The organism is Corallococcus silvisoli, from assembly GCF_009909145.1.
Lineage (GTDB): Bacteria > Myxococcota > Myxococcia > Myxococcales > Myxococcaceae > Corallococcus > Corallococcus silvisoli.
This window is the reverse complement of record NZ_JAAAPJ010000029.1, coordinates 56529-105077: the sequence shown is the minus strand read 5'-3', so window position 1 is coordinate 105077 and position 48549 is coordinate 56529. Positions and strand designations below refer to the sequence as shown.

Below are 48549 nucleotides of genomic sequence, written 5' to 3'. Positions count from 1 at the left end.
ACTCGCGGTCGTCCAAAACCTCGAGGTCGCCGCGCGCTATCAGCGCGCGGCGTGACCTAACCTGTTCGGCGCTCTAGACGGGCCGCGTGCCGTGACTCAACGCTCGCCGACGTGGGCAGGAGAGGAATGGATATACTGCGATGGCATGGGTGCGCCCTGTTGGGTTTGAGTCTCCTCGCGAGCAGTGCGGCGCCTGGCAATGAAACTCCTGCGCCCGTGGGTTCGACCCTTCGCGACGGCACGGCGCGGGCTTGCCCGGCAGGGACAGCCTCCCTCGTGCGAATCGTTACACCGCCTGGGTCCGGTCCCGGAATCATCCGCGGCCGACTCTACGGAGGGGGCAAGGCCTTGAACACGACCCTGCCCAATCCCTACGAAGGCGAGCCGTATACAAATCCATTCATCCAGCGGAAGACCACGTCCCCGGGTAAGCTCTTCTTCACGGTGGGGGTCTTCAGCGGCGGCCTTGCGCTCCGGGATGTGACCCTGTGGGTGTCGGATGGCACGGCCGCCGGGACGAGCCAGCTCCGCCGCCCGCTCAGCCTGGATCGCGATCCAGCCTCTCCCGTGTTCGCCACCGGCGAAGGTCCGGTCCCCTTCAGCTCGTCCGTGGATCACCTGTCCAGCGAACCTTGGTTCACCTTGGGCTCCGTGGCGACGACCGGGCAAGTCGGGGACCCTCGTCCGGGCAGCTTGGGCTCCTCGCCGGATGGGTTTGCCCGTCTCGGCAATCGCGTCTACTTCTTCGCCCAGGATGCCACGAATGATTACCAACCCTGGTCCGTGCCCGCGAGCTTCACCTGCCCCCCCTGGACTGACCGACTCCGAATAGCAGCACCACGGGGAGTTCGCCGTCCCAGAAGCAACGACTCGTGGGACGGCGAACCGCGCGCTGTGCGGAGCGCTTCGCGCTCACACCCCTGCGGCGCGATGCCGCATCCGCGCTGATGGCTCAGCTCTCGGCGGTTGCGCTCCGCGCTGTGTCCGGGTGCTCCTCACTGCAGACCGGGGCGGAGTCCTCGGCTCGCTGGGCTTCCTGCTCCGTGACAGACGCGGAAGAGACGGACTCAGGAGTCGGGTCAAAACAGTAGCCCGCGCCCCGGCAAGTGGTGGGAACGATGCCGTCGCTGCAGCGCTGATCGCAATTTGCCCCGTCGCAGATGTAGCTACATTGAACGGCCGCGAAGCTCGTGACGGGAGCCATCGAGAGGAGGGCGGCAGCGGTGAGGAGGGAACGGATGCGCATGGGGGACTCCTGGGGGAGAAGGTGCACGTGGATGATCGCTGGCGGACGATCGCCAGAAAATCGTGGCTAACCGCTACGTGCCGATGTCGCGGTGCGTGCGGCCAGGGTCTGCTGTTCCTCTCCAGGGCTGTGCATGTGTCGCTGCCGCCACGCGTGGGAGTACCTCGGAGCCGTATCCGCCCCGGCGTGCTCAGCGCACCGTGTCGTCCACGAAATGCAGTGGGATGCCAGGCTCGGCGGCCTCTCCGGTGTCATCCTGGAGGTCCAGGGGGCCCGTGGAAACGACCCAGACATCCAGCGTCTCATCGTCGTCTGTATTTCCCGCGCATACCAAGACGATGTCGCAGTCGGGGCACCTGCCCGAGACACCAATCCGGGACTTCACGTGCGCAGGAAGCGACTCGAAGTCGACCGCGCGCGATTCCGTGAACCGGAAAGTGTCCACGCCGATGGACACCGCCTCGTCACGAGCCCCGCTGCGTGCTTCATCGCGGACCTCCATCGGCCCCTGTCCCGCGAAGTACGCGTAGCGGTTGCTCCGCTCGGGCGCGAAGCCCACCTTCGCGAACACAGGCTCGTAGGTCCGCGTGTCTCGGTAGTGGTCCCGCTGCGCCCGGTACCAGGCCTTCAGGTTCGCCTTGCACTCCGCCGCGCGGGTGCGCTGACCGAATCGACTGAACTCACGAATCGTATTGGCGGTCACCACCCCCAGAAACAGGCACGTCAACAGGCCGAGCACGAAGAAGATCCGCTTCCGGAGGGGGCTCCGCGGGGCGTGTGACTCATACCCGCAGGGGCAGGTGACTCCAGCGCCTGGCTCGAGCCCCGTGCGGTCGAGCGGCGAGCCGCAATCCGGACACCTCATCTTCGCCATCGTCGGTGCTCCCCTGCCATCTCGGTGACGCGAGCTCGTCCCACGCCGGCGGGGGACAGTTGATCTTCCCTCGCCGTGCAAAGCAAAGGACTTGCCTCCTCTCACCGCGTGATTCCGGATGCACCCCACGGGCAACCCGCGTGCCGGTATGCTTCGGCCGTGATGTCCCAACGCACACGAACGAGCCCCGCCGCTGGCGACCTTGCTGAATCCGCGCTGGAGGCAGAGCGGGTCCTGGAGGGACGTGCGGAGATCATCTCCGGGGCGCTGCGCCCCCACGCGGAGCTGGAAGTCGTGCTGTCGGCCCGTGGCTGGAAACGCCGGTTCCTGAAGCAGGCGGAGCAGGTGTCCGCGCTCGTGGCTGGGGCCGGGAGGGTGCGGGAGGCGCTGGAGCGTGTGCGCCACCGCGCGGGGGTGGAGGCGTGGGCGGAGGACCTGCCGGTGCTGCGACAGGCACGGGCGCTCTCGGCGCAACGCGAGCGGCTCACCCGGCTCGCGCGGCAACGGCTGGACACCTTGACGGTGGCGCCCGCGGACGTGACCCTCGAGGACGCATTGACGCGGCTGGATGCATTGCTTCGGCAGCCTGTCCGCAAGGCGCTGGCACCAGGCGAAGTGGTCGTCTTCGAGCCGGTCTCCAGCCGTGAGCGTTCAATGCAGCCAGGCCCGGGCCTGGCCGGCTCGAACGTGCCCACGCACTTCGCCCTGCTGGTTCCTCTGGGCGCCTTGCTGTCCATCCTGCTCATGTTCGTGGGGCCTCCCGAGTACCGACAACTGGGAGCGCTGTTCATGGTGCTCACCATGGGATGCGCCGCGCTATGGCCCTTGCTGCGCTCCGGAAGGTTGCGGATCACCAGCGAGCGGCTCCTCTGGACACCGCTCATCGGCGAGGCGCAAGCGGTGCGTCTGGACACCATCGCGAATGACGGCATCCGACTGGACCGCGGCAAGTTCGACTTGGAGGTGAAGGGCGACCGTCGGCTGCTCGCGCGCAGCGTGACGGATGTCACGGGGTTGCTGCTGATGCTGGAGCTGCATCGCCAAGCGCCCCTCCTTGGCGCGGCGCGCTCCGGCGTGCAGTTGGAGGACGTGGCCCTCTTCCCCGCGAAGCTGGGGGAGGCGGAGGGGTTCTGCGTGCTGCGTCCCCAGTCGCTGGCGTTCATCCTCGACCGGCGTGGCCCCCAGGCGTTGCAGGCCGTGACTGGAAAGCCCGCGTCGCTGAAGGGGTTCGAAGCGGACCGGGTGGTGGAGGCGTTGCGCTGGCTGCCCGCGGCCGAGTTCGACGCTTGCGTGGCACGTGTCGCGGAAGCCACGGGAGGAGTGACCTGGGCGGTCGGCGACGCGCATTTCGTTCCGGGGCCGCCGATATGGCTGGCGATCCGGATCAAACGCGGGGAGCAGGTGCTGCTGGGCCGGGCGGAGTTGGGCTATCTCGGTGCCGCCAAGAGGATTCTGGAGGGCTGGACCCGGCCCCCCGAGGTTCCGCCTCTGGATTGACCCTCAGCTCCTCATCGAGGTCTGCCTCAAGGCAGAAGCGTCGTCGTCGTGGAACGGCGCCTGACGGGTTGCCAGCGCCCGACGCAGCACCATCTCCGTCCATTCGAGTTCTTCTCGGGACAGTCCCTCGCCGAGCCACACGAAGCCTTTCCTGTGCTCGATGACGACGCCCAGGTTCTGGAAGAACTTCTCATCCGCCTTGCGCAGATCGACGTCCTCGATCTGCGACGCTGGGATTCGAGTGATCTCTTGCGAGCGCTTGCTCCCGGTGCGCGAGTACTCAATGCCTCGCGAAGAGGCGGTGAGAGACCAGCCAAGGGTGACTTCCTGAATGACGGTCCACAGCAGGAGGCCTCCCATCGAGAGGAGGGCGAAGAGGATGAGCAGCGGCTGCAGGGAGGCGAGCTGCCGGAATCCTAACGTGCGCGCCCAGAGCAGCGCGAAGACGGTGGAGCAGCCCAAGCTGATGACAAGCGCGATGCCGGCCTTCACCACGAATCGAGGTCTCCAGCCACAGCCAGGCAACCGCAACTCCAATCCCTGCGCCCCGTGTCGGACCCGGATCCGGCTGCCGAGGGGGAGCGAAGGCAGCGCCCGCTCGTCATCAAGCGGTGCTGCTTCGAGACGCGCGGCCGCTGGGCGCGCGTGCCCTCCCTCCACGGTCAAGTCGACGCCCAGGAAACGTGAGAGGGCCTGGGCCAGCTCAAGCGCCTCCTCCCGGTCGTCGCTGCCAGAGACCGGTACCGTTCGTGTCGGGGACTTCAGGTCCACTGAATAGAGTCCCCAGAACCTGGAGCCGTTGCCGGACCCCTTGCCGGGAGAAGAGAGCGCCACGGAGGTGAAGGACTCGAGTGGATGCGTGTTCGATGAGAAGAACACGCTGACACCGGAGTACAGCTTCAAGATGCCTGTTTCCTTGTTGAGCAGCGCCTTCCAGTTGGACATCAGTTGGTAGGCGGCCCCCGTGCCGATGAGCGTCGCCAGGGACCAAGCCTCCCTTGAGTTCCACAGGAAGGTCGAGAAGTAAGCAACGGCGGGGAAGGCGAGCGCCGCTACCAGCGCGACCCTGTACCCCCATCGCTGGATGGGAAGCACCTCGTGCTCAATGGTCAGGTGGGGGCCGAGGGCACTCCACCGATGGGGTCCGCATCGCATCTGGACGAGGTTAGGCGATACCTCCTCTTCGAGAGAAGCGCCGCGCGCCTGCCCTGAACAGGAGCTGCTCCAGTGCGCCAGCAGGCGGGTGAGGTGGTCGTTGCTCGCGAGTGAGAACGCCTGAAACTGATGAGACCTCCGCTCGTCAGCGGAGGTCTCGTCACGCCCGCGGTTCAGGGGCGAGCAACCGAGCGGCGGCGTCGTGCAGCGGCCCTGACGGGACCGCTGCCATCACCTGCTGGGCGAGCTTCGTCCCCGCCTCGTGCTCTCCCTGCAACACCAGGGCTCGCGCCAGATTGAGGGCCGGCTCCACCCGGCCGCCGCTGCGCTCCAGGGCGAGCTCCAGGAGACGCCGCGCCTCCTCCAGGGCGGCGGTCTCCACGCCGGGCTCGCGCAGCAGCAGCAGCCCGGCCGCATTCGCCGCGAGCCAGTCGGCCGGGTCCGCCTCCAGCACCCGGCGGTAGAGGGCCAGCGCCTTCTGGGGCTGGGAGGACTCCAGCGACTCCGCCCACGCGAGTCGAGTGGGAGTGGAGCCCCGGCCCGCCCCTTCCAATGCGCCGCAGAAGGCAGCCAGCTCATCGACTCGGCCGAGGCTCAGCAGGACACGCGCCTTGTCCGCGTTGAACCCCGCATGATCTGGATGTGCCGCGAGCGCCCGGTCCAGCAACCGCAAACCCTCTTCGAGCGCGCCTCCGCCCGCCAGCACGGAGCCCTGCAGTCCCTCCACCAGGGCAGGGTCGTCCACGGCTGGCAACGCGGCGTCCAGGAGTTGTCGCGCCTCTTCTCGCCGCCCCTGAAACAGGAGGACACGGGCCAGCGTCGTATAGCTGGCCGTGTGTCTGGGGTTGAGCCGCAAGGCTTGCTCAAGGGCATCAATGGCCCCCTGCGTCTCTCCCACCTCCAGCCTCGCCGTGGCGAGAGTGAATGCGCACAGCCAGTGGGACGGTGCGAGCGCCAGGGCTCGCTCCAACAGGGGTAGGGCTTCCTTGGGGCGGCCCGCGGCGGCCAGGAAGTCTCCAAAGGCAAAGGCGACCTCCGCGCGCTCGGGCTGGTCCGCCCAGCACTGGCGCAGCAAGGCCTCGGAGGAGGGCGCCCCCGTGGCGACGTCCAGCAGGGTGCTCACCCAACGCAGCCCCCACTGCGCGCGCTCCTCGGGGGCCGCGCGCGCGAGCGTGCCCCGCGCGGCGGCGAAGTCGCCTCGCTCCAACTGAAGGCTGGCCAGGGCGGCGAGGGCTTCCGCGTCGTGGGGCGCACGCGCGAGTTGCTTCAATGCCTGTTCCTCGGCCTCCACCCGCCGACCCGTGGCGAGCAGCTCCTGCAGGGGCATGGTCATTGCGCGGAGAGCGGCTGCCTCGTATTGCGCAAGAGCTCTTGTGCCGTGGTGATCTGCCGCCCGGCCCAGTTCGTCGCGGTCCGGGCCGCGCTCCCGGCCAGCTCGGCGGCCCCCTGCGCCACGCGAACCGCGGACTGGAGGTTGACGTCCACCGAGACGCCGGCCCGCACGCCCAGGCCCAGGGCCGCGCCAAACTCAAGGCGTCCCCGCAGCCGGTTGTTCTGGAGTCCCGCCTCCATGCGCGCCGTCAGACCGACGCCCGCCTGGACCGCGAGGCGCCCCGTGACCGAGGCATCCTCGGTGCCGAAGCGGGCCTGCCCCTCGGCGCGAACGCCCGCGAAGTTGTCCACCGTCACGCCCGCGCGGTAGTCGCCCGTCGAGGGGTTGATGTTCAGGGTGCCGGCCATCGACGCGCTCGCCCCCACCGTGACCGACCCGACTTCGCGCCCCTCCGCGGTGCGAACCCGGCCTTCCGCCAGCATCGCCGACGCGCGCACCTCGCCCGAGGCCTGGACGCCCTGGCCGCCCACCGTGGCCGTGCCATGCGCGCCGCCCTCGGCGACCAGCGCGCGGCCCTCCAGCCGGCGCGCCACCGAACCATCGTCATTGCGGAGCACGCCCTCCGCCGACAGCGCCGCGACGGAGCCGCCCACCTGCTGCCGACCGGTCGTCAGGGTCGGAATGGCCGCCGCGGCCGCCCGGCCCTGACCGGGCAATCGGGCGTTGGTGCCCGGGTCGAAGCGGTCGACCCCCATCCGCTCCTGGGCGTACGTCCGCTCGGCTCGAGCCGACCCCGTCACCCCGGCCTGCACGTGGCCCTGGGGCGTGACAGCGGGGGCGGTCCGCTCCGTTGAGCGCGTGACCGTGAGCGGGGGACGGGAACCGCCAGAGACAGGAGTCGTCATGTGCCCATTATCGTCTGAAAGCAGAAATAGTTGTGCTGCCCGGAATGACCTTTATTTCCGAGTCTTGAATTCTGAGAAGAAGAGCCCCCGGGCCGCCGATACGGCGCGCGAGGAGGGGCGTTCCAGGGGGCACCTCGCCTCATCCCACCTGGAGTCTGGAACATGAACCCCAAGACGGCGTCACCCCGTGCGGTCTCCCTGCTGGTCCTCTCCGCCTGGATGCTCACCTGCGCCGGCTGCGCGGCCCAGCGCCAGCAGGTCGCCGTGGAGGACGCGGTCCGCGAGCACGTGTACCCGCTGCCTCTGCACGAGGTGTGGCCCCAGGCCCTCGCCTTGCTCAAGGACAAGGGGTTCACCGTCAAGGCGGACGCGACGCGCTACGAAGCGCGCACCGACTGGGAGCAGATCACCCCTCCGTCCTCGCTGGGCACGGGCTACGCGAACTACTTCGTGGTCGGAACCGAGCGCGGCCCCGGGCAATGCACCGTCCGCTACTTCCGGAACGAGCGGTCGACGGCGACTCCGCCCAGTCAGCCCGGCCGCGTGGACCCCCATCCGGAGTACCAGCGCGACGGCATCCAGGGCTCGGGCCTCGTCCCCATGGACCGGGACCGGCAGCTCGAATGGCAGTTGCTCCAGCGCGTGGAGCCCGAGGTCGCCCGGAACCTCCAAGCGAATCGGTGACGCGCTCCCGGCTCAGACGCCCGTCACCCGGCGGATGAACGCGAGCATCCGGGCGCACGTCGTGTCCAGGTTCATCCGCTCCTCGGCCATGCGGCGGGACTCGCGGCCCATGGTGGCCAGCGTCTCCGGGCTCGCCACCAGCGCGTCCAGCGCGTTCGCCAGCGCCGCGTAGTCACCCACCGGCACGATGCGCCCATCCATGCCGTCGCGCACCAGCTCCCCCACGCCGCCCGCGGGCGTCGCCACCACCGCGAGACCCGCGGCCTTCGCCTCCGCGATGGCCCAGGACGACATGTCCGCCATCGTCGGCAGCACGAAGAGGTCCGCCGCCTGCGCCAGGCCGATGAGCTCCGGCGAGTTCGGCTGTACGCCCACGTGCACGCGCACGCCGGGCGGCGCTTCGAAGCGCGTCGACGTCACCAGGTCCAACCGCCAGTTCCGCTGTCGGGTCTCCCGCGCCCAGCGCAGGAGCAGCTTGCCTCCCTTGCGCCCCAGGTCCCCACCCACGAAGAGCAGCCGCACCACGCCGTCGCGCGCCTTCCGCTCCGGCGCGGGCCGCCACAGCGTGGTGTCCACGCTGGGCCACACGACGTGGACGCTCGCGGCCGGTACGCCGTACTCCTCCACCAGCGAGCGCTTGGTGAACTCCGAGAAGGACAACATCCCCTTCGCGATGGCGTACGTGCGGCGGTGCAGCGCGTTCTTCGCGCGGCCCACCCAGCCCGCGTGCTGCGTGCGCAGGCCGTAGTAGCGCAGGTAGTCCTCCAGCCCGCTCGGCGTGGCGTCCGTGGAGATGACGCTCGGCACCCGGCGCATGAAGTCGTGCGCCAGGTGCGCCAGCCGCTGCGTGTGCACCACCGCGGCCCGTACCGGCTCCTGCGCGGAGGCCTGCCTCAGCGCGGTGCGGGCCCGGAGCCCACCCCTCACCGACAGCCGAGAGCGCACCAGCGGAAGCTGCTCCCAGACGTCGTCCGCGTGCTCGTCGATGGGCAGCCACACCGGCGTGATGTCGTCGCGCCGCGCCATCGCCCGCTGAAGGTTCTGAAGGAACACCGCGTTGCCGAGAGTCGTCTCGATGGCGAATGCGATCCGGGGTGCCGACGGCGACATCAGCTTCGCGCTCCTCATCCCTCCAGGGCGCTACACCAAGGGGCGCTTCTCGCGGACATCCGCGCGCCTGGAATCCCTCGCTGTCGTTATATCGGCCCACCGCGTCACAATGAACAGGGAGTTTGCGGTGGCTTCCGGATTCCCGTGGACGCGGAGCGCGGCCGTGCGCTCACGCCTCCGACTGCACGGGTTCTTCCGGCAGGTGGACGCGCACCTCGCGCACCCGGCGCGGCGAGGCCTCCACCACCTCCAGCACCGTGCCATCCGGCAGCGACAGCTTCGCGCCGGCCTCGGGGATCGCTCCTCCCGCCAGCGCGATGCACAGGCCCGCGACGGTGGAGTAGTCCTCGCTCTCCTCCAACTGCAGGCCCAACGCGCGGTTCACCTCGCGCAGGCTCGCCTCGCCCTGCACCACCGCGATCGTGGGGCCCTCGCGCCGCACCCGCTCCTCGGGCGTCTCCGACTCACTGAGGATCTCCCCCACGAGCTCCTCCACCAGGTCCTCCACCGTCACCAGCCCCACCACGCCGCCGTGTTCGTCCACCACCACGGCCAGCTGCATCCTCCGGCGCTGCATCTCCTTCATCGCCGCGATGGCCCGCATGGACTCCACCAGGAACAGCGGCGGACGCAGCACGTCCTCCAGCACGATGAGGTTGCCCTCCCAGGCCACGCCCAGCAGGTCCTTGGCCACGATGTAGCCCACCACGTTGTCCAACGTGGTCTCGTACACCGGCATCCGCGAATGCCCGTGCTCCAGCAGCACCTGGCGGATCTCCTCCGTGCCCGCGTGCCGGCGCAGCGCGACGATGTGCTCGCGCGTCACCATCACCTCGCCGAGCGTCAGGTCTCCCAGCTCGAAGGCCCGCGAGGCGATCTCCCCCGCGCGGGGATCCAACGTGCCCTGCTTCGACGCCTCCTCCACCAGCTGCTGCAATTCGTCCGGAGACAGCCGCGACTCGGAGAAGTTGGTCCGGTCCCCGAAGAGCTTCAGCACCAGGTTGGAGCTGGCGGTGAGGAACCACACCAGCGGGCGCATCAGCCACGCGAGCGCCTTGAGCGGCCGCCCCAACGTCAGCGCGTACTGTTCGGAGTAGCGGAGCGCCAGCGACTTGGGGACCAGCTCCCCCAGCACCAGCGACAGGTACGACACCAGCGCGACCACCAGCGCGAACGACACCTGGCTCGCCGTCGCCTCCGGCACGCCCATCCGGGCCAGCACCCCGGACAGCCGCAGCGCGATGCTCGCGCCGCCGAAGGCCGCCGCCGTGGAGCCAATCACCGTGATGCCAATCTGCACCGTGGCGAGCAGCCGCTCGGGATCATCCCGCAGCGCCGACACCGCCTTCGCGGACTTGCTGCCCTGTTCCAGCAGCTCCTTCAGGCGCGTCTTGCGCACCGACAGCAGGCCCAGCTCGGCGCCCGCGAAGACGCCGTTGGCCAGCACCAGCAACAGGATGATGATGAGCTCCGTGACGATGGCGGACCTCCTGGCTGGACCCGCGTGGACACGGGGCGGCGGGTGACGCCTCCTGTCCTACACCCCCAGCGATTGCAGGAGGAGCGACAATTGGTCGCGGCTCGCACCCTTGGGCAGGTAGTAGTGGGGACCGGACATGAGCGCGCTGCCCACATCCTGGGCCGCCGCGGAGGTGAGGAAGACGATGCGCGGAATCACCGACGCGCGCGGCAGCCGCTCCACCACCTCCAGGCCGCTCATTCCCGGCATGTTCAGGTCGAGCAGCATCACCCCGAAGCGCTCCCCCCGCTGGAGCGAGTCCAGCGCCTCCTGGCCGTCCGCCGCCTCGGTCGCCTCATAGCCGAGGTCCTCCAGGCTCACCCGAAGGAACTCCCGCCAGTCCGCGTCGTCGTCCACGACCAGGACCTTCCGAGTACCGTCATCCACCGCGAGTCTCCCCAAGCATCCTCCTGACCTGGGGAGAACCTTCCGGGGGCCCACTGGCATTCGCGGCACTTCGGCCCGGTTTCGGCATCCAGCAGACAGCCAGGCAGGCCCTAGAACAGCGCCATGCCCAACTGGCCCACCAGGTACTCCAGGGCGGGGCGGACGTTGTGGACCGCCGTGCGCGGCTTCGCGGGCGCCGACGCCTGGCACCACGCCGGCTCACTCACGAGCCGGCCGGCCAGATGGCTGAAGACGCGGAAGCGGCCCAGGTCCGTGCTGCTGCCCGAGTTGAACACCCGCAGCGCGCGCTCACCCGGGCGGCCCAGGTCCGACTCGTTCGGGATGTGCCGGTGTCCGTGCAGCACCAGGTCACAGCGTCCCCCCACGCGCTCCAGCAGCCGGCTTCCCAGCGGCAGCTCCGAGGCGTGCGGCAGGCCCAGCTTCGTCGCGATCCACTCCGGGAAGCTCTCCAGCGGCAGCGGCGTCACGTGGTGGTGCAGGAGCACCGCGACCAGGGCGTCTCGCGGCGCGGCGTCCAGCGCGCGGTCCACCTGCTCCACGACGCCGTCCGTCAGCTCCCCATGGCTGGAGAAATAGTTCCGGTTGTGTTCACCGGTGGAGTCCACGCAGACCAGGAAGAGGCCCGCCTTCTCCACGGTGTGGACCTTGCGCCCGTCCATGAACCCGCTGCCCACGTCCTCGCCGGGGCGGTCGTGGTTGCCCGGGATGAAGGTGAGGCGCCCGGTGTCCATCCACGGGGCGAAGTGTTCACGGAAGCGCTGGAACTCGGCGTGGGAGCCGCGGTGCGTGAGGTCTCCCGTCACGACCACGTGATCCACGTCTTGCGCCACCAGGGCCTTCACCAGTGAGGACGCGGCGGCGTCGCTCTCGCGGCTCATGTCCAGATGGAGGTCCGAAAGATGGGCCAGCTTCAGGAAGGGCATGCTCAAGGAAATAGGCATCGCGGGAGGGCTCGGCGAGGGTCGCTGTTCGAAGGTCCACCGAAAGTTGGGCCCAAGGCGTTCACCCCACCCCGTTGCTGGGGATCCACGCGTCGGCCGCGTCGGTCCGCGCCCGCATCGGCACCAGGCGCGTGCCCGCCACCACGCGCAGCCGCGTGCCGCGCCAGTCCACCGTGCGCCTGAACGCACCGTGCCACCATGCGGCGAAGAGCAGCGCGTCCTTCACCAGCACCGCGGGCGCCGCCCGCAGGCCCACCGGCTGCGGGCGGAGCGCGCGGAACACCGCCACGTCCACCCACACCTTGCCCAGGGCCACCGCCAGCGCCGCCAGCCCGGTGAGGGCGGTGGGGTGGAAGAGGGCGCCCAGCAGCGCGAGGGGCACCGGGTTGAGCAGCGCCTGCGCCACGTACGTCCCGGGCGATACCGCTGTGCGGTGGATGACGCTCCAGCGCAGGTAGCGCTGGAAGAAGGCGTCCACGCTCTTGCGCAGGGACACGTTGAAGACGGGGGCGTGCGCCAGCACCACGCGCTTGCCCAGCTTGCGCGTCACCCACTGGCCGATGACGTAGTCCTCCGCCAGCACGTCCTTCACGGAGAAGAAGCCGCCCAGCGCCTCCACGTCCTCGCGCCGCAGCGCCATGGACTTGCCCACCACGATGTCGCGGTCCGCCGCGTGCTTCGCGGCGATCATCCCCGCCGCCGCGCTGGAGGACAGGTACAGGTTGTCCAGGAGCGAACCGAACGTCCGCTCTCCCACCCCCGCCACCGGGTGCGTCACGCAGCCCACCGTGCGGTCCTCGAAGGCGGCGGCGATCTCCTCCAGATAGCCCGGGCCCACCCGGGTGTTGCTGTCGCTCACCACCCACAGGTCGTGCCGGGCCTCCGCCGACAGCGTCACCAGCTGGTTCACCTTCGGGTTGAGGCCGGGCTCGCCCACCTGGAGCACCACGCGCATCACCTGGGGCCACTTCGCTTCCGCCGCCTTCGCCACCGCGAAGGCAGGGTCGCGCGGGTCCTTCACGCCCAGGAGGACTTCGTAGTGGGGGTAGGGCAGCTGGGCGAACTGCGCCAGGTTCGCCTCCAGGTCGTCATCCACGCCGCACAGCGGCTTGAGGATGGACAGGCCGGGGTACCGGGTGGGGGCGGGAGGCGCCCCGCGGCGGTGGCGGCGCACGAACAGCGCCTGGAGGAGGAGGGCCAGGAGGCCCACTGCGGACGCGGCCAGGAGGAGGCTGGATGCGATGAGCATGTCGCCACCCTAGGGAACCCACAAGGCGGGACCGGGGCGGCGGGGCGGCGGGACGGCCAACTCGCCGTGACACCCCAGTGAAGTCGCGGCACTACTCCAGGTCGCGGCTCCGCGGGTGGCGCACGTCCTTGCCGCGCACCATGTAGATGACCATCTCCGCCACGTTGAGCGCGTGGTCGCCAATGCGCTCCAGGTGCTTCGCGATGAACATCAACGCCGTGGCCCGGCGGATGTTGCGCGAGTCCTCCATCATGTACGCCAGCAGCTCGTTGAAGATCTTCAGGAAGAGGGCATCCAGCAGGTCGTCCCCCTTGAGCACGTCCTCCGCCTTGGTCGCGTCCCCGGACACGAACGCGTCCAGCGCCTTCTTCACCTGCTGCTGCGCCAGCTCCGCCAGCTTCGGCGTGTCGACGTAGGGCGCCAGCGGAGGCACCTGGTTCAGGTCCATGGCGCGCTCGGCGATGTTCACCGCCAGGTCCCCAATGCGCTCCAGGTCGGTGACGATCTTGAGGGCCGTGGTGATGAGGCGCAGGTCGCTGGCGGCCGGCTGGCGCAGGGCGAGGATGCGGCGGCACAGGTCGTCGATGTCGACCTCCAGCCGGTTCACCTCGCGGTCCGCGCCCACCACCTGCTCCGCCAGGGCCGAGTCTCGGTCGGTGAGGGCGCGGGTGCTCTGCGAGATGAGGGCCTCCACCTTGGCCCCCATGGCGAGCAGCTTCTCGCGCAGGTTGCGCAGGTCCTGCTCGAATGCCTTGTCGGTGTGCATGGCCGCCATGTCGGTGCCTTCCGTCGCGCCTTTCAGCCGAACTTCCCGGTGACGTAGTCCTCGGTGCGCTTCTCGTGGGGGTTGGTGAAGATCTGCTCCGTGGCGCCGCACTCCACCAGCTCGCCCATGTAGAAGAAAGCCGTCCGGTCACTCACCCGCGCGGCCTGCTGCATGTTGTGGGTCACGATGGCGATGGTGTACGTGGCCTTGAGCTCGTGGATGAGCTCTTCGATCTTCGCGGTGGCGATGGGGTCCAACGCGGACGCGGGCTCGTCCATCAGCAGCACCTCCGGCTCCACCGCGAGCGCCCGCGCGATGCACAGCCGCTGCTGCTGGCCGCCGGACAGGCCCAGCGCGCTCTCCTCCAGCCGGTCCTTCACCTCGTCCCAGAGCGCCGCGCCCCGCAGGGACTTCTCCACCCGGGCCGCGAGCTTCGCCTTGTCCTTGAGCCCGCCCACGCGCAGCCCGTAGGCGACGTTCTCGAAGATGGACTTGGGGAAGGGGTTGGACTTCTGGAACACCATGCCCACGCGCCGGCGCAGGTCCACCACGTCCAGGGCCCGGTCATGGATGCTGCGGCCGTCCAGGAACACGCTGCCGTCGTGGTTGGTGCCCGGGATGAGGTCGTTCATCCGGTTGAGCGAGCGCAGGAAGGTGGACTTGCCGCAGCCGGACGGGCCGATGAGCGCCGTCACCTTGTTCTCGGGGATGGCCAGGCTCACCTGCTTGATGGCCACCTTGCGGCCGTAGCGCAGGGTGAGCTCGCGGGCTTCCATCTTGTTGCGCGGCGTGGCGGAGGAGAGGGGCATGGGCGAGGAGGACGTCAGTGGCCGGCCGCGGCCTTGCGGCGCGTGCGCGTGCGGATGAGGACCGCGACGAGGTTCAGGGCGAAGGTGAGCAAGAGCAGCACCAGCACCGTCGCGTACAGCAGCGGGCGGGTGGCCTCCACGTCCGGCGACTGCGTGGCCAGCACGTACGTGTGGTAGCCCAGGTGCATGAACTGCGAGTTCAGGCTCGTGGGGAGGTCCGGCAGGAAGTAGGCCGCGCCGGTGAAGAGGATGGGCGCCACCTCGCCCGCGCCACGGGAGATGGCCAGCACCGCGCCCGTGAGGATGCCCGGCAGCGCGCCCGGCAGCACCACCCGCGCCAGCGTCTGCGACTGGGTGGCGCCCAGCGCGAGGCTCGCGGTGCGGTGGTCCAGGGGCACGGCGCGCAGGGCCTCCTCCGTGGACACGATGACGACGGGCAGGGTGAGCACCGCCAGCGTCAGCGACGCCCAGAGGATGCCCGGCTGGGCCCAGTGCAGCTGTTCGTACCCCAGCGCGCGGTCCAGCCCCTTGCCCACGAAGAGGATGAAGAAGCCCAGGCCGAAGAGGCCGAACACGATGGAGGGCACGCCCGCCAGGTTCGCCACCGCCACGCGCACCGCGCGGGCCAGCAGGCTGTGGGGCGCCGCGTATTCATGCAGGTACACCGCCGTCAGCACGCCCACCGGCATCACCGCCAGCGTCATCAGCAGCGTGAGCGCCGCGGTGCCGAAGAGGGCGGGGAAGATGCCGCCGCCCATCATCCCGTCCGAGGGCGGCTGGGTGAGGAACGTCCAGGACAGGTGGCTCCAGCCGCCCTGGACGACGTCCAGGAGGATGAGGGCCAGCATGGCCACGATGACGAAGGCGGCCAGCCCCGTGAGCGACACCAGCGACAGTCCCACCACCCTGCGTGTGGCGTGCTTCACCCCGCACCTCCCTTGAGCCGCTGGATGACCTTCTTCGTCCACACGCCCGCGAGCATGTTGAGCACGAAGGTGAACAGGAACAGCTCCACGCCAATGAAGAAGAGCAGCGCGTAATGCGGGCTGCCCACCACCACCTCGCCCATCTCCGCGGCGATGGTGGCCGACAGCGAGCGCACGGAGTCGCCCAGGCGGGGCGACACGATGGCCGCGTTGCCGGAGGCCATCAGGACGATCATCGTCTCACCGATGGCGCGCCCGAAGCCCAGCACGCACGCGGCGAGGATGCCGGGGGCCGCCGCCGGCAGCACCACCTTCCAGGCCGTCTCCCAGGGCGTGGCGCCCAGCGCCAGGGACGCCTCGCGGTAGCTGCGCGGCACGGCGGTGAGCGCGTCCTCCGTCACCGTGAAGATGACCGGCACGATGGCCAGCGCCAGCCCCAGGCCCGCCACCACCGCGTTGAGCCGGGAGGTGAAGCCGAAGACCTCCTGGAGGAAGCTGGCCATCACCATCAGCGCGAAGAAGCCCAGCACCACGGACGGGATGCCGGCCAGCAGTTCAATGATGGGCTTGAGCACTTCGCGAAGGCGGCGCGGGGCGAACTCCGCGGCGAACAGCGCCGCGAAGATGCCCAGCGGCACCGCCACCAGCATGGACACCGCCGTCGTCTTCAACGTGCCGACGAAGAGCGGAATCATGCTGACCTTGGGCACGCCGGACACCGGCTGCCACACGTAGGCCAGGGGCTTTCCCTTCCGCACCAGCTGCGGCAGGAACATCTTGGAGAAGCTCGCCTCCTCGCGCGCCGTCGCGTCGGTGACGAGCGTCAGCGCCTCCTTCGCCACGAAGACGAGGATGAGCACCAGCGCGGCGATGCCCGTGAAGGCCACCGCCGTGATGAGCGCGGCGATGGCCTTCTCCTTCAGCTGCCGCCGCCGGGCCTCGGGCGACAGCGTGGGCTGCGCCACCGGGGGCGCGAGGTCCTGCTCCTGCATCACGGCCTGTCTATCCAACATGGAGCCCTCGCGCCGGGTGACAATCGTGTGACGGCCACTACTTCACGGGGAAGTAGCCCACCTGGGTGACGATGGCCTGGCCCTCGGCGGACAGCGCGAAGTCGATGAACGCCTTCACGTCCCCGGCGGGCTTGTTGCGCAGGTAGAAGAACAGGTCGCGCGACAGCGGGTACTTGCCGCTCTTCACGTTCTCCGCCGAGGGCGCGAAGGCCTCGGCGCCCTTCTTCACCTTCAGCTCCTTGATGCCCTTGGCGTACGCGGCGCCGCCGTAGCCGATGCCGTTCTTCTCCTTGGCCACCGCGTTGACGACCGCGGCGGTGCCGGGGAGCGTCTGCGCGGCGGAGGCGAAGTCGTCCCCGCCCAGCACGGTGTCCTTCACGAACACGTAGGTGCCAGAGGAGTTCTCGCGCGAGTACAGGACGATGGGGGCATCCGCGCCGCCCACGGCCTTCCACGACGCGGTGTCGCCCAGGTAGATCTCCTTGAGCTGCTCCACCGTGAGCGCGTCCACCTTGTTGGACTCGTTGACGTAGAAGGTGACGCCGTCCTTCGCCACGGCCACGCCGGTGGGCGGGGTGTTGTAGCGGGCGCGGAGCTTCTCCTCCTCCGCCTCCTTGATTTCACGGCTGGACATCGCGATGTCGGTGGTGCCGTTCTGCAGGGCCGCCAGGCCCGTGCCGGAGCCGCCGCCCGTCACTTGAATCTTCATGGACGGGTTCTTCTTCATGAACGCCTCCGCCCAGCGCTGGGCGAGGATGACCATGGTGTCCGAACCCTTCACCGTCACCGTGCCTGCCTGGGCGGAGAGCGGGAGGACGGCGAGGCCGAAGGCGACGAAGCTGGAAAGCAGTGTCTTCTTCATGAGGTGACTCCTCTAGAAACGGGCCTGCATCTGCAGGGTGAACAGGTTGTCGTGGGGGTCCAATGCCTGGGCCACCACGTGCGTCGTCGGGATTTCGTAGGTGGCGGACATCTTCAGGTTCTCCCCGAAGTGGTGCTGCACGACGACGCCCACGGTGTTGATGGTGTTGTCGGCGCCGGGGGCCTCGCCCGCCGCCAGGTCCCGCTGTCCGTTGTGCGGGTCGAAGCTGTCGTAGCGCACGCCCACCGCGTCGTTGAGGCCGATGTTCTGCACCAGCAGCAGGTACCAGCCGTGCGCGGGCACATCCAGGTGGGTGGCGTTGTTGGCGGCCCCGTAGGTGCGGCCCGCGATGAACTCGCCCTTGAGGGACGTGCCGCCCAGGGGCACCACGTCGAAGTAGGCCTGGAGGTCCGCGCCCACGCGGCTGCGCTGGTAGGCGTGGCGGAAGGTGTCCGTGGGCAGCCGGCCCAGCGTGTGGCCGTACCAGCCGGAGATGCCTCCGGCGATCCACTTCAGGTCGAAGCCCAGGTGGCCAACGACGTCCTTCTCCTTGTCGTTGTCCTGGGTGGTGCCGCTGTCCGTGCCGTTGCCGTCGAAGAGGCCCACCGCGAGCCGCAGGAACTTGTAGCGGCCGTTCACCTTCGCGCCGCGGTCGCGCTCGCTGGGGAGCAGGTTGCGCACCACGCGGCTGCGCTCGGGGAACTCGCGGTCGCTGGAGGACTGGGGGCCCTCGTAGCCGAAGGGCCACTTCATCTGGCCCATGGTCAGCGACAGCTGCTGCCGCGTGCCCGGCACGAACAGGGTGGCCTCCGCGTCCTTCAGCGTCACGCCGGCGGGCACCGCGTCAATCTGGAGCATGAACTGCGCCACGTCCGTGGTGTAGGTGGCCTTCAAGCGGCCCCGGCGGACGCCGAAGCGGCTGAAGCCCCCCGCGCCGGTGTCATCCAGCGGCTCCTGGTACTGGTAGCGGGCCTGGATGTAGCCGGAGAAGCGCAGCTTCTTGAGGGCGGACAGGTCGTTCTTCGTCTCCGTGTTCTGCTCCTCCAGGGCCTCCACCCGGTGCTCGTCGGCCGTCAGCCGCTCGTCGATGGAGGGGGACGCCTCCGGCACCGTGGGGGCGTTGGCCCGCGGCGGGAGGGGGGCGGAGGGCTGCGCCACGTCCGTGGTGGAAGGCTCCACGGCCTCGCCCGGCGCGGCGGCCCGCGGCGAGGGGAGGGCTTCCTGGGGCGTGGCGGCCTGGGCCATGGCGGCGCTGGAGCTCAACAGGGAGAGAGCAACAAGGAGAGTGCGCATAGAAGGTCCGCGGGAATCCCGGCGTCGAGAACGCGTGACGATCTATGGGTCGGATATGGCTGTTTGACGGCCCTTTCGTGACAAATGGGTAACGGAAGGAGACTGGGGTACTACCCGGCCGCGGGGTCCACGATGCGGTAGCCCACGCCGCGCACCGTCTCCAGGAGGGCGCGCGCGGGGCCTAGCTTGTCGCGCAGGCGCATCACGTGCGTGTCGATGGTGCGCGTCTCCAGCGCGCTGGACAGGCCCCAGACCTGCTCCAGGAGCTGCTCGCGCGTCTGCACCCGGCCCAGCCGCGCCATCAGGTACTCCAGCAGGCGGAACTCCAGCGCGGTGAGGGGGGTCTCCTTCTCCTCCACGAAGAAGCGGTGCTGGGTGACGTCCAGGCGCAGCGGGCCCAGCGCCAGGGCCGGGGTGCCTTCCTGGGGCGAGGTGCTGCGCCGGAGGATGGCCTTGAGCCGGAGCACCAGCTCGCGCACGGAGAAGGGCTTGACGACGTAGTCATCCGCGCCGACCTCGAAGCCGCGGATGCGATCCGCTTCCTCGCTCTTGGCGGTGAGCATGACGATGAGCACGTCGCGCAGCCGGGGGTTGGCGCGCAGGTGGCGGCAGACCTCGATGCCGGACAGGTCCGGCAGCATCAGGTCCAACAGCACCACGTCCGGGGATTGCTCGCGCGCGGCCGTGATGGCCGCCTCCCCGGTGAAGGCGAGGCGCGTGGTGAAGCCCGCGCCTCGCAGGTTGAAGTCGATGAGTTCCGCTAGGTCGCGCTCGTCGTCGACGATGAGAACATGGGACATGACGGGCACGTACTCTGCGCGCCTCTGTTCGCGGCCACGTGACGCACCGGCAACAAGTGCGTCACGTCCGTCACGCACGCGCGTCAGGCGTCTGACGCACGGGTCGCGTCAGCGCGGAACGCCTGCCATCCCGCACGGAAACGACGGGCGCGGACGGACCCGGGGAGAAGGGGGCCGGGCCGTCCGCGCCCTCTGTCCTCGCCTCCGCCGCGCGAGGCCACCTTCGGCGTGCGCTCCAGCACCTCCGCGCCGTGCGCTTCGCCATGCTGCGCGCCGGGCACCCCCAGCATCGCCGCGTCCACGCTGCGCAGCTCGCCTTCCGCGAAGCCCGTGAAGGCGATGGTGCGGTGCGGGCGGATGAGCGACGGCCCGTACAGCTCCTGGTTGGCGCGCAGCACCTCCGGGGCCCCGCTGAGCGCGTGCAGCGCCTTGCCCACGGCGGCGGGGGACTGGCCCTTCGCCTCCGCGACCATGGCCGCGATGCGCGCGTCCGTCTCCGCCTCCAGCAGCGCCACGCGCTGGCGGCCCTCTTCCTCGATGTCCGCCCTGGCGCGCTCGAGCCGGGCGCAGAGGGTCTCCAGCACCTGGCTGCCCACCTCCGACAGCAGGCTCACGCTGCGGATGAGCGCCGCGTCCACCTGGAGTCCCCAGCGCGCGGTCTCCTGCGCCACGTCGCGCTGGAGCAGCTCGCCCAGCTCCGTGCGGTCGCAGGGGATCTGCTGGAAGTCCCGGTTGCCCAGGATGGAGATGGCCGAGTGGGTGCCGAGGTTGTTGAGCGAGCGGTCCCAGTCCGCCGCGTCGAACAGGGCCTTGGCGGGGTCCGCGATGCGGAACTCCAGCCACAGGTCCACGATGACGGTGGTGCCGCGCGCGTCCATGAAACACATGGGAGGGGGGAACGAGGGCCTCGTCCACTCGCCCGCACTCCCACGCCCGCGAGGGTGAGTCAGGGGCGACGAAGGGCGCGCCCGGGCGCCAACATCCATTCCAGGGTGAAGCCGTGCCCTTCAGGCCGCAGGGCCACCGCGCAGCCTTTGCGGAGCTTGTCGGGCAACGCATGGCCCAGCGCGAGCGCGGCGGCGCGCTCCAGAGAGGGATTGTGTCCCACCAGCGCCCAACCCGGACCCACATCGCGCGCCAGCTTCAACACATTGCGAGCCGCGCCCTTCATGGGGACGAGCCCGGGGTGGACCTCCACGTGGGACAGGCCGAGCGCGTCCGCGAGCAGCTCCGCGGTCTGCACCGCGCGCACCAGGGGGCTGGTGATGATGCCCATGAGCGGGGTGAGGCGCGCCAGCTTGCGCGCGTGCTGACGGAAGGCGGCGCGGCCCTGCGGGGTGAGGGCGCGGGCTTCGTCTCCCAGGGCGTGGGAGTCCTCGGCCACGGCGTGGCGCACGAGCAGGAGGGGCAGGTCGCGGTCGGCCATGGACGCGCCTTGTAATGGGTTTCGGGCCCGCGTGGATGTGACGAACGGGTGGACTCCCCCGTTGACTACTCCACGCCGCCCAGGAGGAACGCGAGCAGCAGCAGGGCGAGCACGCTGGTGGTGATGGCGGCGAAGGTGCGGTCCTTCTGCGCGCGGAAGATGCCCAGCGACAGGGCCACGCGCAGCACGGGCACGGTGATCATCACCAAGAGCCCCGCCATCACGAAGGACTGCCCGCGCACCGCCATCACGCCCTCGAAGACATCCGGCAGCCGGTGGGGCGCGGAGTCCGGCGAGGTGAGGCGTTGGAGCGCGTCCGGGGAGGAGAAGTAGTCCGGGTGGCGAAAGAACGTCATCACCATGCCGCAGGTGACGAGCGACAGGCTGAGGAGCACGCCGCCGCGCAAGAGCTGGCTGATGAGCAGCTCCGGCGTGAGGGGCACCCCCTCCGGGACGACGGCGGTGGTCTCCTGCTGGGCGCGGGGCTCGTTGGGTTCGGGACTCATCCGCGGATCCCCTTGGACAGCATCTCGTAGGACACCCACAGCAGGACGGCGACGAAGAGCATGCGCAGGGAGCCGCTCTTGAGCTTCGTCAGGTAGCGCGAGCCGGCGAACGCGCCCAGCGTGACGCCCACGCAGACGGGGCCCGCGATGAAGGGATCGATGTCCCCGCGCGCGAAGTAGATGCCCGCGCTGGCCGCCGCCGTCACGCCAATCATGAAGTTGCTGGTGGCGGTGGACACCTTGATGGGCAGCCCCATCGCCAGGTCCATGGCCGGCACCTTCAGCGCCCCCGAGCCGATGCCGAGCAGGCCGCTCACCGTTCCCGCGATGTACATCAGCCCCAGGCCCGTGAGCGGGCGGTGCACGCGGTAGGACACCTCGCGGTCGGTGGACGCGTCGTAGTAGCTGCCGTGCAGGGCCAGCCGGTCCGCGAGCGCGTTCGGGGGCGGCTCCTCCCGGGGACCGCCGTCCTCGCGCAGCTTGCGCAGCATCGCGAGCGCCGAGTACGCCATCACCGCGCCAAAGAGGAAGTACAGCGCGCGTCCGCCCACCACGCCCGCGAGCATCGCGCCCGTGACGGCGCCGGCCACGGTGGCCAGCTCCAGGAACATGGCCACGCGCATGTTGGCCAGTCCGTCGCGCACGTACGCGGCCGCCGCGCCGCTGGAGGTGGCGATGACGGACACGATGGAGGCCCCCACCGCGTAGCGGATGTCCACCTTGAGCACGAGCGTCAGGACGGGGATGAGGATGAGGCCCCCGCCCAGGCCCAGCAGCGAGCCCAGCAGGCCCGCCCCAATGGAGACGCACAGCACGATGGCGACGAAGTTGAACGGAGTGGCGTCCAAGGCGGCGGCATCTTCCTCCCGCGCCCCCCGCATGCAAGCGGTTCGCTCGGAGCCCGCCTGGTCGCCTGCTTGGGCTCGGCCCCGGGGGAGGGAAGAAGGCGGTGCGTCAACGCTCCGGGTGCTGTTGGGGAGGGGGCTTGCCGCCCGGCGCGGGCTTCGTGTCCGGGGGTTGGGGGATGGGCCAGCCCTGGAACAGCGGCCAGCCCCGGTAGGGGTTGCCCCGGGTGGACTCGTCCGTGTCCTCCGCGGCCTCGCGCTCGCGCTGGCCCGGGCGCGGCGGGGAGCGCAGCAGGACCCACGTCAACACGAGGCACAGCAGGCTCATCACCACGATGCTCCACGCGCGGGCCCGGGGCTCCATCTCCATCTAGAAGCGCCCCCGCTTGAGCAGGTCGCCCTTGGACAGTGAGCCCAGCAGGTGCCGCCGCCCGTCCACCACGGGCAGCCGCTCCAGCTCCGTGTGGCCGAACCGGGCGGCCACCTCCGCCAGGGACAGGTCCGGCGTGATGGGCTGCACGCCGGTGTCCATCACGTCCGCGGCCACGGTGGCCTGGAGCAGCGAGTGGTCCGGCAGGTGGCCCTTGAGCGCCTCCAGGGTGATGACGCCCAGCAGGCGTCCCTCCGCGTCGGTGACGTACAGGTCCGCGCCCGCGGGCTGCTCCAGCAGCAGCACCACCACCTCGTCGAAGGTCGCGGACGGGGGCACGCGCTGCGTCGCCGGCGACAGGAGCGAGCGCACCCCCTCTTCGCGCAGCCAGTGCGGCACGGAGTCCGGCACGCGCACGTCGCGCCTGGCGAGCACGGACGTGTAGAGCGACTCCGGCTCCAGGCGCCGGCTGACCACGGCGGCCACCACGGCGGCCAGCATCAGCGGGAGGATGAAGTCGTAGTCGCCGGTCATCTCGAAGATCATCAGCACCGCGGACACGGAGGCGTGCGTGGTGCCCGCCAGCACCGCGCCCATGCCGAGCAGCGCGTAGGCCCCGCTGGGGGCCGCGCCGCCGGGGAGCGCCTGCTCCACCAGCATCCCGAACGCGCCTCCCAGGAGCGCGCCGAAGAAGAGGGAGGGGGTGAAGAGCCCGCCCGGCACCCCCGCGCCCGCGCACAGCGACGTCACCGCCAGCTTCGCCACGGGCAGCAGGAGCAGGAGCGCGAGGGGCATCGTCCCGTGCAGGGCCATGTTCACGGAGTCGTAGCCGTTGCCCATCAGGTACGGCCCGGCGATCGCGGTGGCGCCCACCACGGTCATCGCCACCAGGGGCATGAAGGGCCGGAGCCACGACGGCAGCCGGTCCAGCAGGTCCGACGCCACGTTGATGCCGCGCACGTAGAGGGCGGAGGCCCCGCCGACGAGCACGCCCAGGAGGATGGCCAGCACCAGCTCGCGCGGATGGGTGAGCGCGTAGTGCGGCATCACGTAGCTGGGGTGATCCGCGATGAGCGTGCGCGACACGAGCGTCGCCACCACGCACGACACGACGATGGGGCCGAAGAGCTCCAGCGCGAAGCTGCCCAGCAGCACCTCCAGGCCGAAGAGCGCGGCGCCAATGGGGACGTTGTACGCGGACGCGATCCCCGCCGAAGCGCCGCAGGCCACCAGCACGCGCGCCTGCCCCGGCCCCAGCCGCAGCCACCCGGACAGCGCGGAGCCACTGGCGGCGCCCGTCTGGAGGAGCGCGCCTTCGCGGCCCAGCGGCGCCCCCAGCGCCACCGCGATGATGGACACGAAGCCGCGCAGGAGCGCGCGGGGGAAGGGGAGCCGGCCGGACTTCACCCAGATGGATTCGATGATGCCCGCGGTGCCGTGGCCGCGCAGGGGTTGGCCCACCAGCAGGGACACCAGCGTCACCAGCGCGCCGCCCAGCACGGGCACGAGGAACCGGCGCCAGCCCGGGGACGCGAGCGCGCCCTCGAGGAAGTGCTCGGTGTTGCTCTGCCAGAACAGGTGCTGCGTGAAGCGCAGCACGGCGAGGAGCGCCACCGCGCCCAGGCCGGAGATGAGCCCCACGCCCACCACCAGCACCCAGAACCGGCGCTCCTGCCCCAGCAGGCCCCGGAGGATCCGCCGCAGCCAGGGCGAGGGCGCTCCCGTCCTCAGGTCGGGATGGACAGCACCAGAGGTGGGTTCGGGCATGGCCTCCACACCTGTCCAATGTAGGAAGGCGCGCGGGGCCTTCCCGGGAGCGTGCGCTGTTCGTGAGGCGTCCCCTGCTCGGCTGGCAGGCCTGCGGGCGGACTACTTGCCGGATGGACCCTTGCCTGCCTTGCCCCCGGCGGTGCGCGCGGGCCGGCGTGCTCCGGAGTCCCCGTCCGCCGCAGCCCCCCCGCCTTCGGGCTCGCCCGAGAGTCCCAGGTGGATGCCAGGCGGTGGCGGGTTCTTCAGGACGGACTCGGTACGGGTCGCGGGCTCGGTGAGGTCCGGCGCGAAGCGGTCCGCCAGCTCCGCGGCGCTGTCGCTCAGGTCGCGGTGCGCGACGATGGTGCGCTCCAGCGTCTTGGCCAGGCGGGCCGACGTGTCGAAGGTCTGCCGCGACTCGTCGGAGGAGGGCAGGGAGTCCTGGTAGGAGAACGCGAGCGTCGCGTCCCGGCGCAGCGCGTCCAGCAACCGGGCCAGCTGCTGTTGCAGCTCCGCGTCCTGTTCACCGCGCGGGCGCTCCAGGAGGCCGCGCTCGCCCCCGAACCAGACCCGGCCCACGCGCCCGAAGCCCTCGTCCGCCGAGGCCATGGGCAGGTCCTCCATCACGATGAGCGGGTGCACCCGTCGCGGGAAGTCCTGGCCGTACAGCGCGAAGAGCAGCGTGCCATCCGCGCGAGGGAACACCGCGGCGGTGCGCGAGCCGAAGGGGAAGAAGGGCGTGGCGGACACCTCCGCGCGCTTCGCCATGCGCGCGCGGGCCAGCGCGTCCAAGGGCGTCGTGCCCTCCTGGACGCGCTTCGGTGTGCGGCGCAGGTTGTTCATCAGGTCGCGCGCCTGGTCGATGCCCACCACCACGTTGAGCGCGCTGCCTCGCGAGTAGCCCGCGTGGAAGACGCCCACCAGCTCGAACTCCCCCGTCTTGCAGGAGATGGCCAGCACCGGCGACCCCGAGTTGCCCTGCGACAGGAGCGCGTCGATGACGAAGTCGTCGTGGTACCAGTCCTTGTACTCGTCGTGGTCATAGGCGGAGATGACCTTGCCCATGTTGGTGGCGTTGAAGACCCCTAGCGGAAAGCCGCGCACGTCCACCACGTCGCGCTCGCGCACGGCGGCGCTCCGGCCCACCTTCCAGGGCATCACCGTGAGCGGCGCGCGGGACTTGACCACGGCCAGGTCCAGCTGCGGATCCACCACCGCCTTGGACAGCGGGATGTCGTCGCGGTCGTACGCGTCCGCCTCGTTCTCCACGATGCTGAGGCCGTCCTTCACGCGCTTGCAGCCGGACGCCACGCCGTCCACCGGGTGCGCGTCGCTGGTGACGTCGGGCCACTCCACGACGTGCTCGTTGGTGAGCAGCAGCGTCTCCCCGGCCTGTTGCCGGTAGGCGAACGCGGTGCCGTGCGAGGACACCGCCGTGCGCGTGCGGCGCACGTTGCCCTCCGCGCCGTAGGACAGGCACTCGTACACGGCGGTGCTGCGCACGCAGTACGTGTACTTCTTCTGCTCCGCCTGCTCGAAGGCGCGGGCCCGGGGGGACAGCGCGCTGTAGCTGTCGGCGTACTCGCCCTCGCAGTAGGGCGCGGCGGCGGGCGGCGCGCTCACCCCGGGCGCTCGCGCCGGCGCCGGCGCGGCGGGGGGCGCCGCTGCTCCGGAGGCGGCCAGGGACAGCGCCACCACCGACAGTCCGACCGTCCACCCGACCATGGCCCCTCCCGCGTGTTGTCGTCGCCTGAGGTCTTGCTAAGGCCCGCGCGGCCCGCGTGCACCTGTGCGGATGGGAGGCCAGGCGGAATTCGCGCGCGAAAAAGCCCGCTGTCCGTCAGAAGGGGCGGCACGCCTGTCCATTCCCGGACGGGCCGGCCCCACGCGCGCGCACCCGGTGGGCGTTCGCCTCACCCGTCCAGGTCGTTGAGCGCGTCGAGCGGCAGCGGAGCGGCGCCCGTCACCGTGCCGTCCATGTCCGTGGGCAGCGTGGACGGATCGACCTCCGGGGGAGGCCCATTCTCGAACGGCGCGGCGAGCGTGGGCCGCGAGCCCGCGGCCCCGGGCGGAGGACGCAGCACGGGCCCCGGCGGTGGCAGCCCCGAGTGCCGCCGGGCGGCCTCCATCAACGCGTTGTGGTGCCGGTAGCGCGCCTCCACGAGCTTGTGGATGAGCAGCGGCCCTCCAGGCACGCGGCGCGCTGTGAGGGCCTGCGTGGCCTTGCGCACCGGGTAGCGCACGCGGCGGATCTGCACGCGCCAGCCCTTGGGGGTGAAGGTGAAGACGCCGTAGGCGGGGCGCAGGTCCCCGTCGCGCGGGATGCCGGCGCTGGCCACGTCCGCGATGAGCATCCGGCCCACGCGCCGCCGGTAGGGGAAGTGCAGGTGCCCGAAGGCGCACGCCGCCGCGTCCAGGTGCGTGAAGAAGCGGCGCACCGCGTGGTCGTCCAGCGTGGGGTCCAGGGACTCTTCCAGGTTGCGCGGGTTCGCGTGGCAGATGAACAGGTCCTGCCCCTTGCGCGGCGTGTAGCGCAGCGAGAAGGGCATCTGTCCCAGCTGCTGCAACAGCGCGTCACCCAGCTGGTCGCGCGTCCAGCGCAAGAGCTCCGTCTTCCAGTGGTCCCGCTCGCGGTACGCGCCGCCCAGGTAGTTGCCGGCCAGGTACGCGTCCGTGTTGCCCATGATGAGCGCGTGGCAGCGGCTGAAGAGCAGCTCCACCGTCTCGCGCGGGTGCGCGCCGCGCAGCGCCAGGTCTCCGGCCGCGACGATGTAATCCGGCGCCACCGACTTGGTGATGTCGTCCAGCACGGCCTCGCAGGCCGGAAGGTTCCCGTGAATGTCCGCGAGGATGGCGACCCGCATGGCCGCCCCCATCCTAGCCCGTCGCCGCCGTCGAGCCAGCCGCCGAGGGTAGAAAAATGACGAAGGTACTGCCCGCGTTCGGCTGGCTCTCCACCTTCACCTCGCCGTCCATCGCGCCCATCAGATGCTTCACGATGGAAAGGCCCAGTCCCGTCCCCCCCATGTCCCGGCTGCGACCCTTGTCCACCCGGTAGAATCGCTCGAAAATCCGGGAAAGATGTTTGGACTCGATTCCCACGCCTGTGTCGCGCACGCGCACGACGCAGCGGCCTCCCTCATACGCTCCGTCCACGTCCACCCGGCCGCCCGCGGGCGTGTACTTCACCGCGTTGTCGAGCAGGTTGAGGAGCACCTGCTCGATGGCCCGCCCATCCCCCATCGCCACCAGCTCCGGCGGCACGTGGAGGCCCAGCTGCTGGTTCTTGCCCTCGGCCTTGGGGCGCACCCCTTCGGCGGCGCGGGAGACGGCCAGGGCCAGGGGGACCTCCGTGCGCTGGAAGATCATCTCGCGCGCCTCCAGGCGCGAGAGCTCCAGCAGGTCCTCCACCAGCTCGGAGAGGCGCTCGGACTGGCGGTGGATGATCTCCACCATCTTCGGGGCCACCTGGGTGTCCTGGAGCGCGCCACCCTGGAGCGTCTCCGCGTAGCCGCGGATGGCGGTGATGGGCGTGCGCAGCTCGTGCGACACGTTGGCCACGAAGTCCTTGCGCACCTTCTCCAGCCTGCGCAGCTCGGTGACGTCATGGAAGACGGCGGCGCTGCCGGGCAGGTCGCGGCCCACGGGCGTCACGCGTACAGCCAGCGTGCGGGAGTACAGGCCCTCGAGCGTCAGCTCCAGCCGCGTGGACGTGCCCTCCTGGCACGCGCGGGCCACCGCGTCGTTGAGGGCTTCGTTGCGGATGAGCGCGAGCGGCCGCTGCCCCACGATGGCTTCGTGCGCGGGCAGCAGCATCTCCGCGAGCGCGTCGTTGTGGCGCACCACGGTGCCCTCCGCGTCCGTCACCCAGAGGCCCTCCGCCATGCCGTCCAGCACGGCGGTGAGGATGCGGGCCTCCTGGTTGAGCGCCGCGGCGCGCGTGGACAGCCGGTCGTCCAGCGTGTCGATGGCGTCTTCCAACTGGGCCAGGTCGTCGGTGCGCTCCAGGCTCGCGGGGGGCGTCACCTGCACGCCCTCCGCCAGCGACTGCGTCTTCTGGGTCAGCGCGCGAAGCTGGCGTTCCATCGCCACGCGGCTGGTGCCCAGCGCCAGCGCGGAGCCCGCGAGCGTGACGAGCCCCGCCGCGAGCGCGCCCGCCGGGTGCCCGAAGAGCACGAGCAGCGTCGCGACCAGGAGAGGCGGAACCAACAGGGAGAGGAGCGTGAAGCGCAGGGGCATGGCGTGGGGCTCACGGAGGGCTGAGCTTGTAGCCCACGCCGCGCACGGTCTCGATGATGTCGCCCGCGGGGCCCAGCTTCTCGCGCAGGCGCTTGATGTGCGTGTCCACGGTGCGGGTGTGGATCTCCGCCTGGATGCCCCAGACGTCGGACAGGAGCACCTCGCGCGTCTGCACGCGGTCGCTGCGCTCCAGCAGCGTGCGCAGCAGGCGGAACTCCAGCGCGGTGAGCACCACCTCCTCGCCCTTCACGCGCACCTGGTGGCGGGACGTGTCCAGGCTGATCTCCCCCGCGACCAGCAGCGCGGCGGGGCCTTCCTCCGCGTCCGCGCGGCGCAGCACGGCCTTCACGCGCAGCAGCAGCTCGCGCACGGAGAAGGGCTTCACCACGTAGTCGTCCGCGCCCAGCTCCAGGCCCTGGATGCGGTCGGCCTCCTGGCCCTTGGCGCTGACGATGACGACCGCGGCCTTCTTCATCTCCGGGTCGCTCTTGAGCATGCGGAGGACCTCCCCGCCCGCCACGTCCGGCAGCATCAGGTCCAGCAGCACCAGGTCCGGAGGGTGGGCCCGGGCCCGGGCGAGTCCCCCCGCGCCGGTGTTCGCGGTGTCGGTTTCAAAGCCCGCCGCGCGGAGGTTGTAGTCGACGAGTCCGGCCAGGTCCTGCTCGTCCTCGATGATGAGGATGCGCGCCATGAAGGGTGCTCCCGCGAAGGGGATGGAGTGCGTGGCGTCCCGTAACAGATTCGTTCCGCCTCGCTCGGGACAACCATGTGACATCCGCGCGCCATGCCCGCTCGCCTCCCCAGCCTGCGACGGGCGGGCGGCCCCGCCCTCAGCGGGGGAACACCGGGTTGCAGTCCTGGGGGTTCAGCTCGATGGGGGCCGCCACCAGGGTCGCGTTCTGTCCCACGTTCACCACGCGCAGGTAGTTGCACGAGCTGCCCAGGAAGCGCGTCGGGGTGTCGGCCGTCAGGGCCTCGATGACGACCGCGTAGTCGCGGCCCACCGGCACGTCCACCGCCAGCCCCATGTCCGCGCCGCCGGCGGCGGACGGAAAGCGCAGCGTGCGCCCCGACTTCCCGTTCCCATCCTTCAGCTCCAGCAGTGCGTCCGGCTCCACCTGGGTGGAGAGGCAGGTGCGCTGCAGCTCCGCGCAGTTGCGCTTCGTGCCGTCCTTCAGCACGGACACCTGGTAGGCGCCCACCTGGCTGGCCACGGCGCGGCTCAGGGTGACCTCCAGTCCCACCGGCAGCGTGTCCGAACCGGTGTCCGGCCCACAGCCGATGACCAGCGCGACAAGGCCCATGCCCAGGCTTCCAGGTCGTCTCATGGCGCGGCGCCCTCCACGCGGATGGTGATGGGCACCCGGCCGCGCTCCTCCGACGACGACAGGGCCACCACCCCGGCGGTGCCGCCCACGGCCACCGCGCCCACGGCCACCCAGAGCCAGGGGCTCTTGTACCAGGGGCGGCTTGGCCCTTCCGTCAGCGCGGCGGTCGCCGGCGCGGTCCGGGACGCCACCTGGAAGAGCAGGGGATGGAATGGGTCGCCGCGTCCCGCGAGCCGCCGCTGGGCCGCGTCCACGACCTCGAAGTAGTACTCCACCTCGTAGGAGGTGCTCTCCACGGGCAGCTCGTAGGCGGGCAGCACGGCGCTGTAGTGCTCGGCCTGGGCGCGGTCGCGCACGAAGTCCACCGAGGAGAAGCCCTGGGCTCCCGCGCGCCGGTAGAACAGCCGCGCTCGCGCGCCCAGCGCCATGTCGCGGAGGGTGGCGTCCACCTGGACGCGTTCGCCGGGCGCCGGGTCCGGGATGGGATCCACCTCCAGCGTGACGGGATGGACGCGGCGGTGGCGGAGGTCCTCCTTCAGCTTCGCGAAGACGGCGCGGACCTTCGGAGGCGCGGAGCGGGGCAGCTCGAAGTCCGGCCGGGCCTGGAGCAGCTTCTCGTACGCCCCGCGCGCCAGGGCCTCGTCGCCCAGGTAGAGGGCGGTGAGCCCCTGCAGGCGGTAGAGTTCCACCAGCTCGTCGTCCGTGACGTCGGGCGCATCCAGGCCGCGCTGGACCGCGGCCAGGGCTTCCTGGAAGCGGCCTGTCTCCAACAGGTCCTTCGCCTCGCCGATGGCGGGACTCGCCGGGCCAAGCTGGAAGAGCAGGGGTGGAGGGGGAAGGGGCGCACGGGCCTGCGCTGGCAGGGCGAGCATCAGCCCGAGCCCCCAGACGCAGAGTGCGCCCCGCCAACCTTGGGCGGGGGCGCGCATCGGTTGGAAAGCTACCAGAAGCGCTGTTGAAGGGATCCACGCACCGGGGGCTCCGGCCGTGAAGGAGTGGAGGCCGGGCCTGGGGCGGGGTTGTCGAACGCGGCGTGTTGACTGACGGGGGGACTCCCTCTATGTTGCGCGCCCTTTTGCCGGGAAGCCTTGTAGATGGTCGTAAAGATTGAACAAATCAAAGAAGCGGGGCTGAAGCTCGACGAGCCCATCGCTCTCGGACTCCTCAAGGAGGCCCTGGAAGGCTCGGCGTCCGGCGAGGGCACTGGCTTCCAGCCCACCCAGCCGTCGACGCTGCACGCCACCCTGCGCAAGCTCAGCGGCGGCGTGCTGCTGGAGGGTCGTTTCACGGCCCACGTGGCGGCGCCGTGCAAGCGCTGCCTCGCCGACGTGACGCTGGACCTCCCGGTGTCCTTCATCATCAACCTGGTGCCGGAGTCCCTGGCCCGGGGCGACGACTTCAAGGACGACGACGAGAAGTCCATGGAGAAGAAGGAGCGCACCCAGGGTGAATCCGGGGGCACCTTCGAAATGGACGACGCGGACGAGCAGGTTTTCGATGGGAAGACGATCGATCTGGATCCGATCGTCCGGGAACAGGTATTGCTCGCGCTCCCGATGAGCGCGGTCTGTCGGGAAGACTGCCAGGGGCTCTGCTCGCAGTGCGGCCAGAACCTCAACGACAAGAAGTGCGGTTGCGAGCCGAAGGTCGTGGACCCTCGACTGTCGCCGCTGAAGAACATCAAGCTGAACTGACGGTCCCTATGCCCCTCGCAAGGCGCGAGGGGGGACGGGTCCGATGCCGAGGTGAGCCGTGGGAGTTCCCAAGAAGCGGACGTCGAAGATGCGCCGGGACCGTCGTCGGGCCGGCAACAACAACCTGCGGACCCCCGTCCAGGTCATCAAGTGCTCCAAGTGCAAGGAGCCCGTGATGCCGCACCGCGCCTGCGCGGCCTGTGGCAACTACGGGGGCCGTGAGGTCATCGCGACCGCCGCGGAGTAGTTGAAAGCGGAGGCTGCCGGTGCGGCTCGTCCTCGACGCGATGGGTGGCGACCACGCCCCTGACGCGGTCGTGGAAGGGGGCGTGCTGTTCGCGCGAGCGTATCCCGGGCACGAACTCGTGCTGGTCGGGGACGCCACGCGTGTACGCCCCGTGCTGGAGCGCGCCGGTGCACCCGACAACGTCCAGCTCCACCACGCGTCCGAAGTGGTGGAGATGGACGACCCCGCGACCGCCGCGTTCCGGCGCAAGCGGGACTCCTCGCTCCGGGTGGGCTTCGCGCTCGTCCGGCAAGGGGAGGCGTCCGCCCTGGTCTCGGCGGGCAACTCTGGCGCGGTGATGGCCGGTGGCATGTTGACGCTCGGCCGGATCCCCGGCGTGGAGCGCCCGGCCATCGCGGCCCTGTTCCCGGCGCTGAAGGGCGGAGGCCGCTGCCTGCTGCTGGATGCGGGCGCCAACGTGGACTGCCGCGCCTCGCACCTGGCCCAGTTCGCCGTCCTGGGAGAGGCGTACCTGCGCACGCGCCTGGGCGTGAAGCGCCCCCGGGTGGCGGTGCTCTCCAACGGCGAGGAGGAGTCCAAGGGCACGCAGCTCACCCGGGACGCCAGCGCGCTCTTGCGCCGCTCGGACCTGGACTTCGTGGGCTACGTGGAGGGCAAGGACCTGTTCTCCGGAGACGTGGAGGTCGTCGTCACCGACGGCTTCACCGGCAACATCGTCCTCAAGACCTCCGAGGGCGTGGGCATGGGCATCACCGGCCTGCTTCGCCAGGCGATTGAGAAGCGCGGCGGCCTGCCGGAGAAGCTGGGCGCGCTGCTCCTCAAGCCCACCTTGCTGGGGCTGCGCCGCGTCATGGACTACGCCGAATATGGAGGTGCGCCGCTCCTGGGCCTCCAGGGAGTGGGCATCGTCGCGCACGGCCGCTCCTCTCCCCGCGCCATCCACAACGCGCTCGTCACCGCGCTGCAGCATGTTCGCGCGGGCGTGCAGGAAGAGCTGACGCGCTGCATCGCCAATGCCGCCGCCTGGCTTCCTCCCCACCAACGGGGAAGGAAGGCGGACGGGGAAGATGGCGGCGATTAGAGCGCGTCGCCCGGGCGTTGGACTCCGATGACTCCCGGAGGCACGCACCCGTGGCACGCACGCACATCATCGGAACCGGTTCCTACGCGCCCACGCGGGTCCTGACCAACCAGGATCTGGAGCGCCTGGTCGACACGAGCGATGCGTGGATCCGCGAGCGCACCGGCATCCAGGAGCGCCGCCTGGCCGCCCCCGACGAGGCGACGAGCGACCTGGCCGTGGAGGCCTCCCGCCACGCGCTGGAGATGGCGGGCGTGGCGCCCGAGGACCTGGAGCTCATCGTCGTGGGCACCGTCACCGCGGACATGCCCATGCCGTCGTGCGCGGCGCTGGTGCAGGCGAAGCTGGGCGCCCGGCGCGCCTTCGCGTTCGACGTGTCCGCCGCCTGCGCCGGAGGGCTGTACGCGCTGAGCGTGGCGGATCAATTCGTCCGCACCGGCCAGGTGAAGCGCGCGCTCGTCGTGGGCGCGGACGTGCTCACCCGCGCGGTGAACTGGACGGACCGCGACACCTGCGTCCTCTTCGGGGACGGGGCGGGCGCGCTGGTGCTGGGCGCGGGCCCGGAAGGGGAGTCCGACGCCATGGCGCCCCGCGGCATCCTCTCCACCCACCTGCGGACCGACGGTGCGTTGGCGAACCTGCTCTGCATCCCCGCGGGCGGCTCCCGCACCCCCGTCACCGCGGACAACGTGGATGCAAATCTTCACAAGCTCAAGATGAACGGGAGGGAGGTCTTCCGCTTCGCGGTGCGCGCGCTGGTGGAATCCACTCAGGCGTCATTGGGGGCCCATGGGATGGCTCCGACGCAGGTGGACCACGTCATCGCGCATCAGGCCAACCTGCGAATCCTGGAAGCCGTGCTGGAGCGGCTGGAGATTCCGCGGGAAAAATGCTGGCTCAACCTGCACAAGTACGGCAACACATCGTCCGCCTCGCTGCCCATGTCACTGGACGAGGCGCAGCGCGCCGGCCGCCTCAAGCGCGGGGACGTCATCGCGATGATGGCCATCGGCGCGGGCATGGCGTGGGGCAGCGCGGTGGTGCGCTGGTAGGCAGGACGACACAAGGAAGGACCGCAACATGGCGAAGGTCGCGTTCGTGTTTCCCGGGCAAGGCAGTCAGGCCGTGGGGATGGGCAAGGACCTCTACGAGCAGTTCCCCGAAGCGCGGGCCGTCTTCGACGCCGTGGACGACGCGCTCAACGAGAAGCTCTCCACCACCTGCTTCAGCGGCCCGGAGGACGCGCTGAAGCTCACCGCCACCACCCAGCCGGCCATCCTCACGGTGTCGGCCGCGGTTCACGCGGTGTTCCAGAAGCGCGGCCCCGCCCCGGCGTTCGTCGCGGGCCACTCGCTGGGGGAATACTCCGCGCTGGTGGCCGCGGGCGCGATGGCGCTCCAGGACGCGGCGCGGGCGGTGCGCGCGCGCGGCACGTTCATGCAGGAGGCGGTGCCCGTGGGCGTGGGCGCCATGTCGGTCGTCCTGGGCCTGGGCCCGGACGCGGTGAAGGCGGCCTGCGACGCCGCGGCGGAAGGGGAGGTCGTCTCTCCCGCCAACTACAACTCGCCCGAGCAGACGGTCATCGCCGGCCACGCGGGCGCGGTGGAGCGCGCGGGCGCGAAGTGCAAGGAGGCCGGGGCCAAGCGGGTGATGCCGCTGCCCGTCTCCGCGCCCTTCCACTGCGCGCTGATGGACCCCGTGAAGCCGAAGCTCGCGGAGGTGCTGGCGGGCGTGCGCATCCTGGCCCCGTCCGTGCCGGTGGTGAGCAACGTGGAGGCCACGCCCAACTCGGACGCGTCCCGCGTGGTGCCGCTGCTCCTGGAGCAGGTGAGCGCGCCGGTGCGCTGGATTGAGTGCGTGGAGGCGCTGAAGGCGAACGGCGTCACGCACGTGGTGGAGCTGGGGCCGGGCAAGGTGCTGGGCGGCCTCATCAAGCGAATCACCAAGGACATCGAATCGTTCAACGTCGAGAACGCCGCGACCCTGGAGAAGGTGCTCGCCGCGTTGGGGGCAGCATGAGCGGCTTCAAGGACAAGGTGGTGCTGGTGACGGGCGGCTCGCGCGGCATTGGCCGGGCGTGCGCGCAGGCGTTCGCGAACGCGGGCGCCTCCACCGTGGTCATCAGCTACGTGGGCAACGAGGCCGCCGCGCAGGAGACGGTGGGCCTGCTCCAGCAGGCGGGCGCGAAGGCGGAGGCCGTCCGCTTCGACCTGGCGGACACCGCCGCTTGCGCCAGCGCCCTGGAGGGCATCGTCAAGACGCACGGCCGGCTGGACGTGCTCGTCAACAACGCGGGCATGGCGGTGGATGGCCTGGTCATGCGCGTCAAGGACGAGGACTGGGACCGGCAGCTGGACACCAACCTGCGCGGCGCCTTCGCGCTCATCCGCGCCGCCAGCCGGCCCATGATGAAGCAGAAGGCCGGGGCCATCATCAACATCACCTCCGTGGTGGGCGAGATGGGCAACCCCGGGCAGGCCGCCTACTCGGCCGCCAAGGCGGGGCTTATCGGCCTGACGAAGACGGTGGCCCGGGAGCTGGCCAGCCGGAACATCCGCGTCAACGCCGTCTCCCCGGGCTTCATCGGCACGGACATGACCTCCCACCTCGACGACGAGCTGCGGCAGAAGATGGTGGGCGGCATCGCGCTGGGCCGCCTGGGCAACCCGGAGGAGGTCGCCGGGGCCGTGCTGTTCCTCGCGAGTGATGCGGCGTCCTACATCACCGGCGAGGTCCTGAGGGTCAACGGCGGCATGTACATGTAAGCCAAGGTTGGATTGGCGCCGGGCGTGGGATATACCGCGCCCGCCTTGAAGACGGCCCGCGAGTCAACTGACGGGCCCCATCTGTAGCTGGAGGGTTCTGCACGTATGTCCAACGCAATCGACGTGGAAGCCAAGATCAAGTCCATCATCGCCGACCAGCTCGGCGTGAGCGAGGATGAGATCAAGCCCGAGTCGTCCTTCATCGAGGACCTGGGCGCGGACAGCCTCGACATCGTCGAGCTGGTCATGGCGATGGAAGAGGAGTTCGAGGTCGAGATCCCCGACGACGAGGCGGAGAACATCAAGACCGTCGGCGACGCCGTGAACTACGTGAAAACCCACAAGAAGTAGCAGCCGCGACACCCGGAGTGTCGGGGCCATTGGGAGCGTTCATCACCGGCGCTCCGCGCCCCATCGCGGTCAGCGGAGAAGAACAGTGTCAAACCGTCGAGTCGTCATCACCGGCACCGGCCTGATTTCAGCGCTGGGCACCGGAACCGAGAAGAACTGGCAGGCGATGCTGGCCGGTCAATCCGGTATCGGTACGATCACCCGTTTCGAACTGGGGAAGCTCGACGCGCGCATCGCGGGCGAGGTGAAGGACTTCCAGCCCGAGCAGTTCATCGACAGGCGCGAGGTGCGCCGGATGGACCTGTTCGCCCAGTACGCGATGGCCGCGGCCGACATGGCGGTGAAGGAGTCGGGCCTGCCCATCGGCCCGGACGCGCCCCATGGCTACCGGCCGGAGCGCGTGGGCGTCATCGTGGGCTCTGGCATCGGGGGCATCTCCTCCTTGGAGGAGCAGCACCGCAAGGGGCTGGAGAAGGGGTTCGACCGGCTGTCGCCCTTCTTCATCATCCAGATGATCGTCAACATGGCGCCTGGGCTCATCTCCATGCGCTACAACTGCAAGGGGCCCAACTGGGCTCCGGTGTCCGCGTGCGCCACCAGCGCGCACGCCATCGGCGAGGCCTGGAAGTCCATCCGCCTGGGTGAGACGGACGCGGCCATCGCGGGTGGCGCGGAGGCGGCCATCACGCAGCTGGGCATGGGGGGCTTCTCCGTGATGAAGGCCCTGTCCACGCGCAATGACGACCCCACGGGGGCCAGCCGTCCGTTCGACAAGGAACGCGATGGCTTCGTCATGGGCGAGGGCGCGGGCATCGTCGTGCTGGAGGAGCTGGAGGCCGCGAAGAAGCGCGGCGCCAACATCCTCGCGGAGGTCGTGGGCTACGGGGCCAACTCGGACGCGTACCACGTCACCCAGCCGGCGCCGGAGGGCGAGGGCGCGGCGCGCTGCATGCGGCTGGCGCTCGAGTCCGCGGGCATGCGGCCGGAGCAGGTGGGCTACATCAACGCCCACGGCACCTCCACGCCGTTCAACGACGCCAACGAGACCAAGGCCCTGAAGGCCGTGTTCGGCGACCACGCGCGCAAGCTGGCCGTGTCGTCCACCAAGTCGATGACGGGCCACATGCTCGGCGCGGCGGGTGGCGCGGAGGCGGTGGTGAGCGTGCGGGTGCTCACGCACAACGTGCTGCCGCCCACCATCAACCAGACGACGCCGGACCCGGACTGCGACCTGGACTACGTGCCCAACACGGCGCGCGAGGCCCGCGTCGACGCGGTGATGAGCAACTCGTTCGGCTTCGGTGGCACGAACGCGGTGCTGGTGTTCAAGCGCTTCGCCTGAGGGCTTCCCGCCCGCCGCTCCCCTCAGGGGGCCCAGCGGGCAGGGGGCCGTCCTTCCAGGCCCCGCGCCCATGGAGCGCGGGCGCCGTTGACTGGAGTCCGGCCGTGAAAGTCATCCTCGCCTCCGACCACGCGGGCATCGAGCTGCGCCAGGAGCTGGTGTCGCTCCTGAAGGAGCGTGGCACCCCCTTCGAGGACCTGGGGCCCCAGACGCGTGAGTCCGTGGACTACCCGGACTTCGCCTCCCAGGTGGCCCGGGCCGTGGCCGCGGAGGCCGGCGCGCTGGGCGTGCTGGTGTGCGGCACCGGCATCGGGATGAGCATCGTGGCCAACAAGCACCGGGGCGTGCGAGCGGCCCTGTGCTCCACGGAGTTCGAGGCGCGGATGACCCGCGCGCACAACGACGCCAACGTGTTGTGTCTGGGCCAGCGCGTGGTGGGGGCCGGCGTGGCGCGCGGCATCCTGGAGGCCTTCCTCTCCACCGCCTTCGAGGGCGGCCGCCACGAGAAGCGCGTCCAGAAGATTCGCGACGTCGAGTCCCAGCAGCGCTGAGGGGCTGGACGTCCCTTCGCAGTTCCTTTCGTTCGCACGCCAGGAGGCAACCCCATGGAGAACACCCGCACGCTGTCCCAGGTGGATCCTGAAATCGCCCAGGTGCTCCGGCAGGAGACCGAGCGTCAGGAAGAGGGGCTGGAGCTCATCGCCTCGGAGAACTTCGTCAGCCCGGCGGTGATGGAGGCGGTGGGCTCGGTGCTCACCAACAAGTACGCCGAAGGCTACCCCGGCAAGCGCTACTACGGCGGCTGCGAGGTGGTGGACGTGGCGGAGAACCTGGCCATCCAGCGCGCGAAGGAGCTGTTCGGCGCGGACGCGGTGAACGTCCAGGCCCACTCCGGCAGCCAGGCCAACATGGGCGCCTTCATGGCGCTGATGAAGCCGGGCGAGACCATGCTGTCCCTGGACCTGAACTCCGGCGGCCACCTCACCCACGGCGCGGCGTTCAACTTCTCCGGCAAGCTCTACAAGGTCGTCCACTACGGCCTGTCGCGCGACACGGAGACCATCGACTTCGCGCAGGTGGAGGCGCTGGCGCTGGAGCACAAGCCCAAGGTGCTGGTGGTGGGCGCGAGCGCGTACCCGCGCACGCTCGACTTCGCGAAGTTCCGGGAGATCGCCGACAAGGTGGGCGCCGCCATGCTGGTGGACATGGCCCACATCGCGGGGCTCGTCGCCGCGGGCGTGCACCCGTCGCCGGTGCCCTTCGCCGAGATCGTCACCACCACCACGCACAAGACGCTGCGCGGCCCGCGCGGCGGCATGGTGCTCAGCCGTGAGGCGTACGCGAAGACCATCAACAGCCAGATCTTCCCCGGCATCCAGGGCGGGCCGCTGATGCACGCCATCGCGGGCAAGGCGGTGGCCTTCAAGGAAGCGCTGTCGCCGGAGTTCAAGGCGTACCAGAAGCAGATCGTCGCCAACGCCCAGGCGCTGGCGGAGGCCCTGAAGAAGGCGGGCCTGCGGCTGTGCTCGGGCGGCACGGACAACCACCTGATGCTGGTGGACCTGCGCGCCAAGAAGCTCACCGGCAAGGTGGCGGAGGAGGTGCTCGGCAAGGCGGGCATCACCGTCAACAAGAACATGATCCCCTTCGATCCGGAGAAGCCGATGACGACCTCCGGCGTCCGGGTGGGCACCCCGGCCATCACCACGCGCGGCATGCGCGAGGCGGAGATGGCGGTGGTGGGCCGGCTCATCGGCGAGGCGCTGGACGCCGCCCAGGACGACGCGGCGCTCGCGCGCGTGAAGGGCCAGGTGAAGGAGTTGAGTCAGGGCTTCCCGCTGTACGCCTCGCGGTTGAAGTAGCCCGCCCGTGCGCTGCCCCTTCTGTCAGGACCCGGAGAACAAGGTCATCGACTCGCGGGAGTCGCACGAGGGCTCCGTCATCCGGCGCCGCCGTGAGTGCCTCTCCTGCAAGCGCCGCTTCACCACGTACGAGCGGGTGGAGGAGCTCTACCCGCTCATCGTGAAGAAGGACGGGCGGCGCGAGGCGTTCGACCGCGAGAAGATGCTCAACGGCCTGAAGAAGGCGTGTGAGAAGCGCCCGGTGTCCGCCGCGCAGCTGGAGGCGACGGTGGAGGACATCGAGCGGATGCTCCAGGGGATGGGGGAGAAGGAAGTGCCTTCCTCCTCCATTGGAGAGCAGGTGATGCGGCGGCTGCAGCAACTGGACGAGGTGGCCTATGTGCGCTTCGCGTCCGTGTACCGCAGCTTCCGGGACATCTCCGAGTTCATGCACGAGCTGAAGGACCTGCTCGAGGACCAGGAGCGCGAACGCAAGGCGAAGCCGCCTGCGACCGCGCCCAAGGACGGTTAGGAAGGGCGGTATGCGCTTGCTCACGCGGTCACGGTTGCAGGCGGTGAAGGCACCTCGCTCCAAGCGCGCGGCGGACTTCGACCGCGCGGTGGCCGAGTTCTTCATGCGCATCGCGCTGGAGGAGGCCGCCAAGGGCCTGGGCCGCACCAGCCCCAACCCCGTCGTGGGCGCGGTGCTGGTGAAGGGCGGGCGCATCATCGCGCGCGGCCACCACAGGAAGGCCGGCACGGCGCACGCGGAGGTGGTGGCGCTGGAGGCGGCGGGCTCCAAGGCGCGCGGCGCGGACCTCTACACGACGCTGGAGCCGTGCGACCACTACGGGCGCACCCCGCCGTGCAGCCTGGCGGTGTTGGAGGCCGGCGTGCGGCGCGTGTTCAGCGCGTCGTCGGACCCCAACCCGCTGGTGAGCGGCAAGGGCCTCAACCGGCTCAAGCGCGGCGGCGTGGCGGTGGTGACGCATGTCCTCAAGGACGAGGCGGACGCGCTCAACCGGCCCTTCTTCAAGATGATGCGCACCGGCCTGCCGTGGGTGACGCTCAAGGCCGCGGTGACGCTGGACGGGAAGATCGCCGCGCCTGGCGGGGACTCGCGCTGGGTGACGGGCGAGGCCTCGCGCGCGTGGGTGCACCGGCTGCGCGACCAGGTGGACGCCATCCTCGTGGGGGCGAACACCGTGCGGATGGACGACCCCCAGCTCACCACCCGGCTGCCGGGCGGCGGGGGCAAGGACCCGGTGCGCGTGGTGGTGGACTCGCACCTCAAGCTGTCCCCCAACCACACCGTCTTCACCCAGCGCAGCACCGCTCGCACCGTGGTGGCGACGCTGGAGGATCCGGAGGGCCGGAGGGCGCGGCGCTTCCTGGCGCAGGGCGTGGAGGTGTGGAACGTGCGCGCGAAGCAGGACCGCGTGGACCTGAAGGCCGTCCTGCGCCGCGTGGCGAAGGAGGGGCTCAACCACGTGCTCGTGGAGGGTGGCGCGGGCCTGTACGGCACGCTGCTGCGCGAGCACCTGGCGGACGCGCTCGCCCTGTTCCTCGCTCCCAAGCTGGTGGGCGCGGGGGGGCTGTCGTGGGCGGGGGAGCTGGGCGTGAAGACCATGGCCCAGGCCCTGACTGTGAAGGACCTGACCCTGGAGAAGGTGGGGGACGACGTCCTCCTGCGCGCCCTGCTCTGAAGGCCAGCGCTCCGCCGGGGCATCCGTTATAAATCCCGGTCATGTTCACAGGCCTCATCCAGGACACCGGCACCGTCACCCGCGTCGTCGCCGGCGCGATGACCGACTTCTGGATTCGCACCTCGCTGGGCGCGGAGGCGTTCGCCCTGGGCGAATCCATCGCCGTGGATGGCGCGTGCCTCACGGTGGTGGAGAAGGGCGGGGACACCTTCCGCGTGCAGGCCGCGCCGGAGACGCTGCGACGCACCACCCTGGGGGCCCGGCGGACGGGCGACCGGGTGAACCTGGAGCGCGCGCTCGCACTGGGAGACCGGCTGGGGGGGCACCTGGTGTCGGGCCACGTGGACGCCGTCAGCGAGGTGCTGGAGACCTTCGCGGAGGGCGGCTCGTGGGTGATGGTGTTCCGGCTGCCCCCGGAGCTCGCGCCCTGCTTCATCGAGAAGGGCTCGGTGACGGTGGACGGCATCAGCCTGACGGTGAACGCGGTGGAGGCGGACCGCTTCCGGGTGCAGCTGATTCCGGAGACGCAGCACCGCACCACGCTGCACGCCAAGGGCCCCGGGGCCCAGGTGAACCTGGAGGGCGACCTGATTGGCAAGTACGTGGCCCGGCTGTTCGAGCTCCGGGGCGCTCCGGGGGCCGTCCCGGGGGTGGGCTTGACGGAGGCGGTGGTGCGGGCGGCGGGTTTCACCCCTCGCGGGTAGGGGCGCAGGTGGTGTAAGGAGCGCGCCATGCCTCGCTATTTCGAAGGGGATTTCCTCCCCCCCCAGGGCCGGTTCGCCATCTGTGTGTCCCGGTTCAACAGCTTCATCACGGAGGAGCTCTTGAAGGGCGCCGTGGACACGCTGGTCCGCCATGGCGTGAAGGACGACGCCATCGACGTGTACCGCTGCCCCGGCACCTATGAGCTGCCCGGCCTCACCCGCCGCGTGGCGGAGGGCGGCCAGTACGCGGGCCTGGTCATCCTGGGCGCGGTGATTCGCGGCGGCACCCCCCACTTCGACTACGTGGCCGGCGAGTGCGCCAAGGGCATCGGTTCGGTGGCGTTCAGCGCCGCGGCCGGGCCGAAGCCGGCGGCGGTGACGTTCGGCGTGCTCACGTGCGATACCGTGGAGCAGGCCATCGACCGCGCGGGCGTGAAGGCGGGCAACAAGGGCGCGGAGGCCGCGGTGGCCTGCATCGAGATGGTCAACCTCTTCGCGCGCATGACGGCCGCGGAGCGAAAGGGATAACCGCGATGGGCGCGCGCAGAACGGCACGAGAGCGAGCGCTGCAGGCGCTCTACCAGTTGGAGATGGCTCAGGGCGCCACGCGGGAGGCCCTGGATTCGGCGTGGGCCGCCTCCGCGGAGGAAGGCACCCCGGAGCCCGACGCGGTGAAGTTCGCCAAGGAACTGGTGGAGGGCGTGCAGGCGCACCGCGAGGAGATCGACGCGCTCATCGAGCGCCACAGCCACAACTGGCGCCTGGACCGCATGTCCCGCATCGACCGGAACGTGCTGCGGCTGGGCATCTTCGAGCTGAAGTACCGCCCGGACATCCCTCGCAAGGTGACCATCAACGAGGCGGTGGAGCTGGGGAAGAACTTCGGCAACGAGGAGTCGAGCGCCTTCGTCAACGGCCTCCTGGACCGCGTCGCGGTGGCGCTCGGGAAGCCGTGAGCCAGACGCAGACCCTGGACGTGGGCCTGGAGGGCCTGGACGCGCTGGCGGGGGTGGATGCCCTGTGCCTCTTCGTGGCCGAGGATGACCGCCCGCTGCCTTCCTCCGCGGGGTACGTGGACTGGCGGCTGTGCGGCGCCCTGTCGCGCGTGCTCCAGGGGGGCTTCTTCACCGGCGTGAAGGATGACTGGCTCCTCCTGCCGTCGGACGGGAAGCTGACCGTGCCGCGCATCTTCGTGGTGGGGTTGGGTTCGCGGAAGCGCCTGGACGGGGCCTCCCTGGGCGAGGCGCTCTCGGGCGCGGCGAAGGTGCTGAGCCGCGCGAAGGTGGAGTCGGTGGCCCTGGAGGTGCCGGGCGGGGTGGGGCTCAGCGACGCGGCTCGGGCGGAGGCGTATCAGAAGCAGTTCCTGCCCGCGTTCAAGGGGGGACGGGTGTCCCTCCTCGCGGACAAGGCGCTTGTCGGGTCGCTGTCATCCCGGAAGGGATGACGCGCAGCGTACCGGCGGGGCTTCTGCTAGCATCCGGCCCCCGAGGCGCGCGCGATGAAGTTCAAGGTGTTGATTGTCGAGGACTCCAAGGTGTCGCGCGAGCACATCGCCGCGACCGTGGAAGCCGTGGACGGCGTCGAGGCCGTCACCACCGCCAGTGGTTTCGAGGCGCTGAAGTTGCTGCCGCGCCAGCGCTTCGACCTCATCATCACCGACATCAACATGCCCGACATCAACGGGCTGGAGCTCATCAACTTCGTCAAGAAGAACCCCAACTACCGGGACGTGCCGCTCATCATCATCACCACCGAGGGGCGTGAGCAGGACCGCTCGCGGGGGCTGGCGCTGGGGGCGGAGGGGTACCTGGTGAAGCCGTTCCTGCCGGAGGACCTGGAGGCGCTCCTCAAGCGCTTCCTGAAGCCGCTGTGACGCCCGGAGGCAAGGCGCTGGCGGAGTTCGTCGCCGAGGCCACGGAGATCCTCGATGCGCTGGGCAGGGATCTGCTCGCGCTGGACGAGGCGCGCGAGCAGGAGGCGGATCCGGAGCACATCAACGGCATCTTCCGCGCGGCGCACTCGCTGAAGGGGTTGTCGGGGCTCTTCGGTCAGGAGCGCATCACCCAACTGGCGCACGCCGCGGAGGACTTGTTGGACCGGCTGCGGCTGGGGCGCCTCACGCTGGACAACCAGGTCCTGGACACGCTGGTGGACGCGCTGGACACGTTCCAGGCGCTGCTCGGGGAGGCGTCGCGGAGCGAGGAGGGCGCCGAGCTCACCCAGCGCACCCGTGACATGGAGGACCGGTTCGCGCGGCTGGGCTCGCCGCCACCCGCGGTGGAAGAGGATCCGCTGGAGCGGCTGGAGCTGGACGCGGCGGTGCGCGCCGTCTTCACCGAGTACGAAGAGCACCGGCTGCGCGAGAACGTGCGGCGCGGGGTGGCGCTGTGGCGCGTGCGCGCGGCGTTCGACCTCACGGACTTCGACCAGGGGCTCGCGGACCTGAACACGCGGCTCAAGCCCCTGGGAGAGGTGATCAGCACGCTCCCCTCGTCGCGGCCGGGCGGCGTGAACGGCATCGCGTTCGACCTCATCTTCGGCGCGAAGGTGGCTGCGCCGGCGCTGGAGGCGGGGCTCCAGGGCACCCCCGCGGAGCTGGCTCCGCTGGCCGTGCGTCCGCCGCAGCAGGGGCACGCCGGGGCCGTATTCGACGTCCCCGCGCCCCCGCCTCCCGAAGCTGTCGAGGCGGAGGCCCGTCCCCCGAAGCGCGGTGGCAAGAAGAAGGGCGGCCGTGCGAAGGCGCCCGCTCCGGGTGCCACGCCTGAGGCGCCGCCAGCGCCCGTGGACTCCCGGACCGCGTGGGCGCCCGGGACCGCGAGCTCCCCATCGCCCGGCGCGGTGCGCGCTGGGGCGCCGATGGTGTCCGGGCCTTCGAATGAGGTCGCGTCCGGGGCTCCGTCCGCCGGACCCGTGAGCACAGGGCTGTCGCTGTCACGGCGGTCGGAGGGCTCGGGCGTGTCGCGGTCGCCGGGCCTCACGGACACCGGCTCCTCACGGCCGCCGCCACAGTTGGAGACCGGGGACCTGGAGGCCGAAGATGGCGCTGGAGCGCCCTCCGCCCTGGCGCCGGTCTCGGGGGGAAATCCTCCGCGCATGCGGGCGGTGGGACCGCCCCCCACGGTGGTCGGACTCCAGGCCGCCGCGTCCGCGCCCCTGCCGGCCACGGGCCGTCCCCGGACGGAAGAGACGTCCCTGCGCTCGCTCACGCAGACGGTGCGCGTGGACATCGGCCGGCTGGACGGGCTCATCAACATGGTGGGCGAGTTGCTGCTCATCAAGGCCAACCTCCAGCGGCTGGCGGAGACGTCCCGGCAGGATGGGACGGTCGCGCTCTCCAAGCTCTTCGGCCAGGAGCTCTCACGCGAGACGCGGCAGCTGGAGCGCAAGCTGGAGGCGCTCCAGGAAGGCCTGCTCGAAGCGCGCATGGTCCCGGTGGGCCAGGTGTTCGACAAGCTCGCGCGGCTGGTGCGCAAGATCGCCCGCGAGGCCGGCAAGGAGATCGACTTCGTCAGCGCTGGCGGCGAGGTGGAGCTGGACAAGCTCATCGTCGAGGAGCTCAGCGACCCCCTGATGCACCTCATCCGCAACGCCATCGACCATGGCGCGGAGGGGCCGGAGGCGCGGCTCGGCGCGGGCAAGCCCCGGCGCGCGGTGGTGCGCCTGCGCGCGGAGCAGAAGGGCAACCACGTCGTCATCAGCGTGAGCGACGACGGCTCCGGCATCGACGAGGTGCGGGTGCGCGAGGTGGCCCTGTCGCGCGGGCTCGTCACCCCGTCCCAGGTGAGCGAGATGACGCGGCGCGAGCTGCTCAACCTCATCTTCCTGCCGGGCTTCTCCACCCGCTCCAGCGTCAGCGCGCTCTCCGGACGGGGCGTCGGCCTGGACGTGGTGAAGAACAACCTGGGCAACCTCTCCGGCATCATCGACGTGTGGAGCGAGCGCGGCCGGGGCACGGCCTTCCACCTGACGCTGCCGGTGACGCTGGCCATCGTGCGCGCGCTGGTGGTGGGCGTCAGCGGCCGCACCTACGCGGTCCCGCTCAACAGCGTGCTGGAGATCCTCTCCGTGCAGCCGCGCGACATCCGCACCGTGGAGCGCCGCGAGGTGTTGGACCTGCGCGGCCAGACGCTGCCCTTCCTGCGGCTGGGGCGGCTCTTCCACCTGCCGGAGCGCGAGGTGAACCGCCACTTCGTCGTGGTGGTGGGCCTGGCGCAGCAGCGCCTGGGCATCGCGGTGGATGAGCTGTTCGGCCAGCAGGACATCGTCACCAAGCCCCTGGGCGGCCGGCTGAGCAACGTGAAGGGCGTCTCCGGCGCCACCGACCTGGGCAACCGGCGCACCGTCCTGGTGCTGGATGTCGCGGAACTCCTGGAAGAAGGCATCGCGCAGGAGCGGCGCCGCGCGTAAGGCACCCGTGCCGGGGGGCTGATATCCTCCGCCGGGTGTCCCGTTTCGAAGCCCTGCTCGACGCGTTCTTCTACCGTCCGGACGAGGACGTCGGCGGTCTGCTGGACTTCGCTGCGGGCAGTGACGGGCTGGCCCCGAGCATCCTGGAGGAGGAGCCCACCGAGTACCTCGCCTTCCGCCTGGAGGCGGAGTGCTACGCGGTGCCCATCCTCGCGGTGCGGGAGATCTGCAAGGTGCCGCTGCTCACGGAGATCCCGCGCGCGCAGCCGCACCTGCTGGGCGTGATGAACCTGCGCGGCGAGCTGCTGCCCGTCTACGACGTCAAGCTGCGGCTGCGGCTCGCGGAGGTGCCTCCCGTGGTCGCGGGGCCGGATGCGGGCCTGCCTCCCCGGGCCGCGCGCATCCTGGTGCTCAAGACGGAGGATGGGCCCGCGGGCGTGTGGGTGGACTCGGTGGCGGGCGTGGTGCGGCTCAAGCCGTCCATGGTGGAGCTGTCACCCGCGGGGCTGCGAGGGGACCGCGACTGCGTGGCGGGGCTGGGGCGCAAGGGCTCGCAGCTCTACATCCTGTTGGACCCGGAGCAGGCGCTCACCCCATGACGGACCCCGTGAACCTGCTGGCCCGCCGTCCTCGCGGTGGCGGGCCCGACGACCCTCCTGCCCCCGACGCGGAGGCGCAGCTGTGCGCCTTCTTCGTGGGCAATGAGGAGTACGTGCTCGACATCATGCGCGTGGAGGAGATTCTTCCTCCCCAGCGCGTCATCCCCATCCCCCACGCCCCGGCCTTCGTGGAGGGGGTGTTGCACCTGCGCGGCGCGATGCTGCCGGTGGTGGACCTGCGCCAGCGCCTGCTGGGACAGGCGACCCCGGAGACCCGGCGCACGCGGATGCTCGTCTGCCGGCTGGGGACGCGACGCGTCGTGGCGCGGGTGGACCGCGTGGCGGAGGTGCTGCGCGTGCGCCGCGGCGACATCAAGCCCGCGCCGGCGCTCATGGCCGCGGGCCGCACGCCCTTCGTGGTGGGCGTGTGCGGGCCGCCGGAGCGGCTGCGGCTGCTGCTGGACCTGAAGGCGCTCCTGCGCGCGGAGCTGGAGCGGGAGTCACGGCCGCCGACAGCGACCTGAGGGGACCGTTTTCGTCGTGCGTCCCGGCGGTTTAACGGGGACGCCATGCGAGACCTGACCGGGCATCGAAAGGCGTTGGGGCTTCTCTACGTGTTCGTGCACGCGCTGACGCTCCTGGGCGCCGTCGGGCTGGGGGTCGTCACCTGGATGATGGTCCACATCGCCACGGGCCGCGTCGCGCACTCGCCCGCGGGGTATTCGGTCGCGATCTACGGGATGGTGGCGTTCACGGTCGCCGTCTTGTGGGTGGCGCTCGCCGGGCTGTCCCTGGGCATGGGGCTGCTGCGCGGGCAGTCCGTGTCCAGGGGCACGGCCACGGTGCTCGCCATCCTCGCGCTGGCCAACTTTCCGGTGGGGACGGTGCTCGGAATCTACTCCCTCTGGTTCTTCGGGCAGGAGGGGTGGGATTCTGGGCCCGAGGAGGCATGCGCGACCTGAGCGGACACCGGCGGACCCTGAGCCCCTTCTTCGTGGCGGTGCTCGGCCTCCGCCGGTTCGCCAGCCCGCGCCGCGTCATCGGCTGCCTCCGCGCGCCCTCCGTCGGGCAGGCCCGTATCGCGGACGCGGTGGCCATGACCCGCCTCTTGGTCCTCTCGCTGGCGCGGGCCTTCGCGGGGCGTGTCGTGCGCCAGCGGAGCGGCCGCCCCGTGCCCAGGTTGCTCGGACTGGCGCTCTCCGGGCTCTCGCTGACAGGATTCCCGCCAGGGACCGCGCTGGGGCTCGATGCCCCCGGGGCCCGCATCCCAGCGGCGGACCGCTTCTGGGCCCTGCCACCAGAGGAGGACGGCGGATGAGCGACACGGTGCGGTCTCCCGAAGTGCTGGAGGAGGCGCGCTACCGGGCGTTGCAGGCGGTGGATCCGCGCACGCCAGGGGCCCTGGAAACCCTCACGCAGGGACTGCACGACGAGAGCTGGCGCGTGCGGCACGCGGCCGCGGAGGGCTTGCGCCGCGTCCCGGACGCGCCAGGAGTCACCGCCCGGCTCATCTCCGTCCTGGGCGAGCGGGGCGAGACAGGCGCGCGCAACGCGGCGGCCGAGGCGCTTGCCGGCATGGGGCCCGTGGCGCTGCGTCCGCTGGTGCGCCTGCTGGAGCACGAGGATCCGGATCAGCGCAAGCTTGCGGCGGACATCCTGGGACAGCTGGGTCGCCCGGAGGTGGAGGACGTGCTGCTGCGCGCGCTCTCCGACGTGGACCTCAACGTGCGCGTGGCCGCGGCGGAAGCGCTGGGCCGGCTGGGCGGGGACGCCGCGGCGCGGGCGTTGGAGTCACTGCTGGACGCACCCACGGCCCTCTTGCGGCTGGCGGCGCTGGAGGGCCTCGCGTCGCTCAAGCGCGCGCCGCCCCTGGCGCGGGTGATGGCGCTGGTGGAGGACCCGGGCCTGCAACGCAGCGCCTTGCGGCTGTTGGGGCTGCATCCCCCAGGCGTGTCCACG

General features: G+C 70.7%; 53 protein-coding genes (1 of these 53 cut by a window edge). 25 read left to right on the top strand and 28 right to left on the bottom strand.

Features of this window, described 5'->3' with window-relative positions:
* Nucleotides 1–1436: 1436 nt before the first annotated feature.
* A complete protein-coding gene (locus GTY96_RS36240; protein ID WP_161667088.1) occupies nucleotides 1437–1985 on the bottom strand; it encodes a fimbrial protein in 549 nt (182 codons plus the stop codon).
* Nucleotides 1986–2282: 297 nt separating this feature from the next.
* Between GTY96_RS36240 and GTY96_RS36235 the strand changes: the two genes are divergently transcribed.
* Nucleotides 2283–3617, top strand: a complete 1335-nt coding sequence (locus GTY96_RS36235) for a YhfG family protein (protein ID WP_161667087.1) — start codon at nucleotides 2283–2285, stop codon at nucleotides 3615–3617.
* Nucleotides 3618–3620: 3 nt separating this feature from the next.
* Here the strand turns inward: GTY96_RS36235 and GTY96_RS36230 are convergent, their stop codons facing one another.
* The 3 genes from GTY96_RS36230 to GTY96_RS36220 all read right to left on the bottom strand — a co-directional run bounded on the left by GTY96_RS36230 (nucleotide 3621) and on the right by GTY96_RS36220 (nucleotide 7010).
* Nucleotides 3621–4712: a hypothetical protein gene (locus tag GTY96_RS36230; protein WP_143908315.1), complete on the bottom strand. Its 1092-nt coding sequence runs from the start codon at nucleotides 4710–4712 to the stop codon at nucleotides 3621–3623.
* Between the two features lie 220 nt (nucleotides 4713–4932).
* A complete protein-coding gene (locus GTY96_RS36225; RefSeq protein WP_161667086.1) occupies nucleotides 4933–6105 on the bottom strand; it encodes a tetratricopeptide repeat protein in 1173 nt (390 codons plus the stop codon).
* Nucleotides 6102–7010, bottom strand: a complete 909-nt coding sequence (locus tag GTY96_RS36220; protein ID WP_161667085.1) for a hypothetical protein — start codon at nucleotides 7008–7010, stop codon at nucleotides 6102–6104. Before GTY96_RS36220 ends, GTY96_RS36225 begins: the two co-directional genes overlap by 4 nt.
* 162 nt (nucleotides 7011–7172) lie before the next feature.
* Here GTY96_RS36220 and GTY96_RS36215 point away from each other — a divergent pair, with 162 nt between their 5' ends.
* The gene (locus GTY96_RS36215) at nucleotides 7173–7694 is read left to right on the top strand and encodes a hypothetical protein (RefSeq protein WP_143908320.1); all 522 of its coding nucleotides are present in this window, start codon (nucleotides 7173–7175) and stop codon (nucleotides 7692–7694) included.
* 12 nt (nucleotides 7695–7706) lie between these two features.
* Here GTY96_RS36215 and GTY96_RS36210 read toward each other — a convergent pair whose 3' ends face one another.
* From GTY96_RS36210 to GTY96_RS36095, 24 genes are all read right to left on the bottom strand, one after another.
* A complete protein-coding gene (locus GTY96_RS36210; RefSeq protein WP_143908322.1) occupies nucleotides 7707–8804 on the bottom strand; it encodes a glycosyltransferase family 4 protein in 1098 nt (365 codons plus the stop codon).
* Nucleotides 8805–8973: 169 nt separating this feature from the next.
* Nucleotides 8974–10257: a hemolysin family protein gene (locus GTY96_RS36205; protein WP_161667084.1), complete on the bottom strand. Its 1284-nt coding sequence runs from the start codon at nucleotides 10255–10257 to the stop codon at nucleotides 8974–8976.
* A gap of 84 nt (nucleotides 10258–10341) precedes the next feature.
* A complete protein-coding gene (locus GTY96_RS36200; RefSeq protein WP_143908326.1) occupies nucleotides 10342–10770 on the bottom strand; it encodes a response regulator in 429 nt (142 codons plus the stop codon).
* A gap of 50 nt (nucleotides 10771–10820) precedes the next feature.
* Nucleotides 10821–11654, bottom strand: coding sequence for a metallophosphoesterase family protein (locus GTY96_RS36195; RefSeq protein ID WP_235686120.1), 834 nt, complete (start codon nucleotides 11652–11654; stop codon nucleotides 10821–10823).
* A gap of 79 nt (nucleotides 11655–11733) precedes the next feature.
* Nucleotides 11734–12921 (bottom strand): glycosyltransferase, encoded by a 1188-nt coding sequence (locus GTY96_RS36190; protein WP_143908330.1) that lies wholly within the window; start codon nucleotides 12919–12921, stop codon nucleotides 11734–11736.
* Nucleotides 12922–13012: 91 nt separating this feature from the next.
* Nucleotides 13013–13696, bottom strand: coding sequence for a phosphate signaling complex protein PhoU (gene phoU / locus GTY96_RS36185; protein WP_143908332.1), 684 nt, complete (start codon nucleotides 13694–13696; stop codon nucleotides 13013–13015).
* Between the two features lie 23 nt (nucleotides 13697–13719).
* Nucleotides 13720–14463 carry a phosphate ABC transporter ATP-binding protein PstB gene (gene pstB, locus GTY96_RS36180; RefSeq protein WP_186002177.1) on the bottom strand — a complete coding sequence of 248 codons (744 nt, stop codon included), beginning with the start codon at nucleotides 14461–14463 and terminating at the stop codon, nucleotides 13720–13722.
* Between the two features lie 47 nt (nucleotides 14464–14510).
* Nucleotides 14511–15422 carry a phosphate ABC transporter permease PstA gene (gene pstA / locus GTY96_RS36175; RefSeq protein ID WP_143908336.1) on the bottom strand — a complete coding sequence of 304 codons (912 nt, stop codon included), beginning with the start codon at nucleotides 15420–15422 and terminating at the stop codon, nucleotides 14511–14513.
* On the bottom strand, nucleotides 15419–16414 hold the full coding sequence (gene pstC / locus GTY96_RS36170; RefSeq protein WP_186002178.1) for a phosphate ABC transporter permease subunit PstC: 996 nt from the start codon (nucleotides 16412–16414) through the stop codon (nucleotides 15419–15421). The genes pstA and pstC overlap by 4 nt, the downstream gene beginning before the upstream one ends.
* 58 nt (nucleotides 16415–16472) lie before the next feature.
* On the bottom strand, nucleotides 16473–17297 hold the full coding sequence (locus GTY96_RS36165) for a phosphate ABC transporter substrate-binding protein (protein ID WP_143908338.1): 825 nt from the start codon (nucleotides 17295–17297) through the stop codon (nucleotides 16473–16475).
* A 12-nt stretch (nucleotides 17298–17309) separates the two neighbouring features.
* Nucleotides 17310–18590: a porin gene (locus GTY96_RS36160; RefSeq protein WP_143908340.1), complete on the bottom strand. Its 1281-nt coding sequence runs from the start codon at nucleotides 18588–18590 to the stop codon at nucleotides 17310–17312.
* A gap of 110 nt (nucleotides 18591–18700) precedes the next feature.
* Nucleotides 18701–19390, bottom strand: a complete 690-nt coding sequence (locus tag GTY96_RS36155; protein WP_143908343.1) for a response regulator — start codon at nucleotides 19388–19390, stop codon at nucleotides 18701–18703.
* 83 nt (nucleotides 19391–19473) lie between these two features.
* Entirely contained in the window at nucleotides 19474–20268 is a 795-nt protein-coding gene (locus tag GTY96_RS36150; RefSeq protein WP_161667083.1) for an SPFH domain-containing protein, read from the bottom strand.
* Between the two features lie 68 nt (nucleotides 20269–20336).
* Entirely contained in the window at nucleotides 20337–20816 is a 480-nt protein-coding gene (locus tag GTY96_RS36145; protein WP_143908347.1) for a SixA phosphatase family protein, read from the bottom strand.
* Between the two features lie 65 nt (nucleotides 20817–20881).
* Nucleotides 20882–21322 carry a DUF1634 domain-containing protein gene (locus tag GTY96_RS36140; protein WP_143908349.1) on the bottom strand — a complete coding sequence of 147 codons (441 nt, stop codon included), beginning with the start codon at nucleotides 21320–21322 and terminating at the stop codon, nucleotides 20882–20884.
* Nucleotides 21319–22170 carry a sulfite exporter TauE/SafE family protein gene (locus GTY96_RS36135; protein WP_201756713.1) on the bottom strand — a complete coding sequence of 284 codons (852 nt, stop codon included), beginning with the start codon at nucleotides 22168–22170 and terminating at the stop codon, nucleotides 21319–21321. The genes GTY96_RS36140 and GTY96_RS36135 overlap by 4 nt, the downstream gene beginning before the upstream one ends.
* 106 nt (nucleotides 22171–22276) lie before the next feature.
* Entirely contained in the window at nucleotides 22277–22537 is a 261-nt protein-coding gene (locus GTY96_RS36130) for a hypothetical protein (RefSeq protein WP_235686116.1), read from the bottom strand.
* On the bottom strand, nucleotides 22538–24304 hold the full coding sequence (locus GTY96_RS36125) for a chloride channel protein (RefSeq protein WP_143908354.1): 1767 nt from the start codon (nucleotides 24302–24304) through the stop codon (nucleotides 22538–22540). It lies immediately after the preceding gene.
* Between the two features lie 102 nt (nucleotides 24305–24406).
* On the bottom strand, nucleotides 24407–26011 hold the full coding sequence (locus GTY96_RS36120; protein WP_143908356.1) for a S1C family serine protease: 1605 nt from the start codon (nucleotides 26009–26011) through the stop codon (nucleotides 24407–24409).
* Nucleotides 26012–26199: 188 nt separating this feature from the next.
* Nucleotides 26200–27150, bottom strand: a complete 951-nt coding sequence (locus GTY96_RS36115) for a metallophosphoesterase family protein (RefSeq protein WP_143908358.1) — start codon at nucleotides 27148–27150, stop codon at nucleotides 26200–26202.
* 13 nt (nucleotides 27151–27163) lie between these two features.
* On the bottom strand, nucleotides 27164–28525 hold the full coding sequence (locus tag GTY96_RS36110; protein ID WP_143908360.1) for a sensor histidine kinase: 1362 nt from the start codon (nucleotides 28523–28525) through the stop codon (nucleotides 27164–27166).
* A 10-nt stretch (nucleotides 28526–28535) separates the two neighbouring features.
* Nucleotides 28536–29216 carry a winged helix-turn-helix domain-containing protein gene (locus tag GTY96_RS36105; protein WP_143908362.1) on the bottom strand — a complete coding sequence of 227 codons (681 nt, stop codon included), beginning with the start codon at nucleotides 29214–29216 and terminating at the stop codon, nucleotides 28536–28538.
* A 139-nt stretch (nucleotides 29217–29355) separates the two neighbouring features.
* Nucleotides 29356–29853: a hypothetical protein gene (locus GTY96_RS36100; RefSeq protein ID WP_235686115.1), complete on the bottom strand. Its 498-nt coding sequence runs from the start codon at nucleotides 29851–29853 to the stop codon at nucleotides 29356–29358.
* A complete protein-coding gene (locus GTY96_RS36095) occupies nucleotides 29850–30725 on the bottom strand; it encodes a hypothetical protein (RefSeq protein ID WP_186002173.1) in 876 nt (291 codons plus the stop codon). Before GTY96_RS36095 ends, GTY96_RS36100 begins: the two co-directional genes overlap by 4 nt.
* 222 nt (nucleotides 30726–30947) lie before the next feature.
* On the opposite strand from GTY96_RS36095, the gene GTY96_RS36090 reads away from it, so the two are divergent.
* The 23 genes from GTY96_RS36090 to GTY96_RS35980 all read left to right on the top strand — a co-directional run.
* The gene (locus tag GTY96_RS36090) at nucleotides 30948–31547 is read left to right on the top strand and encodes a YceD family protein (protein WP_143908367.1); all 600 of its coding nucleotides are present in this window, start codon (nucleotides 30948–30950) and stop codon (nucleotides 31545–31547) included.
* A gap of 58 nt (nucleotides 31548–31605) precedes the next feature.
* A complete protein-coding gene (gene rpmF, locus GTY96_RS36085; RefSeq protein WP_014395447.1) occupies nucleotides 31606–31794 on the top strand; it encodes a 50S ribosomal protein L32 in 189 nt (62 codons plus the stop codon).
* A 19-nt stretch (nucleotides 31795–31813) separates the two neighbouring features.
* Complete coding sequence (plsX, locus tag GTY96_RS36080) at nucleotides 31814–32875, top strand: phosphate acyltransferase PlsX (protein WP_143908369.1); 1062 nt, start codon at nucleotides 31814–31816, stop codon at nucleotides 32873–32875.
* 50 nt (nucleotides 32876–32925) lie between these two features.
* Nucleotides 32926–33927 (top strand): beta-ketoacyl-ACP synthase III, encoded by a 1002-nt coding sequence (locus tag GTY96_RS36075; protein WP_161667082.1) that lies wholly within the window; start codon nucleotides 32926–32928, stop codon nucleotides 33925–33927.
* A 28-nt stretch (nucleotides 33928–33955) separates the two neighbouring features.
* On the top strand, nucleotides 33956–34894 hold the full coding sequence (gene fabD, locus GTY96_RS36070) for an ACP S-malonyltransferase (protein ID WP_143908373.1): 939 nt from the start codon (nucleotides 33956–33958) through the stop codon (nucleotides 34892–34894).
* Nucleotides 34891–35640: a 3-oxoacyl-[acyl-carrier-protein] reductase gene (gene fabG / locus GTY96_RS36065; protein ID WP_143908375.1), complete on the top strand. Its 750-nt coding sequence runs from the start codon at nucleotides 34891–34893 to the stop codon at nucleotides 35638–35640. The genes fabD and fabG overlap by 4 nt, the downstream gene beginning before the upstream one ends.
* A gap of 105 nt (nucleotides 35641–35745) precedes the next feature.
* Nucleotides 35746–35991, top strand: a complete 246-nt coding sequence (gene acpP, locus GTY96_RS36060) for an acyl carrier protein (RefSeq protein WP_143908377.1) — start codon at nucleotides 35746–35748, stop codon at nucleotides 35989–35991.
* Between the two features lie 85 nt (nucleotides 35992–36076).
* On the top strand, nucleotides 36077–37333 hold the full coding sequence (gene fabF / locus GTY96_RS36055) for a beta-ketoacyl-ACP synthase II (protein ID WP_143908379.1): 1257 nt from the start codon (nucleotides 36077–36079) through the stop codon (nucleotides 37331–37333).
* A 104-nt stretch (nucleotides 37334–37437) separates the two neighbouring features.
* Nucleotides 37438–37884 carry a ribose 5-phosphate isomerase B gene (gene rpiB, locus GTY96_RS36050; protein ID WP_161667081.1) on the top strand — a complete coding sequence of 149 codons (447 nt, stop codon included), beginning with the start codon at nucleotides 37438–37440 and terminating at the stop codon, nucleotides 37882–37884.
* Nucleotides 37885–37938: 54 nt separating this feature from the next.
* A complete protein-coding gene (locus GTY96_RS36045) occupies nucleotides 37939–39195 on the top strand; it encodes a serine hydroxymethyltransferase (protein WP_143908383.1) in 1257 nt (418 codons plus the stop codon).
* A 7-nt stretch (nucleotides 39196–39202) separates the two neighbouring features.
* Nucleotides 39203–39706 (top strand): transcriptional regulator NrdR, encoded by a 504-nt coding sequence (gene nrdR / locus GTY96_RS36040; RefSeq protein ID WP_143908385.1) that lies wholly within the window; start codon nucleotides 39203–39205, stop codon nucleotides 39704–39706.
* 10 nt (nucleotides 39707–39716) lie between these two features.
* Complete coding sequence (ribD, locus tag GTY96_RS36035) at nucleotides 39717–40880, top strand: bifunctional diaminohydroxyphosphoribosylaminopyrimidine deaminase/5-amino-6-(5-phosphoribosylamino)uracil reductase RibD (RefSeq protein ID WP_161667080.1); 1164 nt, start codon at nucleotides 39717–39719, stop codon at nucleotides 40878–40880.
* Between the two features lie 41 nt (nucleotides 40881–40921).
* Nucleotides 40922–41584 carry a riboflavin synthase gene (locus tag GTY96_RS36030; protein WP_161667079.1) on the top strand — a complete coding sequence of 221 codons (663 nt, stop codon included), beginning with the start codon at nucleotides 40922–40924 and terminating at the stop codon, nucleotides 41582–41584.
* 27 nt (nucleotides 41585–41611) lie between these two features.
* Complete coding sequence (gene ribH / locus GTY96_RS36025) at nucleotides 41612–42112, top strand: 6,7-dimethyl-8-ribityllumazine synthase (RefSeq protein ID WP_143908391.1); 501 nt, start codon at nucleotides 41612–41614, stop codon at nucleotides 42110–42112.
* Between the two features lie 5 nt (nucleotides 42113–42117).
* Entirely contained in the window at nucleotides 42118–42540 is a 423-nt protein-coding gene (gene nusB, locus GTY96_RS36020; RefSeq protein WP_143908393.1) for a transcription antitermination factor NusB, read from the top strand.
* Nucleotides 42537–43028, top strand: coding sequence for a M17 family peptidase N-terminal domain-containing protein (locus GTY96_RS36015; RefSeq protein ID WP_143908395.1), 492 nt, complete (start codon nucleotides 42537–42539; stop codon nucleotides 43026–43028). The genes nusB and GTY96_RS36015 overlap by 4 nt, the downstream gene beginning before the upstream one ends.
* 54 nt (nucleotides 43029–43082) lie before the next feature.
* On the top strand, nucleotides 43083–43457 hold the full coding sequence (locus tag GTY96_RS36010; RefSeq protein WP_143908397.1) for a response regulator: 375 nt from the start codon (nucleotides 43083–43085) through the stop codon (nucleotides 43455–43457).
* The gene (locus GTY96_RS36005; RefSeq protein ID WP_161667078.1) at nucleotides 43454–45991 is read left to right on the top strand and encodes a chemotaxis protein CheW; all 2538 of its coding nucleotides are present in this window, start codon (nucleotides 43454–43456) and stop codon (nucleotides 45989–45991) included. The genes GTY96_RS36010 and GTY96_RS36005 overlap by 4 nt, the downstream gene beginning before the upstream one ends.
* Nucleotides 45992–46026: 35 nt before the next feature.
* On the top strand, nucleotides 46027–46590 hold the full coding sequence (locus GTY96_RS36000) for a chemotaxis protein CheW (RefSeq protein WP_143908401.1): 564 nt from the start codon (nucleotides 46027–46029) through the stop codon (nucleotides 46588–46590).
* Entirely contained in the window at nucleotides 46587–47114 is a 528-nt protein-coding gene (locus GTY96_RS35995; RefSeq protein WP_143908403.1) for a chemotaxis protein CheW, read from the top strand. The genes GTY96_RS36000 and GTY96_RS35995 overlap by 4 nt, the downstream gene beginning before the upstream one ends.
* A 45-nt stretch (nucleotides 47115–47159) precedes the next feature.
* The gene (locus GTY96_RS35990; protein ID WP_143908405.1) at nucleotides 47160–47552 is read left to right on the top strand and encodes a hypothetical protein; all 393 of its coding nucleotides are present in this window, start codon (nucleotides 47160–47162) and stop codon (nucleotides 47550–47552) included.
* Nucleotides 47540–47908 carry a hypothetical protein gene (locus tag GTY96_RS35985; protein WP_161667077.1) on the top strand — a complete coding sequence of 123 codons (369 nt, stop codon included), beginning with the start codon at nucleotides 47540–47542 and terminating at the stop codon, nucleotides 47906–47908. The genes GTY96_RS35990 and GTY96_RS35985 overlap by 13 nt, the downstream gene beginning before the upstream one ends.
* Nucleotides 47905–48549 carry the start of a HEAT repeat domain-containing protein gene (locus tag GTY96_RS35980; protein ID WP_161667076.1) on the top strand. It continues 1347 nt past the right edge of the window, so the window shows 645 of its 1992 coding nt (coding positions 1–645); the start codon lies at nucleotides 47905–47907; its stop codon lies off the right edge, out of view. Before GTY96_RS35985 ends, GTY96_RS35980 begins: the two co-directional genes overlap by 4 nt.

Bases quoted from the DNA above. Each gene is read 5' to 3' on its own strand.
- GTY96_RS36235 (WP_161667087.1), top strand. From the start codon at position 2,283: ATGTCCCAACGCACACGAACGAGCCCCGCCGCTGGCGACCTTGCTGAA.
- GTY96_RS36225 (WP_161667086.1), bottom strand. From the start codon at position 6,105: ATGACCATGCCCCTGCAGGAGCTGCTCGCCACGGGTCGGCGGGTGGAG.
- GTY96_RS36220 (WP_161667085.1), bottom strand. From the start codon at position 7,010: ATGACGACTCCTGTCTCTGGCGGTTCCCGTCCCCCGCTCACGGTCACG.
- GTY96_RS36215 (WP_143908320.1), top strand. From the start codon at position 7,173: ATGAACCCCAAGACGGCGTCACCCCGTGCGGTCTCCCTGCTGGTCCTC.
- GTY96_RS36210 (WP_143908322.1), bottom strand. From the start codon at position 8,804: ATGTCGCCGTCGGCACCCCGGATCGCATTCGCCATCGAGACGACTCTC.
- GTY96_RS36200 (WP_143908326.1), bottom strand. From the start codon at position 10,770: ATGCCAGTGGGCCCCCGGAAGGTTCTCCCCAGGTCAGGAGGATGCTTG.
- GTY96_RS36195 (WP_235686120.1), bottom strand. From the start codon at position 11,654: ATGCCCTTCCTGAAGCTGGCCCATCTTTCGGACCTCCATCTGGACATG.
- GTY96_RS36190 (WP_143908330.1), bottom strand. From the start codon at position 12,921: ATGCTCATCGCATCCAGCCTCCTCCTGGCCGCGTCCGCAGTGGGCCTC.
- phoU (WP_143908332.1), bottom strand. From the start codon at position 13,696: ATGGCGGCCATGCACACCGACAAGGCATTCGAGCAGGACCTGCGCAAC.
- pstB (WP_186002177.1), bottom strand. From the start codon at position 14,463: ATGGAAGCCCGCGAGCTCACCCTGCGCTACGGCCGCAAGGTGGCCATC.
- pstC (WP_186002178.1), bottom strand. From the start codon at position 16,414: ATGCAGGAGCAGGACCTCGCGCCCCCGGTGGCGCAGCCCACGCTGTCG.
- GTY96_RS36165 (WP_143908338.1), bottom strand. From the start codon at position 17,297: ATGAAGAAGACACTGCTTTCCAGCTTCGTCGCCTTCGGCCTCGCCGTC.
- GTY96_RS36160 (WP_143908340.1), bottom strand. From the start codon at position 18,590: ATGCGCACTCTCCTTGTTGCTCTCTCCCTGTTGAGCTCCAGCGCCGCC.
- GTY96_RS36155 (WP_143908343.1), bottom strand. From the start codon at position 19,390: ATGTCCCATGTTCTCATCGTCGACGACGAGCGCGACCTAGCGGAACTC.
- GTY96_RS36150 (WP_161667083.1), bottom strand. From the start codon at position 20,268: ATGGACGCGCGCGGCACCACCGTCATCGTGGACCTGTGGCTGGAGTTC.
- GTY96_RS36145 (WP_143908347.1), bottom strand. From the start codon at position 20,816: ATGGCCGACCGCGACCTGCCCCTCCTGCTCGTGCGCCACGCCGTGGCC.
- GTY96_RS36140 (WP_143908349.1), bottom strand. From the start codon at position 21,322: ATGAGTCCCGAACCCAACGAGCCCCGCGCCCAGCAGGAGACCACCGCC.
- GTY96_RS36130 (WP_235686116.1), bottom strand. From the start codon at position 22,537: ATGGAGATGGAGCCCCGGGCCCGCGCGTGGAGCATCGTGGTGATGAGC.
- GTY96_RS36125 (WP_143908354.1), bottom strand. From the start codon at position 24,304: ATGCCCGAACCCACCTCTGGTGCTGTCCATCCCGACCTGAGGACGGGA.
- GTY96_RS36120 (WP_143908356.1), bottom strand. From the start codon at position 26,011: ATGGTCGGGTGGACGGTCGGACTGTCGGTGGTGGCGCTGTCCCTGGCC.
- GTY96_RS36115 (WP_143908358.1), bottom strand. From the start codon at position 27,150: ATGCGGGTCGCCATCCTCGCGGACATTCACGGGAACCTTCCGGCCTGC.
- GTY96_RS36110 (WP_143908360.1), bottom strand. From the start codon at position 28,525: ATGCCCCTGCGCTTCACGCTCCTCTCCCTGTTGGTTCCGCCTCTCCTG.
- GTY96_RS36105 (WP_143908362.1), bottom strand. From the start codon at position 29,216: ATGGCGCGCATCCTCATCATCGAGGACGAGCAGGACCTGGCCGGACTC.
- GTY96_RS36100 (WP_235686115.1), bottom strand. From the start codon at position 29,853: ATGAGACGACCTGGAAGCCTGGGCATGGGCCTTGTCGCGCTGGTCATC.
- GTY96_RS36095 (WP_186002173.1), bottom strand. From the start codon at position 30,725: ATGCTCGCCCTGCCAGCGCAGGCCCGTGCGCCCCTTCCCCCTCCACCC.
- GTY96_RS36090 (WP_143908367.1), top strand. From the start codon at position 30,948: ATGGTCGTAAAGATTGAACAAATCAAAGAAGCGGGGCTGAAGCTCGAC.
- fabD (WP_143908373.1), top strand. From the start codon at position 33,956: ATGGCGAAGGTCGCGTTCGTGTTTCCCGGGCAAGGCAGTCAGGCCGTG.
- fabG (WP_143908375.1), top strand. From the start codon at position 34,891: ATGAGCGGCTTCAAGGACAAGGTGGTGCTGGTGACGGGCGGCTCGCGC.
- acpP (WP_143908377.1), top strand. From the start codon at position 35,746: ATGTCCAACGCAATCGACGTGGAAGCCAAGATCAAGTCCATCATCGCC.
- GTY96_RS36045 (WP_143908383.1), top strand. From the start codon at position 37,939: ATGGAGAACACCCGCACGCTGTCCCAGGTGGATCCTGAAATCGCCCAG.
- ribD (WP_161667080.1), top strand. From the start codon at position 39,717: ATGCGCTTGCTCACGCGGTCACGGTTGCAGGCGGTGAAGGCACCTCGC.
- GTY96_RS36030 (WP_161667079.1), top strand. From the start codon at position 40,922: ATGTTCACAGGCCTCATCCAGGACACCGGCACCGTCACCCGCGTCGTC.
- ribH (WP_143908391.1), top strand. From the start codon at position 41,612: ATGCCTCGCTATTTCGAAGGGGATTTCCTCCCCCCCCAGGGCCGGTTC.
- nusB (WP_143908393.1), top strand. From the start codon at position 42,118: ATGGGCGCGCGCAGAACGGCACGAGAGCGAGCGCTGCAGGCGCTCTAC.
- GTY96_RS36010 (WP_143908397.1), top strand. From the start codon at position 43,083: ATGAAGTTCAAGGTGTTGATTGTCGAGGACTCCAAGGTGTCGCGCGAG.
- GTY96_RS35995 (WP_143908403.1), top strand. From the start codon at position 46,587: ATGACGGACCCCGTGAACCTGCTGGCCCGCCGTCCTCGCGGTGGCGGG.
- GTY96_RS35990 (WP_143908405.1), top strand. From the start codon at position 47,160: ATGCGAGACCTGACCGGGCATCGAAAGGCGTTGGGGCTTCTCTACGTG.
- GTY96_RS35985 (WP_161667077.1), top strand. From the start codon at position 47,540: ATGCGCGACCTGAGCGGACACCGGCGGACCCTGAGCCCCTTCTTCGTG.